Origin of the sequence: Sphingopyxis sp. GW247-27LB (assembly GCF_002277025.1) — a bacterium.
Lineage (GTDB): Bacteria > Pseudomonadota > Alphaproteobacteria > Sphingomonadales > Sphingomonadaceae > Sphingopyxis.
Window position 1 is genome coordinate 1 of sequence record NZ_NIWD01000019.1, and the last position, 57,671, is coordinate 57,671.

53 protein-coding genes and 2 pseudogenes (1 of these 55 running past the window's edge) are annotated in these 57,671 nt (G+C 61.5%); 14 read left to right on the forward strand and 41 right to left on the reverse strand.

The window, feature by feature from the left end:
• From CD928_RS23535 to CD928_RS22020, 5 genes and pseudogenes are all read left to right on the forward strand, one after another.
• A pseudogene (locus tag CD928_RS23535) lies at positions 1–226 on the forward strand (hypothetical protein); the annotation flags it as partial.
• 8 nt (positions 227–234) lie between these two features.
• Entirely contained in the window at positions 235–615 is a 381-nt protein-coding gene (locus CD928_RS22010; RefSeq protein WP_095389289.1) for a hypothetical protein, read from the forward strand.
• A 2-nt stretch (positions 616–617) separates the two neighbouring features.
• A complete protein-coding gene (locus CD928_RS22015; protein ID WP_095389290.1) occupies positions 618–4,058 on the forward strand; it encodes a YhaN family protein in 3,441 nt (1,146 codons plus the stop codon).
• Positions 4,059–4,478: 420 nt separating this feature from the next.
• On the forward strand, positions 4,479–4,643 hold the full coding sequence (locus CD928_RS23540) for a hypothetical protein (protein WP_176473670.1): 165 nt from the start codon (positions 4,479–4,481) through the stop codon (positions 4,641–4,643).
• Positions 4,644–4,926: 283 nt separating this feature from the next.
• Positions 4,927–5,928: a GSU2403 family nucleotidyltransferase fold protein gene (locus CD928_RS22020; protein WP_037554251.1), complete on the forward strand. Its 1,002-nt coding sequence runs from the start codon at positions 4,927–4,929 to the stop codon at positions 5,926–5,928.
• A 24-nt stretch (positions 5,929–5,952) separates the two neighbouring features.
• On the opposite strand, the gene CD928_RS22025 is transcribed toward CD928_RS22020, so the two are convergent.
• The 3 genes from CD928_RS22025 to CD928_RS22035 are packed head-to-tail and all read right to left on the reverse strand — an operon-like array spanning position 5,953 to position 7,567.
• Positions 5,953–6,150: a hypothetical protein gene (locus CD928_RS22025; protein WP_037554252.1), complete on the reverse strand. Its 198-nt coding sequence runs from the start codon at positions 6,148–6,150 to the stop codon at positions 5,953–5,955.
• A gap of 47 nt (positions 6,151–6,197) precedes the next feature.
• Positions 6,198–6,920, reverse strand: coding sequence for a hypothetical protein (locus CD928_RS22030; RefSeq protein ID WP_141237227.1), 723 nt, complete (start codon positions 6,918–6,920; stop codon positions 6,198–6,200).
• The gene (locus CD928_RS22035; RefSeq protein ID WP_052182089.1) at positions 6,917–7,567 is read right to left on the reverse strand and encodes a hypothetical protein; all 651 of its coding nucleotides are present in this window, start codon (positions 7,565–7,567) and stop codon (positions 6,917–6,919) included. Before CD928_RS22035 ends, CD928_RS22030 begins: the two co-directional genes overlap by 4 nt.
• Before the next feature lie 232 nt (positions 7,568–7,799).
• Here CD928_RS22035 and CD928_RS22040 point away from each other — a divergent pair, with 232 nt between their 5' ends.
• Entirely contained in the window at positions 7,800–8,303 is a 504-nt protein-coding gene (locus tag CD928_RS22040; protein ID WP_037554255.1) for a hypothetical protein, read from the forward strand.
• Here CD928_RS22040 and CD928_RS22045 read toward each other — a convergent pair.
• From CD928_RS22045 to CD928_RS22065, 5 genes are all read right to left on the reverse strand, one after another.
• Positions 8,300–8,875, reverse strand: a complete 576-nt coding sequence (locus CD928_RS22045; protein WP_037554256.1) for a hypothetical protein — start codon at positions 8,873–8,875, stop codon at positions 8,300–8,302. The genes CD928_RS22040 and CD928_RS22045 overlap by 4 nt on opposite strands.
• Positions 8,872–11,247 carry a hypothetical protein gene (locus tag CD928_RS22050; RefSeq protein WP_040110188.1) on the reverse strand — a complete coding sequence of 792 codons (2,376 nt, stop codon included), beginning with the start codon at positions 11,245–11,247 and terminating at the stop codon, positions 8,872–8,874. Before CD928_RS22050 ends, CD928_RS22045 begins: the two co-directional genes overlap by 4 nt.
• Positions 11,244–12,758 (reverse strand): hypothetical protein, encoded by a 1,515-nt coding sequence (locus CD928_RS22055; RefSeq protein ID WP_141237228.1) that lies wholly within the window; start codon positions 12,756–12,758, stop codon positions 11,244–11,246. The genes CD928_RS22050 and CD928_RS22055 overlap by 4 nt, the downstream gene beginning before the upstream one ends.
• Before the next feature lie 227 nt (positions 12,759–12,985).
• Entirely contained in the window at positions 12,986–13,657 is a 672-nt protein-coding gene (locus CD928_RS22060) for a nucleotidyl transferase AbiEii/AbiGii toxin family protein (protein ID WP_037554259.1), read from the reverse strand.
• 4 nt (positions 13,658–13,661) lie between these two features.
• Positions 13,662–13,925, reverse strand: a complete 264-nt coding sequence (locus CD928_RS22065) for a hypothetical protein (RefSeq protein WP_095389420.1) — start codon at positions 13,923–13,925, stop codon at positions 13,662–13,664.
• A 197-nt stretch (positions 13,926–14,122) separates the two neighbouring features.
• On the opposite strand from CD928_RS22065, the gene CD928_RS22070 reads away from it, so the two are divergent.
• Positions 14,123–14,332 (forward strand): hypothetical protein, encoded by a 210-nt coding sequence (locus CD928_RS22070; RefSeq protein ID WP_037554261.1) that lies wholly within the window; start codon positions 14,123–14,125, stop codon positions 14,330–14,332.
• Between the two features lie 35 nt (positions 14,333–14,367).
• On the opposite strand, the gene CD928_RS22075 is transcribed toward CD928_RS22070, so the two are convergent.
• From CD928_RS22075 to CD928_RS22165, 19 genes and pseudogenes are all read right to left on the reverse strand, one after another.
• The gene (locus CD928_RS22075) at positions 14,368–17,592 is read right to left on the reverse strand and encodes a conjugal transfer protein TraG N-terminal domain-containing protein (RefSeq protein WP_052182091.1); all 3,225 of its coding nucleotides are present in this window, start codon (positions 17,590–17,592) and stop codon (positions 14,368–14,370) included.
• 24 nt (positions 17,593–17,616) lie between these two features.
• Positions 17,617–19,065: a conjugal transfer protein TraH gene (locus tag CD928_RS22080; protein WP_052182092.1), complete on the reverse strand. Its 1,449-nt coding sequence runs from the start codon at positions 19,063–19,065 to the stop codon at positions 17,617–17,619.
• Entirely contained in the window at positions 19,065–19,898 is an 834-nt protein-coding gene (locus tag CD928_RS22085) for a conjugal transfer protein TraF (protein ID WP_037554262.1), read from the reverse strand. The genes CD928_RS22080 and CD928_RS22085 overlap by 1 nt, the downstream gene beginning before the upstream one ends.
• 175 nt (positions 19,899–20,073) lie before the next feature.
• A pseudogene (locus CD928_RS23955) lies at positions 20,074–20,964 on the reverse strand (conjugal transfer protein TraN); the annotation flags it as partial.
• Between the two features lie 2,291 nt (positions 20,965–23,255).
• Positions 23,256–24,026, reverse strand: a complete 771-nt coding sequence (gene trbC / locus CD928_RS22095) for a type-F conjugative transfer system pilin assembly protein TrbC (RefSeq protein WP_255247297.1) — start codon at positions 24,024–24,026, stop codon at positions 23,256–23,258.
• Complete coding sequence (traU, locus tag CD928_RS22100; RefSeq protein ID WP_052182098.1) at positions 24,011–24,985, reverse strand: conjugal transfer pilus assembly protein TraU; 975 nt, start codon at positions 24,983–24,985, stop codon at positions 24,011–24,013. The genes trbC and traU overlap by 16 nt, the downstream gene beginning before the upstream one ends.
• Positions 24,986–25,071: 86 nt before the next feature.
• Positions 25,072–25,722 carry a type-F conjugative transfer system protein TraW gene (gene traW, locus CD928_RS22105; RefSeq protein WP_255247298.1) on the reverse strand — a complete coding sequence of 217 codons (651 nt, stop codon included), beginning with the start codon at positions 25,720–25,722 and terminating at the stop codon, positions 25,072–25,074.
• Positions 25,707–26,255, reverse strand: a complete 549-nt coding sequence (locus tag CD928_RS22110; protein WP_037554305.1) for a S26 family signal peptidase — start codon at positions 26,253–26,255, stop codon at positions 25,707–25,709. Before CD928_RS22110 ends, traW begins: the two co-directional genes overlap by 16 nt.
• A gap of 4 nt (positions 26,256–26,259) precedes the next feature.
• On the reverse strand, positions 26,260–26,841 hold the full coding sequence (locus tag CD928_RS22115; protein ID WP_052182094.1) for a TrbI F-type domain-containing protein: 582 nt from the start codon (positions 26,839–26,841) through the stop codon (positions 26,260–26,262).
• Complete coding sequence (locus CD928_RS22120; RefSeq protein ID WP_040110187.1) at positions 26,834–27,193, reverse strand: hypothetical protein; 360 nt, start codon at positions 27,191–27,193, stop codon at positions 26,834–26,836. Before CD928_RS22120 ends, CD928_RS22115 begins: the two co-directional genes overlap by 8 nt.
• Positions 27,190–29,766, reverse strand: a complete 2,577-nt coding sequence (gene traC, locus CD928_RS22125) for a type IV secretion system protein TraC (protein WP_037554269.1) — start codon at positions 29,764–29,766, stop codon at positions 27,190–27,192. Before traC ends, CD928_RS22120 begins: the two co-directional genes overlap by 4 nt.
• Complete coding sequence (locus CD928_RS22130) at positions 29,766–30,392, reverse strand: hypothetical protein (protein ID WP_052209038.1); 627 nt, start codon at positions 30,390–30,392, stop codon at positions 29,766–29,768. The genes traC and CD928_RS22130 overlap by 1 nt, the downstream gene beginning before the upstream one ends.
• Before the next feature lie 4 nt (positions 30,393–30,396).
• Entirely contained in the window at positions 30,397–30,651 is a 255-nt protein-coding gene (locus tag CD928_RS22135) for a hypothetical protein (protein ID WP_037554271.1), read from the reverse strand.
• On the reverse strand, positions 30,651–31,478 hold the full coding sequence (locus CD928_RS22140; protein ID WP_037554272.1) for a DsbC family protein: 828 nt from the start codon (positions 31,476–31,478) through the stop codon (positions 30,651–30,653). Before CD928_RS22140 ends, CD928_RS22135 begins: the two co-directional genes overlap by 1 nt.
• Before the next feature lie 14 nt (positions 31,479–31,492).
• On the reverse strand, positions 31,493–32,827 hold the full coding sequence (locus CD928_RS22145) for a TraB/VirB10 family protein (protein ID WP_081933007.1): 1,335 nt from the start codon (positions 32,825–32,827) through the stop codon (positions 31,493–31,495).
• Between the two features lie 2 nt (positions 32,828–32,829).
• Entirely contained in the window at positions 32,830–33,621 is a 792-nt protein-coding gene (locus CD928_RS22150) for a type-F conjugative transfer system secretin TraK (RefSeq protein ID WP_228383952.1), read from the reverse strand.
• An 11-nt stretch (positions 33,622–33,632) separates the two neighbouring features.
• Positions 33,633–34,232, reverse strand: a complete 600-nt coding sequence (locus tag CD928_RS22155; RefSeq protein WP_052182096.1) for a type IV conjugative transfer system protein TraE — start codon at positions 34,230–34,232, stop codon at positions 33,633–33,635.
• Positions 34,233–34,235: 3 nt separating this feature from the next.
• The gene (gene traL / locus CD928_RS22160; RefSeq protein ID WP_037554274.1) at positions 34,236–34,520 is read right to left on the reverse strand and encodes a type IV conjugative transfer system protein TraL; all 285 of its coding nucleotides are present in this window, start codon (positions 34,518–34,520) and stop codon (positions 34,236–34,238) included.
• A 59-nt stretch (positions 34,521–34,579) separates the two neighbouring features.
• A complete protein-coding gene (locus CD928_RS22165) occupies positions 34,580–34,906 on the reverse strand; it encodes a TrbC/VirB2 family protein (RefSeq protein WP_167702750.1) in 327 nt (108 codons plus the stop codon).
• Between the two features lie 779 nt (positions 34,907–35,685).
• On the opposite strand from CD928_RS22165, the gene CD928_RS23190 reads away from it, so the two are divergent.
• Positions 35,686–36,117, forward strand: coding sequence for a hypothetical protein (locus tag CD928_RS23190; RefSeq protein WP_141237229.1), 432 nt, complete (start codon positions 35,686–35,688; stop codon positions 36,115–36,117).
• Between the two features lie 185 nt (positions 36,118–36,302).
• The gene (locus CD928_RS23960) at positions 36,303–36,998 is read left to right on the forward strand and encodes a lytic transglycosylase domain-containing protein (protein ID WP_081933014.1); all 696 of its coding nucleotides are present in this window, start codon (positions 36,303–36,305) and stop codon (positions 36,996–36,998) included.
• On the opposite strand, the gene CD928_RS22180 is transcribed toward CD928_RS23960, so the two are convergent.
• The 4 genes from CD928_RS22180 to CD928_RS22195 form a co-directional block, all read right to left on the reverse strand.
• Positions 36,953–37,909: a hypothetical protein gene (locus tag CD928_RS22180; protein WP_037554281.1), complete on the reverse strand. Its 957-nt coding sequence runs from the start codon at positions 37,907–37,909 to the stop codon at positions 36,953–36,955. The genes CD928_RS23960 and CD928_RS22180 overlap by 46 nt on opposite strands.
• Positions 37,906–39,090 carry a neutral/alkaline non-lysosomal ceramidase N-terminal domain-containing protein gene (locus CD928_RS22185; RefSeq protein ID WP_160292465.1) on the reverse strand — a complete coding sequence of 395 codons (1,185 nt, stop codon included), beginning with the start codon at positions 39,088–39,090 and terminating at the stop codon, positions 37,906–37,908. Before CD928_RS22185 ends, CD928_RS22180 begins: the two co-directional genes overlap by 4 nt.
• A gap of 65 nt (positions 39,091–39,155) precedes the next feature.
• Positions 39,156–39,824 carry an SPASM domain-containing protein gene (locus CD928_RS22190; protein WP_040110185.1) on the reverse strand — a complete coding sequence of 223 codons (669 nt, stop codon included), beginning with the start codon at positions 39,822–39,824 and terminating at the stop codon, positions 39,156–39,158.
• A gap of 60 nt (positions 39,825–39,884) precedes the next feature.
• Positions 39,885–42,854 carry a Tn3 family transposase gene (locus CD928_RS22195; protein ID WP_008603805.1) on the reverse strand — a complete coding sequence of 990 codons (2,970 nt, stop codon included), beginning with the start codon at positions 42,852–42,854 and terminating at the stop codon, positions 39,885–39,887.
• 173 nt (positions 42,855–43,027) lie between these two features.
• Here CD928_RS22195 and CD928_RS22200 point away from each other — a divergent pair, with 173 nt between their 5' ends.
• Positions 43,028–43,588 (forward strand): recombinase family protein, encoded by a 561-nt coding sequence (locus CD928_RS22200; RefSeq protein WP_017184234.1) that lies wholly within the window; start codon positions 43,028–43,030, stop codon positions 43,586–43,588.
• A gap of 84 nt (positions 43,589–43,672) precedes the next feature.
• On the opposite strand, the gene CD928_RS22205 is transcribed toward CD928_RS22200, so the two are convergent.
• The 4 genes from CD928_RS22205 to CD928_RS22220 form a co-directional block, all read right to left on the reverse strand.
• Positions 43,673–44,752, reverse strand: a complete 1,080-nt coding sequence (locus CD928_RS22205) for a Cj0069 family protein (RefSeq protein WP_160292464.1) — start codon at positions 44,750–44,752, stop codon at positions 43,673–43,675.
• Between the two features lie 88 nt (positions 44,753–44,840).
• The gene (locus CD928_RS22210; protein WP_017184236.1) at positions 44,841–45,509 is read right to left on the reverse strand and encodes a superoxide dismutase; all 669 of its coding nucleotides are present in this window, start codon (positions 45,507–45,509) and stop codon (positions 44,841–44,843) included.
• 74 nt (positions 45,510–45,583) lie between these two features.
• A complete protein-coding gene (chrA, locus tag CD928_RS22215; protein WP_040110184.1) occupies positions 45,584–46,981 on the reverse strand; it encodes a chromate efflux transporter in 1,398 nt (465 codons plus the stop codon).
• A gap of 2 nt (positions 46,982–46,983) precedes the next feature.
• Positions 46,984–47,934, reverse strand: coding sequence for a chromate resistance protein ChrB domain-containing protein (locus tag CD928_RS22220; protein ID WP_025160483.1), 951 nt, complete (start codon positions 47,932–47,934; stop codon positions 46,984–46,986).
• Between the two features lie 168 nt (positions 47,935–48,102).
• On the opposite strand from CD928_RS22220, the gene CD928_RS22225 reads away from it, so the two are divergent.
• The 4 genes from CD928_RS22225 (at position 48,103) to CD928_RS22235 (ending at position 51,033) form a co-directional block, all read left to right on the forward strand.
• Positions 48,103–48,993 (forward strand): DUF1259 domain-containing protein, encoded by an 891-nt coding sequence (locus CD928_RS22225; protein WP_008603797.1) that lies wholly within the window; start codon positions 48,103–48,105, stop codon positions 48,991–48,993.
• A complete protein-coding gene (locus tag CD928_RS22230) occupies positions 48,990–49,394 on the forward strand; it encodes a PepSY domain-containing protein (protein WP_228165648.1) in 405 nt (134 codons plus the stop codon). Before CD928_RS22225 ends, CD928_RS22230 begins: the two co-directional genes overlap by 4 nt.
• Positions 49,395–49,469: 75 nt before the next feature.
• Positions 49,470–49,796, forward strand: coding sequence for a Rap1a/Tai family immunity protein (locus CD928_RS24080; protein WP_223178489.1), 327 nt, complete (start codon positions 49,470–49,472; stop codon positions 49,794–49,796).
• A 460-nt stretch (positions 49,797–50,256) separates the two neighbouring features.
• Complete coding sequence (locus CD928_RS22235; protein WP_040110198.1) at positions 50,257–51,033, forward strand: NUDIX hydrolase; 777 nt, start codon at positions 50,257–50,259, stop codon at positions 51,031–51,033.
• 60 nt (positions 51,034–51,093) lie between these two features.
• Here the strand turns inward: CD928_RS22235 and CD928_RS22240 are convergent, their stop codons facing one another.
• The 6 genes in view from CD928_RS22240 to CD928_RS22265 are tightly spaced (at most 21 nt apart) and all read right to left on the reverse strand, a layout consistent with a single transcriptional unit that may run on beyond the window.
• The gene (locus tag CD928_RS22240; protein WP_231750251.1) at positions 51,094–52,071 is read right to left on the reverse strand and encodes an alpha/beta fold hydrolase; all 978 of its coding nucleotides are present in this window, start codon (positions 52,069–52,071) and stop codon (positions 51,094–51,096) included.
• A gap of 18 nt (positions 52,072–52,089) precedes the next feature.
• Entirely contained in the window at positions 52,090–53,697 is a 1,608-nt protein-coding gene (locus CD928_RS22245; protein WP_040110200.1) for an NAD(P)/FAD-dependent oxidoreductase, read from the reverse strand.
• Positions 53,694–55,307: an acyl-CoA synthetase gene (locus CD928_RS22250; RefSeq protein WP_040110201.1), complete on the reverse strand. Its 1,614-nt coding sequence runs from the start codon at positions 55,305–55,307 to the stop codon at positions 53,694–53,696. The genes CD928_RS22245 and CD928_RS22250 overlap by 4 nt, the downstream gene beginning before the upstream one ends.
• Before the next feature lie 21 nt (positions 55,308–55,328).
• Entirely contained in the window at positions 55,329–56,423 is a 1,095-nt protein-coding gene (locus tag CD928_RS22255) for an acyl-CoA dehydrogenase family protein (protein WP_040110202.1), read from the reverse strand.
• Entirely contained in the window at positions 56,423–57,646 is a 1,224-nt protein-coding gene (locus CD928_RS22260) for an acyl-CoA dehydrogenase family protein (protein WP_040110203.1), read from the reverse strand. Before CD928_RS22260 ends, CD928_RS22255 begins: the two co-directional genes overlap by 1 nt.
• 14 nt (positions 57,647–57,660) lie before the next feature.
• Positions 57,661–57,671: the 3' portion of a Zn-ribbon domain-containing OB-fold protein gene (locus CD928_RS22265; RefSeq protein ID WP_176473672.1), read on the reverse strand. The gene runs 436 nt beyond the window's last position; only the last 11 of its 447 coding nucleotides appear in the window; the start codon falls outside the window, past its right edge; its stop codon occupies positions 57,661–57,663.

Genomic DNA, 57,671 nt, shown 5'->3' on the forward strand with positions numbered 1-57,671 from the left:
GGCAAACGTGCAGGGGCGAACCATCAGAGAGACCGGAGCCAAGGGCGCGGTCCTGGTTGCTGTTGACGACGGCGAGGTTGCCTCCGTCGAGCGGATCGAGCTCGACGTTATCCGATGGGTGCGTCTCGACGTGAACTGCGCCGAAGCGCGAATGGATGAGGTCGGGGATCTGCTGCGCTCTGCACTCGTGGGCTTCACGGCGCGAACGCCTCGGGTCGGCCGTTAATCGCGCGCGTGACGCTGTGCGGCGAGACGGTCGAGGCGGGCGCGCTCCATGATAATGCCCCGGCGCTGCGCGACGAAGTCCGCGCGCTCGCATCTTCGATATCCCCGGCCCTGTTCGTCGAGAAGGTCCGGGTCGAAGTTACCGAGCCGGCGCGCACGGGCCTCGTCGTCGGCGACGACCTGGGCGCCATGATCGACGAGGCGGCGAGCGACCCGGACCTCATCGATGCGCTGAGCCGCGACCTCGAGCGCTTCATGCTGGCGGCCAGCACGTCCCTCGGCGATCCCGATGAGGGCGAACTTCGACTAGCCGCCGCCCGCGGCGACTGGTCGGGCGTCCTCCGTACCGCGTCGACCGCGTTGCGGTCGCGCCTCACGGCGGAGGGCTAACCATGCGCCTCTCCCGCCTATCGCTCGAGCGCTATGGGCGCTTTGAGGACTGCGAACTGAACTTCCGCCCGGGCATTCCGGATCTCCACGTCATCTACGGCGAGAACGAGGCGGGCAAGACGACGTCGCTGGCGGCCGTCTCCGACCTGCTGTTCGGGTTCCCCGTCCGCTCGCCGTACAACTTCCTCTTCGACTATTCTCTGCTGCGCGTCGGCGCGGTGCTGGAGGATGGCGGCACGACGCTTGCCTGCCGCCGAAAGAAAGGTACCAGCGGCACACTGCTCGGTGCCGACGACGTCCCGATCGACGAGGCTCCACTCGCTGCGATGCTGCGTGGCCAAACCCGGGATACATTCGGCCTATCCTTCAGTCTCGATCAGGAGACACTCCGCTCCGGCGGAAAGGCGATGGTGGAGGCGAAGAACGACGTCGGGCGGACGCTCTTCGCCGCCGGCTCCGGGCTGACCGGCGTATCCGACGAATTGCGGCGCCTGGAGACGGAGGCCGACGCTATATGGGGCCCGACCAACCGCGGGAGCCGCACGTTCACGGTGGCCCAGCGTCAGCTCGCAGAATCCACGCGGTTGGTTCGTGACGACGCATTGAAGCCGAAGGCGTGGTCGGACGCGCGGGCCGCCACCGAGCGGACCCGCGAGGCGCTCGAGGCCGCGCGCCTCGATCGTGACGCGGTGCAGGCGGAATCCCGGGCCGCCGAGCGCGTTCGACGCCTCGCGCCGCTCGTTCGGCGGCGCGAGGAGCAGACCATAGCGCTCGCTGGATATGACGGTGTCGTCGACCTGGGCCGGCAGCGCGAAACGGCTGCGGAGGAACTAGTGCGCGAGGCCGAGGAGGCAGTGCGGGCGATAGCGGCCGCTGAGGGCCTTCGGGCCGACATCGCCAACCGCCGCGCTGCGGTGTTGACCGACCCACAGGTGCTGGGCGTCGCCGATGAGATCGATCGCCTGGTCGCCGATGCGGGTGCCGAGGTGAAGGCGAAGCGCGACCTCGTTGGCCTTGAGGCTGAGCATGCCGATGCCGCGGCGACGGTCCGTCGGCTTCGCGCCGAGGCCGGCCGGAACGCCGGCGCGACGCTTCAACGCGAACTGGCGGCCCTGCTGCGCGAACTCGCCCGCGTGCACAGCGAGCAGCGCTTGGCCATGCGTCAGGTCGAGGACGACCGACAGCGCGTCGAGGAGCGGCGTGGCCGTGCTGCGGCGGCGCTCGCCGCGACAATCGTCAGCGACGCCGTCGATGCGCTGACCTCCGCCGTCGATCACGCGCGCGCGCTCGGAGCCGATGCCGACGCACGCTGCGATGCGTTGCGGGTCAAGCTGGACGGTGCAACGCGCCGAGCCGACGCCGCCCTCGCGCGACTCGCACCCTGGACGGGCGACGGGGACGCGTTGGCCTGCCTCCCAAGGGTTGACGACAGCGAGGTTCACGACGCGCGCGACGCACTGGCGGCGCTGGTGGCTGAGGTCCGCCGGGAGGAGGAGGCAGCGCAGCGAGCCTCGGACCAGTCGGCGGCCGCCGCGTTGGAGATCTCTCAATTGGCGACCGGCACCGCGGTGTCGCCCGAGGAAATGGCTGAGGTACGGACCGAGCGTGACCGTCTCTGGCGACCGCTGCGCGAGCATCTGCTGAATGGCGCGGCCTTGCAGGCACCCGCTGAAGCCATTGCGGGATACGAGTCGGGCGTAGCGGCGGCGGACGACCGCGCCGATGCGCGGTTCGCCAGCGCAGATGCCTCGGGCAAGCTCTCGCTTCTCGAACAGACGCGGGCGTCGCACGACCTCACTCGTAGGCAGGCGGAAACTCGCGCGCAGTCAGCGAGGGATTGTCACGAGGAGACGGTCGCCGGCTGGAAGCGACGGCTCGCCGATGTGGGCCTACCGGCACTCGAGCCCGGCAGATTCCACTCCTGGCAGGCGGACCGCGACGTCGCTGAGGCGGCACAGGCCGAGGTGCGCAACCTGATAGCGGACGTCGAGCTGTCCGAGGCCAAGCGCGACGCCGCTCGGGCGGCGATGAGTGCTGCGCTCGGCGTCGCGGACGGAGGCGGTCCGATCGCGCCGGTGCTCGCCAGGGCGGAGAGGCGCCGCGCGGAATTCGAGGACGTCGCCCGCAAGCGGCTTCTGGCACAAGCCGAACTCGACCAGCTCGACGTCGAGACGGCGGCCCTCGATCGCAGGCAGAGGGTGGCCGAGGACGCGCTGGATGCGAACGGCGATGCGTGGCGCGCAGCGTTGACCGAGGCCGGTCTGGACATCGACGTGTCGGCTTGTTCCGCGGTCCTCGACCTGCTCGACGAGTTGCGCGAGGCGACGGCGTCTGAGGCGTCGATGCGGCGGCGCATCGAGGGCATCGGCCGGGACACGCGCGAGCATGCGGCGGCGGTGAGGCAGCTTGCCGATGCGATCGGCGTCCCGGCGGGCGAGGTCCAGGAACGCCTGCGCTCACTGCGCGACCGGCTCGCGGCCGCGCGGAGCGCCGCGACGGTGAACGGATCCTTGCACGACGAGGACAAGCGCCGCCACGGCGAGCTTCAGGAGGCGCAGGCCAAGCTCCAAGCGACCGAGGAGGCCCTAGCGCCGCTGCTCGCCGAGACAGGTTCGGCGGACAGGGTCGCGCTCGGCGCGGCGATCGAGCGGTCACGGGCCAAGCGCGGGTTGGCCGATGAGATCGCCGCGACCGAGCGCGCGATCTTGGAGGCAGGCGACGGCCTCAGACTCGACGAGCTGCTGGCGGCCGTTGGCGCGGCCGATCCCGACCAGGTTGCTGCGCAACTGGAGTCACTCGGCTCCCGGCTCGAAGAGCTTAACGCCGCGGTCGACGAGGCTGCTACCGCGCATGGCGATGCACGGGCGACGTTCGCCGCCCTCGATACGGATGGGACCTCCGCAGTAGACGCAGCCGCCGACGCCGAGCAGGCCCGTTCCGAGCTGGAGGTGCTAGCGGAGGACTACATTCTGAAGCGGACTCAGGCCGTGACGCTTAAGTGGGCGATCGAGAAGTATCGCGAACGGCATCAGGATCCATTGCTCCTGCGGGCGGGCGAGCTTTTCTCGACGCTCACCACGGGGCGTTACGCTACGCTCAAGGTAGACACCGACGCTCCCAGCCCGCGACTTCTGGGTATGCGCGACGACACGCGGACCATGGTCGAGGTTGACGCGATGAGCGAGGGCACCACCGACCAGCTTTTCCTCGCGCTGCGGCTAGCCGCGCTCGAGCAGTCTGTCGCGGCTGGGGTCGGCCTGCCGTTCCTCGCCGACGACCTCTTCGTGAACTTCGACGACCGGCGCGCTGAGGCAGGCTTCCGTGTCCTCGCTGAGGTCGCTCGGACCACACAGGTGCTGTTCTTCACGCACCATCCGCACCTGGTCCAAATCGCAAAGTCGGTGGTCGGCACCGAGCTTCATTCGGAATGCGCTCTCTCGTGATCCACGGGCGATGTAATGCGGGAGGATGACGCCCAACACCTGCTGCTCCGCTTGCGGCCCCGTTGTAGTCGACGGCAAATGCCTGGCGAGCTATTCATGGCAGCTATGGCGGCGCCCCTCGCCGAATCCTACCATTCCGTTCGCGGCCCATCCCGTCGCCACCCTGCGAGCCAACGGAGACGAACACGAGAAAATGCCGGGGGCGGCTTTAAAGCGCGCGTGACTCCAACTCTATCTGTGGAACGGCACGCCGCTTTGTCCCTAACATGTCCGAATTCTCTCAGACGATGACGACAGTCTGCTGATATATTTGACGTTCGACTTCAACAAATGCATCAAGAACCTGATGATTGCGCTGTCGCGCCGGTTACAGACTAGTTCGATCCCACCGAGCGACGTGAAAGTTGGAATGCGTGGTCGATGGTTTTCCGCTGTTTGTCCGAAAGCGCCATGGAAAAGCCGGCGATCCCGACACAGGTGCAAGTTGGCGGCGTCCGGGCTCAGATTGCTGCTGCGATGGCGCAGGTGCCGCCAGCCTACGACGACCGCGCTCATCATCATGTTGCCGCCGAGCTGACGATGTAGGAGCTCACGGCTATGCTCTCGCTGCGGTGGGTCGCGATCCTGCGGGGCTTGCCAAGATGGCCGATGCGGCTGCAACAGCCTCGGCTGGGGCTTGACCTCCGGCGGGTCTCGCTCGCGGACCAGGGTGTTCGCCTGGCGCTAGAAAGCGGCGACATGGGCCAAGCATCGCCGACAAGACCGGCAGGCCCACGCCAGAACATGCTGATATTTAACATAATCTTTGTTATCGAACAATTATTTATCCCACATTTGACAGACTTTGGAAATTGTGGGATAACTCCTCATGGACACCCTTCGCACCTTCAGCGATGAGCAATCCCGGCTTCTCGTCAACCTCCGGCAACGATATGAAGCCTGGGTCGTAACCGAACGCGCCCGGGCCGCGCTGCCTTATGATTTGCGCCGCAAGACAGTGGGCGAATATGAATATCTCTATCAGATCCATGATCGCAGCGGAAACGGCAAGTCGCTCGGTCGCATGGACGCTGCGCGGGAAGCCGAGTTCCAAAAATATCGCCAGCAAAAGGCGGAGCTGAAAGAACGTGGCGCACTACTGAGCGCCAAACTTGCCGAAAGCGCCGCTCTGTACCGGGCTCTGCGACTTCCCCTGCTTTCCAGCGATGCCGGTCCCATTCTTCGAGAATGCGATCGTCGCGATCTTCTTGGCTCGCACCTCCTCGTCGTCGGCACCAACGCGATCGCGGCCTATATGATAGAGGCCAATGGCTTCATTCTCTTGCCCGACGAAACCGAAGACTTCGATCTCGCCTGGGTCGCCGCCGAGCAAGACAATTCCGAACAAACCGTCTGGCAGATGCTGAAGACCGTCGACCCGACCTTCACAATCAACAGCGAGCGTGATTTCCAAGCACGGAATGCCCGGGCGTATGAGGTCGAGCTGCTCGTAGCGCCGTCTCGTGCCGAAACACTGAGCGACCGCGATCAACCGCGGCCGATTCCTTTGGAAGAGCAGGAGTGGCTGCTGCTTGGTCGACCGGTCGATCAAGTCGTCGGCTGCCGCGATGGGTCCCCTGCCCGGATCGTAGCGCCGGACCCTCGATGGTTTGCGCTCCACAAACTCTGGATGTCAGAGCAGGCCAAGCGCAACCCTCTTAAGCGTCCGAAGGACCGTAAGCAGGGGCTGGCGCTGCTCGACGCCGTCGTCGAGGCCATGCCACATTATCCGCTCGATGAGGCATTCGAAGCGGCGATCCCGCCCGATTTGCAAGAAATTTTCGAGAATTGGCAGAAAAATACCACGGCTGGACGCAAGTCCAATTGGTGATGTGAGAGCGCCTTTCGGAAGAGGTTATGCGGCTTTGTTTACGTCGTCGATCAGCGCCTGAACCTTCCCAATCGGTGTTTCGTCAATTGGCCGGATCGTCTCGCCGCAACCTTGGCATTCGACCGTTCGCCGCAAGCGCAACGTCTTGTAAGTGAGGTTCAGCACGAAACCGCATGCCGGGCAGTTCGCCTGCGCCCTGATGTCGTCCAGTTCGTTCGCCATAGGTCATAATACCACACTGATGGTGCCCCGGCTACGCAGCGATGTCCTCAGCCTTTGGTGATCTCGTTTAATTGCTTCTTTTCGTCGGGTGAAAGCTCCCAACGCTCAACCGTGTCAGGCTCGGAAAATTCTGCACCGATGCTGCACGTCGTGTTCGACCCGAGAACCATATAATGGGAAACTAGCAATATCCGACGCTTATCCGAGAGATTTTTCTGAAAACTGGCGATAAACGTCGTGCCGTCGAGATAGTAAGAATATTCACTACCCTTGGCTGTCTTGACGATTTCTACGCCCTTTTCCTTCTTCTGCTCGAAGGCTCCGAAGTCCTTCACGAGCCAATCAGCCGTCCGCTCATGGATGGCTCTACAATCTTCCAACGACATCTTCTGGTCCGGGTCGTCGATCATCTCGCGCTCGTATTTGAGCGAGATGTCGGTCAGTTTGTCAAACCGGTTGAAGGACAGCGCGAGCGTGTATGGGATGCCATCCACACTGGTGTAGGAGATAAGATTATTGTCGGGCGTAAGATAGCAGCCGCGCACGGCTAGTTCGAGCAAGCACCCTTTGACGGCTGCTGGATTGAAGCGGCTCAAGCCGGTCAGCCCGGTCGATTCTGCGAACGACATTCCAAACTTCAAATTGCCGTAGCCACCGATCCCGGAAGGTTTTGCGTTTTCCGATTGGGCGGCTGGTGCCGTGGACCCACAAGCTGCAAGAGCAAGTGCGATAGGTAACAGCCAACGAAAGCGGCGCGCAAAGCCCGTCACTTCCAATCCAAGCCTGCCGTGTCGAAGGCGAATTGCTGGTTACCCTGCTGGTAGAATTCGGCTTCGATGATGACCTTCTTCGACTTTTTCAGGTTGGCAAGAAATCCGGATTCGTTGCTGAGGAACGCGATGTCCGAACTCCCGTCGCTGGCACCGTCGCAAGCATAGCGCTTGATAGGCTGATCGTCGAACTTCACCGACACATGACCATCGCTGTAGCTACGGCAGAGGATTTGCCCTTTATCGACAAGGAACATCACGTTCAGTCCGTCAGTCGGGCGCTTGCGAACTTCAATATATCCGCTGACCGTTCCATACGGGAATTGAAGGTTCACTTCGTTCGAACTGGTCAGGCGCGCCGTTTTCGTGACGGTCCCGCGCATTTCGTCCATCTGTTCGTTGTAGGTCCACTTCGACGGCAGCGCAGAGGGCGCTGCGTCCTCACCCTTCGCGCTCGGCTCTGTCGTGCTGGCGACTGGATCACTTGCCGCCATTGTGGTGCTTGCCTTCGGATCAGCAAACGAGCCGACAAGGATCAGCGAGACGATCGCAGCTATGGCGAAATGCCAACGCTTGAGGCTCCCAATGTAGGGTTTGAAAACCCCGACGACAGCCGCCAAGAAAATGATCGCAAAAAGTCCTGACACATCCGCCCCCGCGTGTTGAATTCATCACGGAGCATTACCCGGACAGGCGTTAAAGGGCAATTACGTCGGCGACACAGATGCCGATGATCTTACAACCAGAATAGCTGTGTCCCGACGTTAAGGGAGGATCGGGAGGCACGAACGTTCCGGGCACGTATGTTTCTACCCGTGTACAATCGGATTACATCTTCAGCGACAGAAGCTGTTCACCAATTGCTGCTAGTGTGTGCCCATGATGGAACTTGCCGATCACGACCGAGCCTTTTGGGACGATGGCGAATGGGTCAGCTGGGACGAGATTAATCAGCAGATCGAATACAAGGAATGGCGGGCGAAATATCCAAACGCCGACATCTCCCTTGTCCCGATCTTCGAAAGCCTTCTCTCAACGGCATGTAGCTACAATGCCCACACCGGGAAGCATTTGCACGTCTACGGCGATATCGGCGAATTATACGGCGCGATCACCCACGGTATCCGGTTGAACCGAAACTACGCGCAAGGGTCCGACGGACGACTTGGCAACGACCTGATCGAAATCAAAACGATCACGCCGTTCAAGCGGACGGACACCGTTGAAATCAACATGGCGCGGAACTTCAGCAAGGTTCTGATCGTCCGCATCAACGACGAGTTCGATATCAGCGGGAAGCTGATCGACCGGAAATCACTCCCCAAGGCGAAGGGGAAAATCCGCGTAAGCTGGAGTGAGGTTTCCGGTCAAGCGATCATCTAGTCGAACACCATCTTCCGGGTGACAGACGTCGTTCCCAACGTCGCATAGGAACCGTCGTCCAATAGCTTGGCTAAGCCCACGCAGTTGAACCATTTGGCGCTGATGCCATTGTCCGCCAGATATTTGGTCACATACGCCTTCGACCAACCCTTGCTGGTCGATGCCAACCGGTTGCCGCGACCTACGATTGTCTCTTCCGGATTGCCGATGCCTATCGAAGAGCAACGGTAGGCGTCCGGTATGATCAACTTGTCGCCCTCGAAACCGATCCCGCTGATGTTGCCATCGTTCGGCAGGGTCTTCACTTCCCCCGCAGAGATGTCGATGGTCTGAGACATTTGCGCCGCATGAACGCATTCGTAGCCGTCTTTGATGGACCAGCAGCGGGTCAGCGCGTCAGAGAAGCCTCCGACGCCCGATTGCGCAACAAAGCTTCCATCCGCCATCTTCTCCCAAGTCACCTGCTTGCCAGCCGATGGCGGCATATCGACCGGGCGCGACAGGAAGTTCCAAGCGCCGTAACCGGTGGCGATGGTCGCGACGGCGGCTACGCCGATCCAAATCTTGCTCATTCAACTCCGTCCCTTTCCGAACCAACCATGGTGTCTTCTGCCGCTGTCGCCGCGATATTGTCCGCGCTTGCCAGCAACCCCAGTCTCATTCCGATCGAGCGATCCAAGCCAGCGCGAATGTCCGCGGCGGTGGTGCCAGTTAGTTCCGCAGCGGTAAGGCCGAGCAGTTTTATCATCAGCACCCGAAGTTTTGAGACATATGGCAGGAAGTCGCGATTTGCCCGATTGTTCGGCATCAGTGCTTCAATGGCGTCGAGCGCCCAAAGCGAGGTTACCCAGCATTCCATAAAGTCGACCGGCATTTCGCTATACTCTCGTGCCATCATGAGCCGCGAGATAGCTGGCGATTTACCGCCAAAGAATGCGACGAGCGCCCGTACGACCAGTCGGGGCCATGACTGGGGTGCGCTCGAGCAATCGAGCCCCTTGGGGAGATCGTTGCAGCGCGCCTTGAAGAGCAGGAGCAGGATCCAATAGCGAAGACGGAGGACCTCGGCTGATCCGATGGCATCCCCGTCATCTTCGATTTCCTCTGCATAGGCCCAGATATAATATTCGAACTCTTTGGCATCTATTTTCCGACGCTCGACGGGTTCCGGGTTGACCGAAGCTAGCGCTGCGGACTCGACGTCGGCATCCGGCACGTCATCTATATCATCCGTTTCTTCGCCCATATCGAGCCAGCCGTCATCGTCGCGATCGGCGCTGGGCTCACTGCGCCCGGTCAACAGATTGAGGAAATCGCGAATGCTGTCGGTGTAGGTGCCCGCGAGACTATTGGCTCCGTTCCCACTCCCCCGCGCACTGCCTGGGCGCGCTTCGGTGAATTCCTCATAGCTGAGATTTGTGGGGTCCGCCGCCGCCCCGACTTCTTTCGGTTCTCGCGGGCGGGCGCTTGCGATCGCGGCACCCTCTTTGCTCTGCGAGAAATCGGCCCGGACCAGCGTTTCGAATGCTTCGTGCATCCATAGCTCAAAATCGGTTCCATCGGTGAATTGAGAAAGCGCACGAGCAACGCGGCCGCTGGCTGCTTCCCGGCGACTTTCTCTCAGCGCCTGACGGTGCGAAACATGGGCCGTCGTTGACACAAATTCGCCGCGGACAATGCGCGCAAAGAACAGCTTCTGCTGAAGTTCCGAGGTGATCGGCACTGCTAGTCGAGAGCCCGCGCTTGCAAAGGACGCCGCTGGAATGTCGTCTAGCAGTGCGCCGGCACGGTCTAGGAGCTGGATGATACCGTCTCCCGCATCGCCGATAGGTGGCTGCCAGAACAGGGAACCTTGATCCGTTTCAAAGGAGCCAGGACGCCGCGCCTCCAAGATCGCCAGCGGGATTTCAGGCAGGTCTTCGCGGTCCGCCAATTGGGAAAGCTCAAGCCGATCAGCGTCGATCCAGCGATCGAGGCCCAATGCTTTGACTGCGGTCCCCGCGGGCAGCCGCCGATAGACGCAGGCCTCCGCGTTGCTGCCGGCGCTACTAAGCGCCGCAGTCGTGCAATTCGCGCTCCCAAAAAGGATATGGTCATGATGCTTCGTCAGCGCGACGAAGACTTTCGCATGAGTGAAGCGCGAGTTCGGGGAATTGAGATCTACGAGCCGAACCTTTTTTGCGAAGGCAGCTTCGGCGGGGAATTCGTGGTGTTCGCTGTCGATAGGAAGGATGATTTCTTTGGGCGAGAGCTCCGCCGCCAATTCAGAAAGGGCGCTGAGGTTGCTATCCCAATAAGGGCTGACAACGAGCAGCTTCCGCACCTTCTCGTTGCCGATCCATTCCACAAACTGGTTCGAAATTCCGCGATCGGTTGATGAAGGAAGAAAGCCAATCGCAGAGCCGTCGTCGAGTTCCTTGAGCGGCGCTCCGACCGGCCCTTCCAGCCACGGCGCCCGTTCGCGTGCCCAGCGCAGCGCATCTCGTGCGGGCGACGCTTCCTCTGAAACTAAGGAGTTCAGATACTGCCAGATGGCGCGTAGGATTTCACGTTCGGGTCCATCTTCATTGCCAGACTCGATCTCGATGGCGATTTCCACGTTTCCGCCGAGGCCGGCGCCGGTGGCGTTGGCCGAGCTGACAAATGCCCTTCCCGTTTCGCGACCGAGTTGCAGAATGATCTTCGGGTGGAAGATGCCGTCACTCGCTGGTGGGCTATGGAGTGCGTAATCGCGGCCGAGCGCGACGGGCAATCTCGAGCCGTCGGTAAGCGCCATAGCCGCCATGCGATCGTCGGCCACCAAGAGAAGATTGTTGGCGCCGCTGGCCCTAAGCTGCGGCAGCAGGATTTCTTCAACCGCCGCGAATTCGACCGCGAATGTGGTTGTGATGGCACTATGAAAAGGCTTGCGGGGTCGACGGCCCAACCGTTCAGGTAGTTTCATGCGGCTGCCTCCAGCAAGGGAAGCGCGCGCGAAGTCGGACCATCTTCATTCAAGAGGTGAATGTCTTCAAGAAACTGGATCGCAGGCATAAGGCGAGGTGTCGTCGCGACCGGCTGATAGTTTTTGAGATAGATCAGTCGGCCGTCCCGTACCTCGAACAGGAAGGTATAATCTCGCTGCCGGCGCAGCTTCTGCATCGCAACCCAGCTATGACGTCGAACTACACGTTCGATCATATAGTCGGCGATCTTCTCGATGACGGTCTGATCTTCCTCCGAGGCCAGCCAGTTTAGCTCGGTGCGCAGAGAATGCGCCATGCCGCGGAGAGGAAAGCCTCGATTGATCCGGTCAGCGAGATCGGGACGGTCCAAGGTCCGTTGATGGAGCGCCGCCATGAGCTGAACGGCCGCCATCGCCTTCTCATCAGGGGCGCCGCGCCAGTTTGTAATCTGGTTCCAGGTCTCTCTAAAGTCGTAGGTCTCGCGGACATTCCTAGACCGGAATTCACGCCATGATCCGGCGAATCCCAGCTCGGATTGCGACGTGAGCTCGTCGACGACTTGCGCGCGGATTTCGAGAATCGGCAATCCGCCGTCGGCGGAATTGAGCAGCGAGAGGGCCCAAGCCAGCAGGGACGCGGCCGCCACCTGCATCAGGTCCTGACAGTTGTAGACTTCCCAGTTCAGTCGTTGAGCCTCAAGCTCGGCGGGCAGAGGATCCGCGGGCACATCGAAGAGGTGCCATCGGACATCTTCCGGTCCGGGAGCCGCTTCGATGGCGCGCGCTGTATGGAGGACGAGCCGCAGCGATGCGCTTCGACTGTGCGCGTTCTCCGAGGCAGTGTCACCTTCGGCGAAAAGGAGCATTTCGTAAAATTCGCGCTCGGCGCCGTCTTCGTCGATTTCGGACGGAGCAATTGGGCTAAGGCGCTCGAGTTCGCGAGCACTCACGCTGGCGTCGGCGATCTTCTTCCTGAGCAGCTTTGCGACGTCTGGGCCGATCGCATCGGCGAATAGGGTCGCGGCTCGCTTGCCGAGTTCGCGTGTGGCGACTTGGATGCCATGCTTATTGTAGGTGAAGAGCCCCATCTCTTCCATCTGGGAAAAATATGCGCCTCCGAAGACGCCAAGCGCTTGGCGCAAATATAGCTTCTGCGATCGATCGGTTGAAGCGGCGGCGGCGAAGTCGATGACCTTCTTGTCTACGGCGAGCCGGCCATTTGCCCATTCCGTTCCGCCGACACCCGTCTCTTCGGCATATGCGGCGACGAGGGCGTAGAGCGCCTCAGCTTTGCGGAGCCAGGTTCGCCATGCCTCGAAATCGTCGGACGCTCCGCTACGCGCATAGGTTTCGCTGACCCAGCAATAATAGCAGTAATAGCGCATTCTGAGGGTAACATTGCTGATACCCGGCAAAAGGGCTTGGTAGAGCAGCACGCCGCTATTTTGGATGCCTAGGGGGTCTAGGCCGCGCTTGTCAGCCTTCTCCGTCCACTGCGGTAATAGGTCCAAAATTTCCCCCTATTGAGGGCTCCAAGACTTGGTCCCCCTTATCGTATAAGACGTCTCGCGCGCCGTTTTCCGGAAGTTAGATCGAGACTGTGTAATCTGGCGTAGCGCCCCCAGACGCTGCCTCGACATATCGAATTTGGATCGCAGCGCCATGAAGATTTGCGCCGTTGCGGAACGATATCGAGCGCGACGGTGCGGCCAAAAGGTAGTGCTAGCCCGAAGTGAGGTCAGTTGGTGATTGCAAGCTCAATCAGGTTTCGGCTGATATCCCTTGAATGCGCGACGAGGCTGCGCGTGTGTTCGCGCAGCATGAGCTGCCCGATGATCCCTTCGACATAGGCCGGGTTGGTCTTGTCGATGACTTCCAGCGCAGTCTTGCATTTGTCAGGCGGGCATTGCTTGAGGGCCGATAGCACGTAGTCGGACCCAAAATGCTCAGCGACCGCGGCGAGATCGAACATGTCTCGCGGTTGGAGACTCCAACCGCGATAGAACACCTTTTTTGCAATAATTTCTGCCGGAGTTTCAAGCGCGACAGCGTGACCTCGTACATCGGTCGCTGCGGTCGGGTCGAGCAGGATATTGTCGCAGCAAATGAAGTCGATTTCGCCCAACTCCTCATATGCGAGCTTTAAGACATCCGTGCCGGCCTGATAGCTATCGGGAGCCCGTTCGAGTTTGATACCCTGTGTTTCCGGGTTCAAAAACGGTAAATATTGTGGATCGTCCAGAAACAGATCGATGTCGTGACTCTCCCGATGGTCGATCTGCAGCATGAGCGCAGTCCCGCCGCCAAAACTCCAACTGGGTGAAAAGCCGTTCGCTTCGTTGAAGTGCTTCAGGATATCGATTGCGAGATCGAAAAGGGCCGGCCATTCGCTTGGCCGCTTCTCGGGCACGGCGTCAGGCCGCCAGCGGCAATGCGTAACCCGAAAGCTGGGAGACTTGCTCAGCGACTTGGCTCGCTAGTTGCTCATCCACATTCATGGCCCACATGAACTGCTTCTGGACCTGAAGCGGAACTTCGGAGAAGAATGCGAAAACTGGCGCATTAAAGCTAATCGCGCTATCGGAATCGACGATCATAGCGGCAAGCTGATGTGCAGAAACAGCCGCCCCGTAAGGGGCGTTCACCGTAGTAAGCGCTTGAGTTACAGCGTTTGCCATCATCCGACTCTTAACGCGACCCTCTCTGGATCGTTGCTCCTATATAGCTCTGAGCTGTTATCAAAACAAGAATGGCGGCTTTCCTGGGCAAACCCGGCTCAAATTCCGCTGCGTCGGAGCTTATCTGTAACCGCAAAACATGCAGAAACTTGCCGTTCTTGGGTGTTTCCTGTATGTTCGCATCGAAGGATTGGCCCATGAATGACGACGACAATTTCGCGAGGCGACTCTACGATCCGTCGCACCCGCTGTACGTTTCGTCAGCAGCGGAGGATGGACTCGCACGACTAACCAAGAACCGTGGCGACATGAAGGAGCTTGGGCCTTGGGGTGCGCGCCTCTTGTATGCCGGGCTGGCGGTAGTTGCCGCCTATTTCGGGTTCATCCTTGTCTTCGGAACACATTGACCACGGCCAGCGGTTAATTCCGCTGGCCGCGGGCGTCAGCGCTTGCGACCCTTCCCGCCACGCGGCTTTGGATCATGTTCGATGTGAAGATGATTGTTCGCCGGATTGTCGCGGAACGTCTCAAAATTGACGTCATAGTCCGGTCCGAGGCGTTCGCGAACATCGCGAGCCCACTGGCGGCCCTGCGCAATGCTGATGTCATTCCCGCGCAGATCAAGCCCCTTCCCTTCGGGATGCAAACTACCGCGAGAATGCTGACTGTCGCGGGCAGACGTTACGATGCGCTGCGGCAACCCGAGCGCGTGAGCCGAGGCAGCAGCGGCGGTCAACGCCGGCGCCATGCTCGAGTCCATTGAATTGAGATTTGCCCCGCCCTTAACGCCGAGGCCGGCGGCGGCGGCTACTCCTCCCAGATTTACCCGGTGCCCGCCGAGAGGCGCGTCCGCCGCGTTATCGAGCCCGAGCGCCCTCATCGCCGACGCCACGCCTGGCATGGTGCGGATGACCCACGAATCGTTCCGAGCCTCCGCCGTTGCACCCAGGCTGTCTGCCTGCCGCCGATCGCCGAGCAAGGTTGCCCTCATGCCGTGACCATATTCATCGAGGCGCGCGACGCTCCCATCGAGTCGACCGCTCACATTATCCTCGAGCGCTACGTCACGTGCCGTACCGGAAACATCGACCGCAGGGCCGCGCGCTGCGATCTCGGCCATACCGGCAGCGCCGATCGCGCGTATGTCGTCGGCGGTAGAGAACGAGGGTCCCACAATCGTGCCGGCAGGAGCGTCCGGAACCACGCCGAGGTCGCGGTGCATCTGATCAACGCGATCGTCCATGAACTGCTTCAGCAAAGCGTCTTGCGTCATCGCCTGCGTCGTCGTCATGTTGACCAGGCCCGGGTGATAGCTCTGATCGAGATGACGATTTTGCGGGTCCATCATTGCAGTTTGAGCATAGCGGACGAATTCCTGGCTCAAATTCTTGTTCAAGGCATAGCCGTCGCGCTCGAACTGCGAGAATTCGCTCGACCAACGCTGATACCGTTCTTCCGCGCGCGAAGCTTCCTCGCTGAGGCTTTGTGAGTGCCTCAGATCCTGCGATACTTCCTGCCCCAGACCACGGACCTGACTGTCGGTCGACGACGTGGTTGCACGATAGAAGCTCTCGCGCGCTTGCCGAGCAGCCTCCGAATTCGATTCCCTTTCAAGCCACTGATAGGCGTCAGTGTTTGCGTTCTGAGTTGAAACGCCCTGTTCTGTGTTCCTTCTGTCGCTCGAATTGCCGTCGATGCCGATCTTCCCATCGACTTGACCTGAGAGCGGCCCGCGTTTTCCACTTACCGCACCCGACGCACCAACTCCCGCCCTTCCGGTCAACACCGTATCACGAGCCAATTTATCCGCTTCGCTTTTCGTCATGCCAAATTGGGTCTGAAGCGTATTCGACCACTGTGACGAAAGATCTTGGACCTGAGCGATCGACGACTGCAGCGAGCGACCTTCTTCGGTTGTTGAGCTCGCCGACGTCTGCGCCGTGTCGAACAGCCGCGCCGATTCCGTGCGCGTCGTCGCCCAGCTATCGTTCGCCGCAACGCGCTTCTGCTCGACGACACCCGACCCTTGGCTAAGCCCCTTCTGCAGCTGCGACCCATAATCCTTGCTCGCCGAGATCGCGAAGCCAAGGTTCGAAATGCCCTGACTAGTGTCGTAAGCGAAACTTCCATCTTCGTTATAACGCATGAACGCGCCATCCCCGGCGCGCTGCTGGATGGTCGCGGCGCCAGTGCTGAAGCTCGGGGCTGTCGTGTACTGGTCCCGCTGCAGCGTGTTGACTTGCCGGTTCATCAGCGAAGCGTTGCCGTACGAATAATTGCCCGTGGTCGCTTCGGCCGCGGCCTGCTCAGCCGCATTCTGGCTTGGCGAGAGAAAGCTCGCGGAATGCGACGCGATCGCCATTGCGCCTTTCGCCATGCCGGCAGCGATGAACGGCACGGACATGATCATATAGCCGGCGAGCGCGCCGACGTCCTGGTTGACAGCCGAGATGCCGGAGAAGTTGGCGGCCGTCATCCCACCATTCGCGCCCCACGATGCAAGAGAATCCTGCCAACGCGACATGAAGATCATGTTCAAAATGACGAACAGCGGCCCCCAGGCAGCCAGATAGAAGAAGCCCGTGATATAGCCTTTGGCAACGGTCATGCCGTTGGTGGGCAGCAGCATCAGCAGGAACAGGATTGGGAAGAGCGAGTAGAAAACGACCGTCAGAACGATGTTCAGCAAGGGAACCCATTTCATCGCGCCCGACGCGATCGTCGAATAGGTATTGCGGGTCTGAATGTCCGCGCGAGTCTGCGCGAACGCATCGATCGAACCCTGCGCGGATCCGCTAGCAAAGCTGTCGCGCGCCTCCGTCAGCGCATTGATGAACATCGCCTGCCGAACGAGCTGACCGCTGCTCGAGCCCATTCCTGCGGCGTTCATATTACTGATGTCGTTGTTCAGGCGGGTCGACGCTTGCGCAACCGGAATGCCGGGGAAGAACTGAGCTGCAATTTTGGGAGCTGCGATGGCGTAGTAGTTGCTCCAGCCATTGCGAATGAAATTGTAGGCCGTCTCGCAGGTGACGATGCCCGATGTGCCATCGGGATAGATATACTGCTGCGAAAGCGCGACCGACCCCGGCCCCATCGCAGTGAGCAGATCCGAGGACTTCAGGGTGTCGTCATAGGTTTTGCGGCCGAGCAGGATGTCATAAAAGACGCACTGCTTGAAATGCTCGTTCAGGTTGGTCGCATAGACCGGATCGTCGATCCTCAGGCCCTGCGTAGCATCGAGCAACTTCGCGCCATAGATCATGCCTCCGGTCGAATAATTGAGCACTTGGGGCATGGCGAACACGGTCTCGGCGGCTCGCGTGAGATAATCGCCGATCTGGCTGGTGAAGCCGGCGACCAGGCCGAGGCCGACCGGAACATTGTCGACGACCGCCGCCGTCACGCCTGGGTTGGTGCGATCGGTAACTTTTACCGAGATCGTGGGCACCATGACGACCAAATACATCAGGGTCGCCTGCATGAACCATTTGAGGAGCGCCCGCGGATCCATATTCCACGCCGTGACGAGGAGCGCCCAGGTGAACGCCATGACCATGACAACGCGAATGAGGCCACGGTAACCACCGGAGCCTGACCACGACGCCACCGCGTTGAAGACGTTGACGAGATACTCCCCGCCCCCGACCGTGAACACCTCGATCATCGCACGCGCTCCTTCAGCCCGGAATCAGGGCCGCAAACCTTGCGCCGACAAAGCGCGGGAGAAATTCAGGGATGCCGCCATCCCCGGCGCCATGCGCGTCTGCAGGGTGCTTTCGATCATCATCGCGCGATCGACGATCTCAAAGGTCCGCGTCACGCGCTGGTTCACCGTGCTTTCGCGCTCGAACAGCCGCTGGCGCACGCGCGCAAGCTGTTCGTTGAACTGGCGCAAATTTTCGGAATCGGCTTGATTGCTGTTGTTCGACTGGCCCGAGGCCACCTGATCGAGCATCCGCTGGACGATCGAGTTGAGCAGGTCGATCGCGGTGACTTCGGCGAGCGAGTTGAGCTCGCCCGGCGACAGGTTGAAGCCCGAGGCCGCCTGTACGGCAACAACCTTGTAAAGCGGGATGCTGGCAACGCCGAGGAGGTTCTTCTCTTCGGTCGTCAGTGCCGCATTGCTCCGCACCTTGTCGCTCATCGACTGGATCAACATTGCAACACGAGGCCGCAATGCCGTAGCCCCAAGCGCCGGGATCGTCCGCTTGCCCGGATTGAGGCACTTGTCGGTTTCGTCACAGCCGAGGACGTCGATCTCCTTGTCGCCGTCAAGCAGCGCATCGAGGATCGCGGGATCGCCCTCCCCCCTATAGATGATCGGGAGCGGGTCGTTGTCCGATGGACGCTTGCCCACGACGATCGTGCCCGTAAGCGTCATGACGAGCTCGCGCATCTGCCGATCCGAGCTTTCAAGCGGCGATTGCTTGATCATGTCCCAGGCGTAGTTTTTCGGGCCCGGGGTCATTGCCGCAAGCGCCAGGTCGGTATTCGAATTGATCGTCGACGATCGCTCGCCGCCATTACCGCATCCGCGACGCGACTTTGCCCAGTCGGAGAAGCGCCCTGCAGACGTGCCGATCGACTGGCAAATTCGATCCTCCGCCGCGTCGACCTTCGGCCATACGGCGCCGACGGCCGCGGCGGCTGCCTCGCAGCTCTGCATGTTGAACTGGTTCACTTTGTTGGCGATGTCCTGCATCTGGTCGATCACGCCGCCGATTTGCGGACTGATGCTGTCGATTGCGAGCTTGAAGGCAAAGCCGATGGCGTTATTCGCGATCGCCTTCAGGTTGGCGACGAATTCCGACATGTTGATGAAGGAGAAGGAGCCCGAGAAGATGTCGATGCCGCCGCAGCCAGCACGGACTTTCGGAAGCTGGATGTTGGCGGGATAGACGCTCTTTTGCGGGAACCGGGCCCATACGGAGCCGAGCGAGTAATAGCCCGCGGACTGGCCCTGATAGGCCGTCGCCCCGGTAGCATTAGCCGACGCGCCCATATCGTTGAAGAAGTCGCTCATCTCGTCGCCAACGCCCGCCTGTGCCGGCGCCGCGGCTACGGAAAGCGCAATGATGCCAATCCCGATCCGGGAAACGGCCACGCGGATCCGCGCGATGAATTTGATGTCGACCATCAGAAGTCGCTCCCCACTTTGGTGCTCGTGAGCATGAAAATGCGTTCGGTGATTTCGTCGGCCGACAAGATGCCGGTGCCGATCGGTATCGGGCGACGAGTCACGGTGTCATAGAGCACCAGCGTCGGGGTGGCCTTGGTGGTGAGGCCCATCTTGGCGTGCTGCCCGACGTCGACGACGTAATTCGGGAATTCGCGGTTCGGTCCGCCGTCCATCGAGACGGCAACGACATTGAAGCCGCTGTTCATCGAAAGCGATTTCAGAATGGGTGCAAAGATCTCGCACGCGCCACAGCTCTGCGCGTAGAAATAGAAGATCCCGTAGCGTTTCGAGAGATTCCGGAGCGCCTGCTCCTGTTCAGCCTTGCGATTGTCGATCCAGGCGCGCTTGGCGAGCGTCGAAACGGGACGCTGAAGCGTATAGTCGAGCTCTGGGTTCTGCCACATCGACCGCTGCCAGACATCGGAGAACATCGAGGCCCGATCGAGCTGCTCGCGCTGGAAACGAATATAGGCTGTCACATTCACTTCCGACGGCTCGAGGATTGCCCGCGCCTTCAGCTCGTCGAGCTCCTTGGCGATCGCAGCCAGCCGTTCGCTCGCGGCTGTCGACGGCGGCGGCGGGGCATTCGGATTGGGTCGCGGTTTCGGTTTGTCGCAATAGAACCAAGTTCCGAGTTTGCGGGCGCCGCAGTAGAAGTCTTGGCTGGGAGAGGGCCTAGTCGCATCAGGAGAGCGATCTTCGACCGAAGATTGTGCTCGAATAGGTACGCCGGAAACGACGAGCAGTGCGCCGGCAAGAGCAATCGCGCTACGGATCGCCGTCTTCATCATTCTTCTCCGTTTTGAAAGGCTGCTTTGCCGCGATCGCAGCGCCGCCTTGGCGAGCGACGATTTGTGCATTTCGAGAACTTCGCGCCCGAGCGGGGTTGTCTGAACCTCGCGCTCCTCGCCTATGTGATCCACCGCTCTGACGAGGACCGAAAGCCGTCGGGATGGAATCATCTCGTCAATTTCCTCCCGGTCCATGCTGCTTATAATAGGCATCGATCTTCGCCTGGATGTCGCTCGCCATCTGCGCTTCATCGGGAAGCTTCACGGCTTCGAGGAAGTCCGCATAGATGTCGGAGAAATCCATCTTGCTGAGGTCGAGGCGCGAGAATTCGTCGACCGTGAAACCGGCGCATTGTCCTTCCTTGGGCTTCCCCCACGGCTTGTTGATTTGCGGCCGCCCCTGCTCCTGCAGGATCCGCGTCAACTTCGATTCAAAGCAACAATAGGCCTTCCGCTTCGTCTGGCAGACGCCGAGGAAGCTCGATGAACAATAGCTGCCGATCGAGACGCAAAGACCGAGGCGATCCTTTACGTCGAGCTGCTTTTCTTCATTCGAGCAAAGGAACGTGGTGAGAAACTGGGTGGCGACGCCTGCGAGCGCTGCAGGTCCGCCACTGAGCCCCGCCCAGGCGGCCGCCGCGGCGACGCCGCCGGAGAACAGGCCCGACACCTTACCAGCGCAGCAGTTGACCAAACCGAATACGGGCTTGTGACACGTCTCGCGCGTGCCCTTGAAAAGCCCCATCGTATCGGGATCGAATTCCTTGCCGACCTGATCGATCGCGCCCATCGCAACGAGCGCATCCTTGAATTCGTTCGAGGCTTCCTCCTCGATCTCGCTGCAGCTCCCGTTGATGCAATACATCGACCCGCCGCAGACATATTCCTTCACATCGGTCGGCGGAGAATTCGGAATCGGGCATTTGAAGGTGCGCTCGGTGACCTTGCAGGGGCCGTTCGGCTCCTCATCAAGGCACGTGTCCCGCACGTGACTGCATTTGGGATTTGACTCGAGCTCGGCGCACTCGCTCTGCCCCGCGCTCTCGCCGTAGCAGGTGCCATTCTGTTCGGTGGCGCCGGGCGGGCAGACCATCGTGACCCTCGCCGGCAGCGAGAGGGTCATTGAACAGGTCGTACCCGACAGCGTGTAATTCGCCGGGCAGCTATAGTTGGGCTGCGCCGGATAGGTCTTGGTGCAGGTCGTGCCCGAAAGGGTGAAGTCGGTCGGGCAGCTATAATTCGGGGTCGCAGGCTGCGTTTCCGTCTTGCTGCACATGTTGCCGCTGAGGCTGTACCCAGACGGGCAGGAATAGATCGGCGTCGCCGGCTGCGAGAGGACCGACTTGCACTTGTCCCCCTGAACTTCCCATCCGGTCGGACAGCTATATGTCACCTCCGCAGGCTGCGCGAGGTCGATCGTGCAAACCGAACCGGACAGCGAGCCGCCATTGGGGCAGCTATAGGTAACCGGCGCGCTCGTCTCATCGGTCCGCGAGCACGTCGTTCCCGAAAGATTATAGCCAGACGGGCAATAATAGACCGGGGTAGCAGACGTCGACGTGACGATCGTGCACGTCGTACCGTTGAGCGTGCCGCCACTCGGGCAAGTATGCGTGACCGTCGCCGGCAGCGAGCTGCTCGTATTACAGATGCTTCCGGCGAGCGTGCCGCCACTCGGACAGCTGTAAGTGACCGTCGCTGGGCTGCTCGAGCTCGTCTGGCACTGCGTGCCGTTAAGCGTCCCTCCGTTCGGACAGCTATAGCTTACGGTCCCCGGCGTCGCGGTCACCATCGTGCACATCGATCCCTCGACGACATAAGCGCCAGGGCAGGTATAATTGACCTTCGGGTGGAAGAAGCACTTCGTCCCGCTGTAACCCTGCGCTTTTCCTTCCTTATAGAAGCCGGTCCAGGTAGTCGGGCAGGTCTTGCCCGTCTTGGCGAAGCCGCAGTAGGGCGCATTTTCGAAGGTATAGAGATCCATCGGCAACGCCCAGCCACTGCACTGATAGACCGGCGTCCCCGGCGTCTGAGTCGTCGTCATGCAGTTGGTGCCGTTCGGCGTACCCCCGTTCGGGCAGCTATAGCTCGCTGTTGCGGCATAGCTCCCGGAGGTAACGCATTCGGTGCCCTGCAGCGTACCGCCGTTCGGACAGCTATAATTGGGTGTCGCGCCATAGCTTCCGGTTGCCGTGCAAGTCGTTCCGACGAGGGTATAGCCTGATGGACAGCTATAATTCGGAATCGCCGTATAGGTCCCGGTCTGGGTGCAGGTCGTGCCATTCAGATCGTAACCGGCAGGGCAGGTATAATCGACGTCAGCCGGCTGCGAGAGCGTGCGCGAACAGGTGGTGCCCGAAAGATTATACCCGGCGGGACAGCTATAGCTTGCCGTGGCGGCATAGGTCGATTTCGAGCGACAGGTTGTCCCTTCAAGGACGTAACCGGTGGGGCAGTTATAGTTCGGCGTCGCCGACTGCTCGAGCGTCCGCACGCAGCGATCGCCTTCGAGCATATAGTCAGCCGGGCAGCTATAGCCGGTAATCACCGCGGGCTCAGTCGTCGTGCGCGTGCAGTTCGTGCCCTGCAGGGTGAACCCGGCGGGGCAACTGTGGCTGGATACCGAAGCGGGCTGAGTCACGACGCATGTCGTTCCCTGCAGCACACCGCCGTCGGGGCACGTATAGGTAACGTCCGCAGGCTGGGTCAGCGTCTTCGTGCAGGTCCGACCGACAAGGGTATAGCCATCGGGGCAGCTCAGCTCCTCGACGCGATCGGGCGTCGTGACGGTGACGCCAACGTCGCACGTCGCGTCATAATAGTCCTGCTTCTCACCAACCTTTACTTCCTCGCAAGTGCCAGGCGTGTTGCTGATGTTCTCGCCGAGCTCGGAGCTCCCGGCGTTCTGATTGATCTCCTCGCCCTTCTTCATGATGTCTTCGAACGACGAAGGATCAACGGTCGCGCGATTGGCGTCCGCGCCCATCATGAATTCCCAGGCTTCGTTACCGACCGCATTGCCGCCCGCGGAATTGAGCGCCCCATCGTCGGTGCCGAAAAGGCTCGAAAGATCGCTCGGCGCCGTCGAATAGCCCGGAATGACGTCGCCGGTGACTTCCTGATCGGGAATCGAGGCGGCTCCCTCTTTCCCTGATTTGGCGAACGCTTCGCCATCCTTGCCGGCAGCCGAAATCTCTCCGGATGGCTGCGATGTTTGCGCCTGAACAACCGGGATAGGACCGACCACCATGGCGACCGCCGCGACGATCGCGACGAGTGAACGGCCCAAGCGCCGAACGCCGGCGCCAGCGACGCCTTCAGGTTCGATCGAAGTTGCTGGTCCAGAGCTGGCGTCGATCATGACCCCTGCCCTTTTTTCAGGCGCGCCAGCGCTTGGCCCGCGATCGCCGAACCGGGGCCACGACCGTCGACGAATGTCTCGAGTGCATATTCGAGCGGCACATTGCCGCTCATCCGATCATAGGGCGGCACGGACGTCCGGCAGTTGAACCCGTCACAAAGTTCGAATTCCGATGTCACGACGACGATCGCCGGCACCGCCGTCACGTCGAATGCGCGAAACAATCGCGGATCGATGCCGATGCTGCCGTAAGCATCCTGGTTGTCGACAACCTTCATGATCCCCTGTTGAAACGCCTTCATGGAATTCCCGGGGAAACCATTAAACACGACAGTGCCGCCTGCTTTCGCCGTATCGCGAATGAGCTGCTTCAGGCTTTGCTCCGGCATCGACAGCGATGCGAAAACGATGAGCTGAGGCGCGCCCTTGTCGCTGGCCTCAAGCTCTTTGGAGGCGGCCAGCATCTCGTCGAAATCTATCGCCCCGGTTGGCGCTCCCCCGAGCACAGCCTTATTCTCGCTGAGGTTGCGGTTCCCGCCGTCGGCCGCCTCGCGCGCATCGGCGCGCATTTCATCACCCCGGCGCGCCACTTCGCGGATGAGCGCCTCCGCGTCGGGATCGGCCGCTTCACCGCGGCTCAGGATATGCTGAATATCGAGGCCATCGACATTCTGCGCCAGCGCGATGCTGCCGCCGCAAGCCGCCAGCAGCACGGCCGCGGAAACAAATTTCCCTTTTCTGGAAAGGTTTTTCAAAGGACGCAGCAATTTCGCTTCCTCCACACGAGATAGCCCATGTCTTCGCCAACGGCGGGATAGGTGTTGCCGGAACCCGGCTTCATGTCGGAGGCGCCGATCGGCGGGCACGCCCAGCGGCCCTTGACCATCGGCGACGGCACCGTGGCCTGGAAGCGATATTGCTGCTTCTTCATGATCGGCATGATGTATTTGCCGCAGAGGCCTTTCTTGCCCATCGTGCCCCAGGCAATGCCTTGCCGGTGAAGCTTGAAGGCGAAGCGCGAGAGGGCCAGCCGGCTCGACTGGACGTGGCCGATGTGCCCCGAGATGTTTCCGTTCATCGGGTACATTGGCCCTAGGCAGCCCGCGCACCAGAAGAGCGGATCGAGCGGCAGCTTGCCGGTGGCGGCACCGCAGTCCGCCGCGCACGCCGTCTGCGCGAGCGGATTGGCGAAGAGCGCCACTTCCGGATTGATCAGCGCTGTCAGCGTATCATCCTGCCAGAGCGGGTCGATTTCAGTGACATAGGCGATGTCGAACGACGACTGCTCGAGGCAGGCCATGTCCGTCAAAATCTCCATCCAGTAGAGGAGCGGATAGACGTACCAATGGACATGCCATTTCGCGCCGCGATCGTGACCGTCGACACTATCGGCCGCGCGGCCGTGCCCAATGTTGAATCCCGGCGAGATCTTCTTGCCGCCGAGGCTGGCGAAGCACCACGGCTTCATTGTGACGTCCGCGAGCCTCACCGGCTCCCAAAAACCCATCGCAACGCCGATGCGCGGAAGCGGCGAGCCGCAAGCGCAGATCGGCAGATCGGGATTGTCGGTGTCGGGCCGATCGGACGGAAAAATCTTCAGCCCGCCAACCGAAAGGGGAAAGAGGCAAGACCAGCACACGTCGGTCACGGGGTTCACGAACTTGCCCGTGCACTTCCCTGGCGTGCCATCGATGCCGGCAGCGCTGGCAATAGCCGGCGCCGCCATTGCCACACCAGCGGCCGCGAGCGTCATGAACGCGGCCGACCGAAGTCGCCGCAGGCCCGACCGGAGCGAGGTGCGAATAAGGCCGATCATTTCCGCCCGACCCCGAGCGGAATTTCGGAAACCTTCATCGTCCTGCCATTCGGTTCCACGACCGCCGGCACCGCGCGGATCCCGAACCGCCCGACAAGAAATCCGCCCTGGTCGAAATAGAAGCGGCGCTGATGCAAGGTCATCGCGTCGAGCGGAGCGCCCTTCACCATGATGAGCTTCGCGGACTGATCATCGAACCGGCGCAAGGCCCAGCTCATTTGATCCTTGTCGTCGCCGTCGATGAAGACGAGCTTCTGGCGCACGGTCACGAAATCGAGCGGATTCACCCGCTGGCCCGCGCGGGCGATCACATTGCCCTTGTGATCGAGAATGTCCTGTTCAACGCGCATCGCCGGATCGAAGATCCAGCTCCGATCGCGCACCGCGAGGCTTATACCGGCGACGGGGCGTGGCCGACGAACACCGGCTTCGGTTTTGCGGGTCAACTCGGCATTCATCCGCTCGATGCCGCCGCTTGCTTCCAGCGTTCGAAGCTTCTGCTCGATAGTCCGCAGAAGATCCGGCTCGGAGATCCGGAATACGGCGCCCTGCTGACCATAATCCTTGGCGCTGGCGATCGGCGCCATGCCGATGATCGCCATTGCCACGACGAACGAAAGAGCCACGCGGTTCACAGCAACGACCACTTCGATACGCCGACAATCTGCCTGGCGCAGACAAACCCGATTGCAGCATAACGGCTGTCAAATCCGTCAGGATGGGGACTACCCATATAATAGCAGTCGTTCGGGATCACGCCTGTCGGCCCGGGCTCCAGTTCTTCGCCGGCAGACGACACGGGCTTGAGCTTTGCGACCAGCTGTTCCGACGGAGCTTCGTTGCCGGCGCCGGCGGCCCAGCTCACAACCACATCCGCTCCGCGATGCGTCACAATATCACCGGGCAGACCATAAACGATCTTGCCGAACACGGGCGGCTCGGCTCCAAAATGGGCATGGACGAGGGCATTGGACGGCGGCGCAAAAAACGCCACTTCGCCGCGCTTCACAGCCTTCCCGCGCTCGAAATAATAGGCCCAGTTCGGCAAGGAGGGCGAACGATTAATGAAGAACCCATGGCTCTGCGCGTAGGCGTCGAGCGACAACCACGCGCTCGTTCCTGCTACCAGGCCGACAGCAAACAGCGAATTTCGCAGCATGGGCGAGCGAATGCGTCCCATGATCTCACTGCCCGCCGCCGGGCAGCAGACCGCCGCCACCGAACACCGGATTCGCCGCTGGCGGCGCCTGCACCGGCGCTGTCGGCATCATTCCGGGCATCGCCGGTGCAGGCGCCGGCGCAGCGGTCGCTACGCGCGGCGGCGGGTTGCGCTTGATGAACTCGCCGACCGCCGCGCGGATCTCCGGTGTGATGTCGGGCATCGAGGCCGCTACAACTGCCTCGCTCACGACGATCGTCTCGCCGGCGGCCGCGCGCTCCTGAAGGGTGCGCTGCATGGCGGCCATGAAATGGCGCGTATCGGAATCAACCTGCTCGGGGCTCGCGCCCGATCGGGCCTCCGCCATGATGAAATCATTCGCCATCCCGGCGAGGCTGATCGACACGATCCGTCGTTCCTTCAGGATCATGAGCTCGCGCGTGGCCCATCCACCCCAGAGCAGTGCCGCGACAAGGGCGGTGCCGCCCGCAATTTGCCCCCATGAGAAGCCGGCGAAACCGCGGCGACGGGAAGGGGGCGCCGCCGCGGCCTCAGTCGGAGGAACGAGCGGTTCCCCGCCGATGGTCAAAGCCAGTTGCTCAGTCATTGGACATGTCCCCCTTGGATGTTGCGGTGCCCGAGAGCAGCGCAGCGCGCCGCGTGATGCAGAAGAACAGCACCAGACCGCCGAAGAGATACAAAAGGATCTCGGAGAATTCGGAGCGGCGCTCGCTGTCGGCCGCGAGATAGTGATTGGAGAGATTGGCCGTTTCGGCGAAAAACTGGTCGACGCTGAGATTGGCCATCAAGGCGAAGAAACCGAGCATCACCCCTGCAGCAGCAAGGCAATTGATCGCCAGCCAGCAACTGACCGAAACGAGCGAATAGGCGATGTCCTGGAACAACCGCCGAGGCGCGATAGCGGGCTTCCGCATCCGCGAGGTTGCCAGCGCCGTCATTCTGCAGCTTCCGCATAATCGGCGCGGACGCCCCGCTGTTCCTGCACCGATCCGGGGAAGGCGACTTCCTCGATCGCCTCCGCCATGCTCATGCCGGCGGCGGTCTTCGCGTCGATCGCGGCGAAGACCTGAGGGCTCGAGGAATAGAGCGTCGCCGAATAGGGATCGAGCACCAGACGGCCCATCGCGAGCATCTCGGGCCCCTTGATGAGCACGTCCGAATATTCGGTGCCATTTCGTTTCAGCGACCGCATCATCGCTTCGACCGCATCATTCATGTCGAAGCGGTCGAGCTTCTTGAAGTCCGCGATGGTCTCGGGCTTCTGCTGAAGGATCAGGAACCAGTCGCTGTTCTCGAGCGCCGCGATCGATCCTTCCGACTTGTAATAGTCGTTGAGCGATTGGGTGGCGGTGATGAGCGACGCGCCATATTTGCGGCAGGTTCGGGCGTAGGTCTCGACGAAATCGGCCATCGACCCGCCCTTTAGGAGCTGCCAAGCCTCGTCGAGCAGCAGTGCCTTGCGGGTGCTGCGATCCTTCCGCATCGCCTGGCTCGACAGGAACATGATGGCCGTCAGGACCACCGAACGCAGCTCTTCGCGCGCCGACAGGTCCGAGAGCTCGAACACGGTCAGATCGGCGCCGATCTTCAAGGTCGATTGCCCTGTGAAGAAGCGGCCATAGGTTCCGGCGCTGGAAAATGGTCGCATCGCGATCGCGAGCTCTTCGCCCTGGATATGCTGCCTTGCGATCAAGGCTTCGATCACCCCGTCGATCGAACCTTCGGCGCCATTCTTTTCCCATTCGGCGTTGACCGCGGCGTCGATCAGGCCGCGCTCGGTATCGTTGAGGCGGTCGATATGGCGACCCATCTGACCGATGATCGCCTTCAGCATGGCGATGCAATCGAGCCGATAATCTTCGTCGCGCTCCGCCTCCGCCGCGTCGATCATCGAGAAGGGATTGAGGCAGAAACCAGAGCTCATCGTGAACTCGACGAATGCGCCACCCTGCAGCTTGCAGCTATGCTCGAAGCTGCGGCCGTCATCGATCACGATGACCTTCGCGCCGGCGCCGACCAGCGCCGAGGTGATTTCCTGCAGGGCCACGGACTTGCCCGAGCCGGACTTGCCGAAGACCGCGACATTATGGTTGCCGGCGCTGTTCTCGAATGGCGACCAGAAGAAGGGCTGACCGCGGCGACCTAGGAGCAACAAATGGGGGATCGGCCCGCCATTATATTCGCCCTGCAGCGGCGCAATATTGGCAACCGTCGTGGTCAGCATCGTGCGGAAGCGTTTCAGCCGCTCAAAGTCCTTCGCGAGGCCGTTGGCCATCGTGAGCGGCATGACCGAGATCAGCCCCGCCATCTGCAAATAGCGTTCGTCCTGAAGCTCCCAACCCGCCGCCTTGTAGACCGCCTTGAGATTGCGTTCGTGCCGATCGCCCTCACCGTAAGGCGAGACGCTCATCACGCTGTAGAAGACGCGCACGAGCTTCTGTCCCTGCCGGAGCTGGTCCTGGACATATTCCCACTCGCGAGACTGGTCGCGGATTTGCGGAGTAAACTTCGCGCTCTGCGAATTCGCGAGGCTGGTGGTCCGCATGAACTTGAACGCCGCGCGCGACGTCGCCGCCTGTTCGTCGGGATAGGTGATGGTGAGCATCGTCGCCACCGGACAGGGCATCCGAAGCTTGTCGAAATAGGGATCGCCGATGAGCTTTACCGTGTCCCAAGGCGCCCAGCGCGGCGGGAGGTTGCGGATCGCGTAACAGCGAATGTCGAAGCGATCGGGCACGATCTCGCCGATGTCCGGCACGCCGTCCTGCAGCGCGCCGAGCGCGCGAAAACGCTCCGTTCGGATCAGGATGCGATTGGGATCGGTGACGATCTCCATATCGCGGCGCACCGCTTGGTCCGCGATCGGATCGAAGCGATTGTAATCAACGACATCTTCCCCCGACACTGTGGTTGGCGACGTCAGATCGTCGACGAGCTTCAGAAGGCCAACGGGATCGAGAATCTGCGCCTCGACGTCGATCGAGCGAAGCATCGACGCCATCGACTCCCGAAGGGTGATCAGCTCCTCGTCGCTGACCTTCGCGCCCTCCGGAACGCCAAGCGAAACGAAAACGCGGTGCGAACGGAGATGAAAGGGCGCGTCCGCCGACAGACTCGACCACACGCCGCCCTCGAGATAATCGGCGCGGTGCTGAGCAATCCGCTCATAGACGCCCTTCGCCATCTGGCGCGGGATGAACCATTGGACCATCCGTTCCGCGATGCGCGGACTCATCCATTGCAGGATCTGGATCGACGTCTTGTCCGGGATGCCTTCGGACAGAAACTGCGAAATGATCTCGCTCGTCCTGTCGTCGGCACCGACCAGCGGAGACACCTCGAGGATCCAGCCCCGCGATGCGCTGTTGTAATATAGTCCGTTCTTCTGGTCGAAGCTCCGATAGGGCAGCCAATCGGCGAACATCGGGATCGACGTCGACGGGACGGCCTTGTCGACCTTGCGCGGCCCGCCGAGCAGATCACCGAGCAGCTTGTCGAACCACCCCGCCATTACTGGCCATCCGGAGCGGGTTGAGCAGCCAGTGCAGGCGCAGACACGACCGCATGGTCGGCGGCTGCAGCGGCGGCTTCGCTTTCGGAGGGCGGCACCGCCACCGGCTCGGGACCCTTGCGACCAGCAGCCAGCCGGCGTTCAACTTCGGCTCGGAAATTTTCGCCTGAAACCGGCTTGCCCGACGTCGGTACCGACGCGCTCGCTATCTCGGCGGGCGCCGGCGCGCCCGCCGCGAGCTCGACCAGCGACAAGCGTGCCGGGGCCGAGGAAACCGAGGCCGCCAATCGGCGATCGTCGCTTGCTGCGCCGGCAAGCTGCGGTTCGACGTACACGACCGTTTCATCGCGCCAGCGACCGAACCGGTCGGTTCGCGCCGGCAGCACGACCTTCAACGACCCCGCCGAACGCGGCGCAGCGGGATCGGCGGTTACTGCACCGGCAACCGCACCCGATGCCACGCCGCCGGTCATCGAGGCGATCGCCTGGTCATCGATGTTCGATGTGGGCGAACAAATCCCGTCGGGCGCACGGCAAATGAAATTGCCTTTGACGTTGCCCCCCAGCGAGGCACACCCGCCGAGGCAAATGAGGCAAGCACCTGCAAGCAGACCCAAGCTACGCATGTCGTCAGCTCCTTCCGTTGCCGATTTCGAAAATCTGAACGCGCCTCGACCGAAGGGCCCGCAGCGCCATCGCTCCACCCGCCATGCTGGCGAACAGGATCATGCAAATCGCCAAGGCCTTGAAAAAGGCGAACATGAGAGCAAAGCGGCCAGCGGGTCCGAACTCCGCGAAGTAGGAATTGACGATGATGATCATCCCGACCTGGCTCGCGAGGAAGAGGACAAAGATCGCGCCGCCCAATCGATCGACCGGAGCCATCACCGGCCTCCCTTCAGCCAGGTCTCGAGGACCGCTCGCGGGCGATAGCCCTCGAGAACCGTTCCATCGGACCGGACGAGGACGGGCGTGCCGCTGAACCCGTTCGATCGGGCAAAATTCTCATTCGCATCGAGGCCGCTGGTGTCGCAGCTCGCCGGGGCCACTTCCGCGCCTGCATAGGCTGCCCTCAGGGCACGCGGCTTGTCCTTGGCGCAATAGACGCGATTGGACAGATCGCGCGTCCCGAGGGTCGAAATCGGCCGTTCGATCACCCGGACATTCATTTGCTCGAGCTCGTTCGCGAGCGCACGGCAGAAACCGCAATGAAGATCGGTGAAGATGGTGACGGGCGTGCCCGATGGATTACCCCAGACGATCGCGCCCGAGGCAGGCAGTTTCGAGAGGTCTACCTTCTGCGCGGCAGCCGGCGGCTGGGCCGCCCGTCCTGCAGGACCAGCCGCCGCCATCTGCGGGACCGGCGTTTCGCTTTCCTCCTCGAGACCAGCTTTCGCCGCACCACCGAGCAGCATGTCCGGATTCATCTCGAGCAGCTTTGCCGCCGTCAGGTCCTGACGCGACTCCATATCGTAGACGCGGCCGACGATCAGATACCGCGCGGTCCCGTCGACGTAGAACAATGTCTTGCCGGCAACGACCTCGCAGAGCCCCGCAACCTTGTCGCAGTCGATCTGCGAGACCTGCGTTTTCGGGAGGCGAGTCTTGAGGAGCGCCGAAACGCGGGTCGGCTCAAGCCGATCGGCGGCATAGACTGCGGTCGCTGCGCCTCCGAGGAGCAATGCGGCGACCAAACCAACTTTGAGCTTCATGTTCAGCCCTTTCCTCAATTGCGAATGAAGGCGCCGTCGAGAAACACGATCTCGACTTCAACGCCGGTGGGCATCTCGATGACGGGCTGATATTGTTCAGCGCGCTCGATCAGATATTGGGAGAGCATGTCGCCGGCCTGGCTTACGCCTTCACCGATACCGCCCTTGGCGATGTCGCCGGTCGACAATTTCTGGCGCTCGCCGTTGACGACGGTCGTGGTCCCCGAGAGGAAGCTGTTCGAGTTGGCCGAGAAGCCGCGACCGATCCCGCCGACCAGACCGGCGAAGAATGCTTGCATCGTCAAACTGCCTTCGCGGCTCACCACGCGGCCACGGACCCCGGTCTTGCCGCCGAACGCGATGAAGCCCTTGACCTCGCTTTCGGCATAGCGGCCACCCGGTTGCGGGCAGGTCATCTTGGCGAGCTTCACATAGACTTTCTCGGATGAGAGATCGCCGCGCGCTGCGCCGTTGACCAGACACCCATCGATGCGCGTCGTCAGCACCTTGCCGTTCTGCGCAACCGACCGCGCGGGCCCCACGATACGGAGGACCACCGGAAGCGGATCCGACTGCGATTGAACATTCGACGCTGCATCGACCCCGACGATGACCCGGGCTTTCGCATAGCTATTCGCCGGGAGATAATTGGGGCTGTCGGACGCGAAGAGATTGCTGGTCGGCGCAGATTTGCTGCCGCCACCGGTCGCTGCCGGCGTCGCCGCGAAACTGATCACCTTGAGCTCGCGCCGCGCTTGCGCCCCCGCGATCGCACCGCCGCCGGCTGCATCATAGGCTGCAGGACCACCGGCACCATAGAGCGCCGTCGGGCCAGCGGAGGGCCGCGACGACGCTTGCGCCGCCGCGAGCTGTTCCTTCAGCTGGCGATTTTCATCGTCATAGGCCGAAAGGACCCGCGTACCTTCCGATGCCATGTTGGAATTTTCAGAGCGCAGCGCGTCAATCTGTGCCTGCATCTGCTCGAGCTGATCGCCCTGCCCTTGCATGCGGCGAAGCTGGTTATCCTGGCTGTTCAGCCGGTTCTCCGACATCGACAGCCATTCCTTTTCGGAAAGGTTGCGCGCCGCCAGATCGTCGGTCGAAACCTTGATATTCTCCGATGCCAGATCCTTGCCCGGCGCATTCGGACCCTCGTCCGTATTGCCGGTGAAGAACAACCAGTAGACCGCTGCGGTCAGGAGGAGACCGCCGACACCGAACAAAAGCATCCGCTGGCGCTTTTCGACGCCTTCGTTGACCGACAAGCTCGCGCCTTCGGGAACTGCCGGCGCTACGGCCGCCTCACCGCGCGGCGAACCGCGTTTCAGGAATGACCCCAGACCTGTCATGATTAGCTCCCTTGCTTCCGGGTGACGACGTAGGCCGACGTCGCCTGTCGCGGCGCCAGCTTCGGGTTGGCGATCGACACCGCGATCGCGTCGACGGGGGCTATCCGCCCCTCAGTGATTTCGACGGGAGCGGGCGAGCTGTTCTCGATCCGGACGACGCGGCCGACGACATCGAGGCCCTCATATTCGGCGACGAGCTGCACGGTGAGATCGCCGGCCTGGACGGGGACAAGAGCGGAGCGACGCATCCGATAGCCCGGGACGATTTCCTGCGACGCCATCGCCTGGATGAGGCGCACTGCCGTCTCGTCCGCGTCGGGCGCGTCCTCTTCTGATTCCGTGACCGCCTCCGCCTTTGCCAAGGCGAGCGGGTTCGACACGAATATCTGCTGGGCCTCGATCGCCTCGATCCGGCAGCCGAACTTGTAGACATAGCCCTTCTTCGTCGTCCCGAAGAACGACAGGACTTTCAGGCGAAAGCCCTCCGGGACCGACAAATAGATGTCGCCGCGCGTCGGCTCGTTGACGACCGAGAAATCATCCAGCGGGTTCGTCGGCTGTACCTTCGACACGCTCGCGAACTCGTCACCGATAAGGCTGATGCGCGTCAGATCCTTTTCCGACGCGACGCACGCGACACGGGAATTGTCCTCGACCATCACAGTCTCGTCCGCGCGGGCGCTTTGCGCGGTTAGGATAGCCGCGCCGATCATCGTCACGCCGAGAACGCGCTGGAGCCGATCCATTGGGCGCGACGTAAACAGCACGCCGCCGGTGCCGAGTGCCATAGGCATGAGCATCTCCATCATTGGGGAGCGGGTTCAGTGGCGCCAATGGGCGCGTCTTCACCCGGCTTGTTCGGGACCACGATGCCGAAGCCGATCAATCGGAGCTCGACGCCCGTGTAATTCCAGTCGAAACGGAAGGTGCGCTTGACCGCGCCAACCTCTTGACGGCCGACCATCGTGTGGAGCGTGCCCGTCGTCTCCGACATCAGGCTCTGCGGATCCACCCGCATCGATTCCATCGTGAAATATTGCGACACACTGGAGCCGCGCTGGTCGTTGACGATCTTGAGCAAATCGCCCTTGATCCGACCGTAGGCGGAGGGGTGAACGATCTTGAGGACCGAATCCATCCAGTAATCGAGGTTCTGCGGACTGCGATTGAGCATCATCACGGCCGCGTCGCGCGTCACCAGTTCCAGATACTCTCGGCTGACGCCCGCGCTGCTCAGCTCGAGCTGCCGCGTCAGGACCGGCTGCAGAACAATCGCCCGATCACGCTCGGAGGCCGCGATCAGCGAGAAGATGGTAACGATCGCAAGGCCCGCGCTCGCCATCACGAGCATATTGCGCTGTTTGAGAACGCGCTGCGCCTGCGCCTGGCTGAATCCCGCTTCCATCGCTTACCCCGCCATCAATCGAAGATATGAAGGCGGGACGGCCCGGATGCCCATGACACCGCTGGGAAGATACCAATAGGCCATATGGAGGAGCCACGAACCAGCACGGCCTGCTTTTGCCTTTCGCAAGACCCACCAACCCAGGATTCCGAAACATATGCCCCAGATGATATGCTGTGCGAGGATCCCGATAAAAAAGGGTCCGGCCATCGCGACGAACTCGTCCATGGTCCAGAGCCCGATCCGTTCGGGTTCATCCAGCTTCCCGGGAATCACATAGCGATCCATAACCGCCCCGCCCCAATTGCCCGGTTAAGCGCGCTTGGCGCACTCCCGGGACGCCCACATCAGATGATCGCAGTCACAGCCGAGGTGACGATCGGAACGCCCGTGCCGACACCGATGCCGACGCCGACGGGAAGAGCGATCTGACCGAGGCTGAAGCGGCCCGAGGCCATGCCGGCGAGGCCGAGCGCCAGCGAGATGATCGTGATGATCTTGCCGCCCGAGCCTTCGAGAAACGCGGTGAATTTGTTAAACGCGGTGTCGAAGGTCGTATCGGTGCCGGCGAACGCCGGCCCTGCGAGCAACACGAACGCAAGGAGCGTTACCGCGGCCAGAAGCGGAAGATGATCGCGACCGAACGCCCCCTCCCGGTCTTTCATCAGTGACATGGTTTGCATGATTTTTTCCCATCTTGTGAACGACGCCCGGAACGGGAGCCGCTCAGAAAGGGAAACCGTGGCAAATGCTGGTCAAGCCAGCGCTGACCGATTATTACCTGATTTGCGTGGATATGGGTATTTTTGCTTCAAAAATCTGTATAAATGCGAACGAAATATTCGTCAGTTTGACCATGAAATTCGTTACTCGGATGAAGTTTCTGCTCGCGGCAACGAAAATTTCAGGCACTTTGGACTCGAAGACTGTGTGTGAAGATCGAAGTGCATAGTTACGAGGCCATCGAAAGCTTATGGAATGCCAAAGACTCAAACAGTGACCCTGCGCTACAGGGCTAGCGAGGCGTTCTGGGAGATACAGTGTCGGGCGATATGCGAATTATCCATATGCGAACGACGGGCCTACTCCCTGCCAAGCCTGCTAGCGCACGTGGCCGAGAAAAAGCTTGGTGAATTGGGAAAACTAACCCCGAAGGACCTGCTATATTTTGCGAGCACGGACTCGGTTTGTGGTGATATCCCAATCAACATCGGGGTAGATAAATGGGTCAACGACCGGCTCAGGAGGGTCCGGTGGCGCCTCTCTGAATCGTCTGGCACCCGCGTTACCAATATTCAGCTACATCGACTCGCATTCTACATCATCACAGGGGCATAATATTCAAACCAGATTTGGGGCTTTCTCAACTTGACATTTCAGCGCTCTGTCGCTGCCCTATATAGGAACGAATTAGTTCATATGATGGAATTTATTCATTTCTCTGGGGCACCGAATGTCATTGTCAAATCTCTACCGTTCTCTTTGTCAGGAGCAACAATCGAGGACCGGTCTGTCGATCCGGCAGGTCGCCAGCACCGCAAGGTTGAGCCCTGGAACAATCGATCATTTTTTGGCGCACGGCGGAACGCCGAGTTATGATCGCCTGCTAGCGATCAGTGACGCTTTGCGGATTGATCGACTTAGAGCCCAGATCGCTCTCCAGGTGCTTGGTTGCCCGGGATCATATTACGCGCCAGGCACCATATTGGCTTCGCGCTTGGTAGCCAGACTAGCCGAAGCGATTTCTCACCCGGACAATGAACCCGAGGAAGAATTGAATAGCTGGCAGACGGAAGCAATTCTAAATCAGGCCGAGCAAGCGGTTTGCAAAGGCCTTGAGGCAAACAGACAGATTAAACAGCGCTTCCTGGCCCTCGGTCGATGAAACGATTTCTGCTTACTTCGACTGCATTGATCTTCGCCCTCCAAACAGGAGTGGCAGACGCGGAGGAAATGGTAGTCCGACAGGCCCAGCTGATCGACTTTGCTCGACCTCTGCCACAGAAAGAGAATATTCCCGCCGTCGAAAACGATATGCGGAACCAATTCGCAGCGATCGCCCCAGAGGAGATGAATCGTGACCCCGCCCGCCTGCGCCTTGGTCGGATCAAATATCTCCGGCCTTCGCGAGGAGCACCAAGAGCACCCACGCATACCCAGTCGCCGCCCCTAGGAATTTCAGATCGCTTCGCGGCCGGAGATTGCGCGGTCAAGCCGTACCGCCCATCTCCAATTCTGGGTCAACGCGCCGATCGACGTAGGGAGCTGCTCTACCCTTTAGTGCGGCGAGCAGCGTGCGAAGCACGCCTCCCGGTCGGACTGATAGACGCCCTCATCATGCAGGAGAGCCGTTACAATCCGTCAGCTCTAAGTCCGAAGGGTGCCTTTGGACTCGGTCAGCTCATGCCGGCGACAGCGCGGCAGCTTGGCGTTGACCGCTACGATCTGATGCAGAACCTTACCGGAACAGCAATGTATCTCGCGCAGCAGCTCGATGAGTTTGGCAGGGTCGACTTCGCGCTTGCAGCATACAATGCGGGGCCTGGCCGGGTACGATCAGTACGACGCATCCCAAGAATAGCAGAAACACAAAACTATGTTCGCCAAATCATGGCCAATTGGCGTTCCATTGAAGCTGGCGGCGCAATACCAAATCAGCCCTCCATCGTTCGGGCTGCGGGGATTCTCTCTTTTCTCTCAGCCCCGCAACTTGTCCAAAGTCATAGCATGTCTGGTCGCAGCACCGAATTCTCAGAAGGGACATAGCCTGTGCCGGCGAACACTTCGAGAAGAACGATGCGCGATCCCAGAAAGATCAGTTCCTGATCTTTCACCAGCGTAGACAAGCGGCCGCTTTCGATCGGATCGGTCTGCGAGCGCAGCGTCAGGTCTCGCACATCGCGCGCACCACTTGTCCTCGGCCACCAATGCCCGACGGTCGAGCCGATTCTCAGCGGTGAAGCGCTCAAACGCGCCGGCGCATCTGCCCAGCAATCCAGATCATACGGTTTTTCGAGATAGGAGCCCATCAAAGGCGTGTGATACCCACCGTCCAGCCGTAACCGGCTTGCTCGAACCGCCATTCCTCCCCGCTTGTCGAGTGTAGCCAGAAAATCAACCATCAGCGCCCGGGGGCCCACAAAATCCATGACGCCTACGTTTCGCCGGTCCTGCAAATATATGCCCCCGTCAAACTTCTTGCGAATCAACTCGAAAACCTCTTCGACTTTCCAGTCCGATTCCGAGAAGTCGATGCAGCATGCGCTAACCCCCTGCTCGCGATTCCGCAGAGCATGATTTGCGACTTCGAGATTCAGGTCGGCAACCTCGGCAGGGAAACTCGATGCCGTGAAAATCTCGGCTGCGAGCAACCCGGGCTGTATACCGCCCGAATATCCTAAGATGCCAGTGATATCGGGGCGCTTCAGCAGCAACGCGCGAGCGAGCATAGTGTAGAATGCATATTGGAAGTGGTAGATTTGGAGTGGGCTGCGCGCTTTTTGATGGCCGCCCGCGAGCATTTCAGTAACCCTGGTCCCGTATTTCGCGACCGTCGATGCATCGGAGGCCCGAATGACAGGGTCTCCTTCGTAGGCCGAGAGGCCGTCAATCCATTTCGGCGACGCCTGGATTGCTTCGCGTGGGCCAGCTGCGATGAAGCCGATGAACAGGATCATGTCGGTATCTTGTTTCGCCCCATAATATGTTCCGCATTCGCGATGGCCGCGGATACATAAGCTTCCGCGCCGGACTCACTGAGCATTGATGCCGCCGGTTCATAACCTCCCTCGCCATAATGCTCACGTGTGGGCAGATACCCGACATAGTCGTTGGCATAGCTCACGACCAGACAGTCTCCAACCGCGCTTTCGATTATTCGGGCGGTGTCGAAAAGACACTCTCCGCCCATCGCCACGAAAGGCATATTGCCCAGCCGGAGCACCTGACTTTCGACATACAAGCCCCCTTCCTCGCTGGTTCGCAGCCGCTGCTCCACGGTCAGGTAGGGGTGCGATCGCTCTTCATAGACTCCATCGAGAATTCGCGATCCCATAGTCTCGACTGCGAACGGACGCGCCGAATTCAAGGCTTGCTCAGCGCAGTCCGCCGCGGCGCGCGCAACGCTGCACATTGCGTCATAGTTGTTATGACCGCTCCATATCTTCGGGTTGTTGTCCCCTGCGGCGCCGTTCAAAAACAGCCAGATCCCACCCGCTCGCGTGCCAAGCTCTGCCATCGCGATACCGCACCAGTCGCCGCTAATCGCGTGGCTGTCCGCGCCGAGAACAACGGGGTGCATTGCTGCATGAACGATTCCTCCGAGGCTGCGATCTCCCGCAGAAAATTGGAGTATCGACAGGCGCTGGTCGGTATGACCCATTTCATATGGCAGGCGATAAATTTGTCCGTCCACCGGGCGCCGTCGATTGACAGCGAGATCGAATCTGGCCTGGCCTCTGACCGCAGTGCAATCGTCAACGTTGTTTAGGGCAAGGTACACGGTGCTCGCGACCATCTGCGCTAGCCATTCCATCCACCAGCCGGCTATCGGCGGCGCGAAGGCATACCAGTTAAGTGTGTCGGGCCCGGAATGTGTATGCGTGCATGCAATCATCACGTTCTCGGGACGAATGGCCGAGGAACGCGAAATTAGGTCCCGAACCTTGCGAATGAAGCGGCGCGGTAACCAGATGAGATCGAGCGAGACGATCGCGTAGAGGGTATCACGGTCGGAACAAACCAACGCTTTTGCTAACAAATCGTCGCCAATCGAAGTGGCCATGCGCGGCCCGCGATGTCCTGCCAATTGGATCGGCAGCGGCGGCGTGATTACTGATTGGGCAAATCCCGCCTTCATCTCCATATCCTATCGCTGAAGCTTACACGCTTTCGCTGTCCGGCAACCGAAGCGCTGCTCGAAATCTAATTTGCGATTTTGTCGGGGGTCAGTTGATCGCGCAAGTCGATCGGGGCGCGCGGGGGGCGCGGCTTTCCCGACACTTTGAAACAGGATGCGCACAGCGAAAATGATTGGCGCCCGTCGATTTCGAGCCGCTCTCTAAACGCGGACGCTCTGCCGATGATAGCATCCATGGAATCATTGCGGAGATTGCCAAGGAGCGCCTCCGGATTGGCAATTTGCGTGAGGATGCATGGCGACACGTCCCCCGTCGGCGACACGGATAAGCTGTAGCCGGCCCAAAAACAGGCTCCATTGGGCTGCGGGCCGCGCGCGTCCGCCTGCCAATGGAGCGTCGGATCGAGGCTGTCGTTGTAGGTGGGATCGGACCCATTTGCCACGATCGGGGTGACTCGCTGCCAAACGTCGCATTGCGCCGCTAGGTTCAGAAATTCCGCATCGTATGTAGCTTCGTCGACCCCGAGATCGAGCTGATAAAGGCTGACGTGCGGCCACGCGCTTTCGCCACGATGACGGAGAAGGCAGTGCCCCCCCCTTACGGCTCGCCGGAAACTGTCCTTTCCACGATTGCTGTCGTGCGCCTGCTCGTTGCCGCCGTCTATCGACAGATAGACATGGTAAGGCTGCCGAATTCTACATAGGCTTTCAGCCACTCGATTGCCGAGCAGCATGGCGTCACCTCAAGGTTTGTGCGCCAGACAACGATTTGGCGGACATAATGAGAACACTGGCTATGCCACGAGTTTGAGGCGGGCCATGGGATCGTTGAGGGTGCGGAACTCGCCAGGGGAGAGCCGGTTTGCCCTTTGCCACAGATAGTCGCCGGTCAAACTGATATGCACCCAGCCCATCGGCGAGAGATGGGCAAGCAGCGCATCATCGAAGGTGCCGCCGGATGATTGGAGATGCTGGGCGGCCCTGTCCATATAGACGGTGTTCCAGTAAGAAATCGCCGCGATCAGCAGATTGAGGCCCGATGCCCGATATTCCTGATTCTCGATCGAGCGATCGGTGAACCGCCCCTGTCGGTTGGTGTAGATCGCGGCGGCAAGGGTATGACGTGCTTCGCCTTTATTGAGGCCGGCCTGGCAGGCGCGACGCAAGTCGGGCTGTTCAAGCCAGTCGAGCGCAAATAGCGTCCGCTCGATGCGGCCGAGTTCGGCCAGCGCAAAATCCAGCCTGTTCTGGCGCTTGTAGGCGGCCAGCTTGCGCAGGATCGCGGAGGGCGCAACGGCTCCTTCCTTAATGGAGGCGACGATCCTGACGATGTCATCCCAATCGGCTTCGATCGCCGCCGTCTTGATCGTGCGGCCCATGAGGCTTTCGATGCCTTTGTAGGTCGAAGGCGCGGCGATCGAGCCGAGTTTCCGGTCGGCGATGTCGCGCAGACGGGGCACGAACCGGAAGCCGAGAAGATGGCAAAGGGCAAAGACATGGTCCGTCGCGCCGCCGGTATCAGTGTAATGCTCATGCAGCGGTAGCGCGCCGGCGCCGAGCATCAGGCCATCCAGCACGTAGGGGGCCTCGCCGGCGGTGGCCGACATGATCCGCGATCCGAACGAGGCAAAATGATCGGACAGGTGGGAGTAGATCTTCAGGCCCGGCTCGCTGCCATATTTCGCATTGATGTCGGCCGCCGCCGATCGGTTGCGGCCCGAGCGGAAGAACTGCCCATCGGAGGATGAACTAGTGCCGGCTCCCCAATGGCGCGTGAAAGGAAGATCATGGTGCGCGGCAACGATCATCCCCAACGCGGCCTGATAGTTTTCGGGCGACAAATACCAGTTGTGGGTCCAGGCAAGCTGGGCGTAGCTCACCCCGTCGCTGGCGTTGGCCATGCGCTCTAGACCCAGATTCGATCCATCAGCGAGAATGGCGGCGAGGATCGCGTGCGGGTTGTCATGCTCCTTGCCGGACCGAAGATCGCGAAATGCGCTCAGGAACCCGGTGCGCTCGGCCACCTCGACCAGGAGTTCGGTGATCCGCACGCGCGGAAGCAAGGCGTCGAGCCTGCGATCGAGAGCCTCCGCCTCGGGTGGAGTGATCGCCGGCATGGGTTGCAGCTTGAGCCGGTCGCGTTCGAGCGCCACGCCCGCGAGCCTGTTCGCCTTGAGTTGCTTGGCGAAACGGCGCAGCCGCCAGTCGAGCGTCCTTGCCCGCTCCTCCAGATAGGCGGCCGCATCGGTCTGGAATGGCAGGCTGTCGGCCACCTTATCGGCATCGCGTCGACTCAGCAAATAGGTGTCGAAGCGGCGATAATTGCGGGTTCCTTCGACCCATATGTCGCCGGCGCGCAACCGATCGCGCAGCGTGGCCATGATGGCCGTCTCGTATCGCCGGCGATCGACCTGGCCACCTTCGGTGATGAGGCGCTTCCACTGCCGGTTGGCGAATGGGAGCGGAACGCCCTCGGGCAGGCTGCGGGCCTTGCGGGCATTGGTATCGCGGATGACCTCGATGGCCTTGACCAGTTGCGATCCGCTCCCCGATGCCTTGAACGTGAATGTATCGAGGAAAGCCGGGCTGAACCGCCGCAGCGTCGCATAGCGACCAGTCGCCGCGACAAGCGCATCTTCGCCCGCCAGCTCGGCCAGCGCATCGACCTGCGATTTGGCTGCGACCAGTCTGTGCCAGCCTACCGCTTCGTCGATCAGTTCGAGCGGATTACCGCCATGTTCGACCGCCTCTCCCAGCGCGGCGATCGTCGCGCCGAACAGCCGCATAAGTTCGCCGACCGAGCGGATGCTGTCCTGATAGCGCCTTTCCCGCCCGCGCCGCGCCCGTGTGAACAGGCTTCCGACAAGCCTGTCGAACATCTGGATCGCACCATCGGCGAGCCTGGCATCGAGGTCGATGACCGCCGCGATCAGCGTCGCGCGGCGCCTGTTAAGGCTATAATCGGAGAGCAGGAACGCCGGCGCAACGCCACCTTCGCGCATGAACTGCGCGAACCGGAAGTCGGGGATTTTCGCGCCGATCGCCGGGTCGATGCCGATTCCGCGCACATAGCGTAGCCGTTCCAGCAGCCCGTTGATGTTCGCCGTGGTGGGCGCTTCCTCGAAATTGCGCAGCCAGGCCAGCGGCGTCATGCCGAAGTCGCTGTTGTTGACGATCAGATCATCGATCCGCGCCAGTTCGGCATGACCCAGGCTTTCGACAATGAGCGCCGCCGCGGCTTTGCGGGCGCGTGCCCTGCCGGCGAGGCCCGCACGTTCGAGCGTGTCTGCCGATGGAAGAATGAAGCGTTCCTGCTTCAGCCCCTCCATCAATGCGCGGACAATAGGTTCGCCCCGATCGGTCCGCTCCGCAGCTCTTGCGGCGAGATCGAGCGCGAGCGGTATATCCCCTCGCCGAAAAGGGTGTAGCCCCAGATGCCGTGCCGCAATGTCGGCATGATCGTTACGTGTTTGCGCGCGCTGGCCATAGTCGGCGAACGCATCAACATCGACGAAGAGCTGGGCGGCGAGATAGTGAAGGACCGCATCGGGGACGTCGACGTCGGGCTGCAAACCGAAGCCGGGATGCCGCATAAGCGCGATCTGCGTTGCCAGACCGAGGCGGTTGGCAGGGCGATAGCGGCGACCGACCAGTTCGAGATCCTCGGCGGCAAGGGTATAGTGGCCGACGATCGCGGTTTCGTCATGGGGGATATCGAACAGGCGACGCCTTTCTTCTCCGGTCAATAATCGCCGCCGCGCCATCCTGCCTCCATCCCGAGTCGAGAGCGACAGGCTAGCGTCAATCTGGAGTATAGCCTAACCGGACGTCAGGATGCAGCGGCGGTTTCTGTCAGGATAGGGTTATGGCAAGCATTTATTGACGCATGTTCCGCCGTGTCATAGAATTCAACCTGACATTTTGACCGGAGGCGGCGATGAAAGGCCAGAGGATCGGTTACGTCCGGGTGAGCACATTCGATCAGAATGTCGATCGCCAGTTGGACGGGCAGTCGCTCGACCGGATTTTCACCGACAAGGCATCGGGCAAGGACATCAACCGCCCCGAACTCGATGCCATGCTCGCCTTCGCCCGCGAGGGTGACACCGTCGTGGTCCACAGCATGGATCGATTGGCGCGTAATCTCGACGATCTGCGCAAACTGGTTCAGTCCCTCACCAAAAGAGGCGTCCGGATCGAGTTCGTTAAGGAAAGCCTGGCCTTCTCGGGCGAGGATTCCCCGATGGCCAACCTGATGCTCTCGGTCATGGGTGCGTTCGCCGAATTCGAGCGCGCCCTGATCCGGGAGCGGCAGCGCGAAGGCATTGCGGTCGCCAGACAACGCGGTGCTTATCGCGGGCGGAAACGTTCCCTCTCCGACGAAATGGTCGCCGAGCTGCACCGCCGTGTTGATGACGGCGAGCGCAAGGCCGTCATCGCCCGTGACCTGGGGATCAGTCGCGAAACCCTCTACCAGTATCTCCGCGCTGCCACCTGAGCCGGTTTCACCCAGCCTCGCTCACCCTTAGGCTTGTCTGATTGATACGACCAATGTCACGTCTCTTGAATTGCTTGAATCATATCAATGAGGATTGGAGGTCTCCTTCGTCAAACGAATGGCAAGAGCGCGACCGATTGCCGCTGCGGCGACTGGCTGGACGGCGCTTGGCGGAAATGGTGCAACCGAACTAGCATTGATCTCGCAAAGCGCATAGGAGCCATCGCTGATGGCTTCACCAGGGCGAAATAGGAAGTCGGCGTCCCAAAGAAGCGGAAGATCGTGGTCGGCGATCGACAGCAACCTTTGCATCTCTGGAATCCAGCGATCCTCCATCGCTTTCCGTAAGGCTACGAAGCGCGTCACCTCCGGTCCGAACATGGCGCGGCCCATCGGCTGTGGGGTTGACGACGTTGTATCAATGGCCGTTGGCGTCATCAGCGCAGTGATCAGGTTGTGCCCAAAGCCAACCACTCGGTGCCCGCACACGTAGCAGCGGACCATGCCCTCGGACGACTGCGGCTGATAAGCCTGATCGATCAGCACGCCGCCGTCGTTTAGAAACGGCACCCACCTTTCCAAGCACTCGGCTAGGCTGATGCGCTCCGATTTGCTTCCTTGGCGGGCCTCTTGAACTTTCACCGACGTTTTCAAAGCCGGAGCGTTTCCCGCTTCGTCTAGTTGGACACGCCATACATTCCTGCCGCCGTTGCCGTAGTTCGGCTTCAGCACGCGCGGGCCTGCGGCAAGATGTTCGGGGAAACGAGCGCGAAGGCCTTCAGCGTCCACGTATCGATCGACATCGCTGCCCCATTCCATGGATCGCGTTGTGTAGAGCACTTCCTTGACGCCGATTTTGGCGATCACGTCAGGATGCGCGCTGACGACAACGCCGCACCCCGCGACTTCGCGCAGCATTGGATCGAGCTGCGAGCGGTCGCCTGAAATGTCCAACGGATTCACCCAGACCAGCACTGCGTCGCACGACAGCAGCTCGTCCCGAATCTCGCGAACCGCCTCGTCCCTGTACAGTACAGGCCTTGCGGTCGCCCCGAGCGCCCGCAAGGCCTGCATTATCGGCCACTGCCGGGCTTCATGAAAGCGATGCGTCCACTCGGCTGCTTGCCCACGCCAAAGAAGAGCGATGTACGGGCCGGATGTCATTGTTGCATCTCCCCATCGGACCTGTCCCCTTTGTGGTCGCGAACTCAGGTGTCGCGCAGCAGTGGGTGTTAAGCCACGGCGGTCGGGTTCAGCCGCCGCCGCGCAAAGCCGCGGCATAGCGCCGGTCGACCACTTCCCAGTCGATGTTGCGGAAGAAGGCGTCGACATATTTGGCGGCGGCGGTGCCGTAATCCATGTGGAAACTGTGCTCGTACATATCGAGCGCGAGCAGCGGCACGCCGGCAATCGCACCGTGCATATGATCCCACGCCCAATGGTTGTGCAGCGAGCGCGTGTGGAGATTGTAGACGAGCACGCACCAGCCCGATCCGCCGGCAAGGCTCATCCCGGTACGGCGGAAGTCGGCTTCCCAGCGGTCGAACGAGCCGAACGCCGCGCCCAGCGCGTCGCGGATGGAACCGGCTGCCTGGCCGTTGCCGCCGAGCCCGTCGAAATAGACCTCATGGAGCACGACCGAGCCGGTGCGGTGCAGCTCCTCGCGCTTCAATCCGCCATAGACCACCGGCGGCAGGTCCGTGTCAGCGAGCGCGGCGGCAAGTCGTGTCTCGATCATATTCAGGGCCTTGACCGAGCCCGCATAATTGTTCTCGTGGTGCGATGTGATCAGCCTTTCGGAGAGGCCGTGAAGCCTGGCGGGATTGAACCTGAGCGGCTTGACCTGATGATTTCCGGCAAAGGCGGGGACAGCCGCCGGCGCTGCGGCCGGCGTCTGCGCAGAGGCTTCGTTGATAGTCATGGCGGCGGCTCCGATGCCAAGAGTTGCGATTGCACTGCGTCGGGAAAGATGGTCGATCGTCACGCGTCACTCCTTCAGATGATCATTACATATGCGGCCCCGAGGACCGAGCAGACGCCGAGCACCGGCAGCATGCCGGCCTTGAACCGGAACATGGCGAGTATCGCACCCACCGCGAGCGCCAGCGCCGGCCAGTTGACGGACGTTAGGACTGGGAGATCGATGGTGCCGGCTGCGAACGGCACTTCGCGGACTTGCTCGAACAGAGTGTGGATACCAAACCAGACCGCCAGATTGAGGATCACGCCGACCACTGCGGCGGTGATCGCCGAAAGCGCGGCCGACAATGCGCGGTTGCCGCGCAGCCGCTCGATGAATGGCGCGCCGGCGAAGATCCACAGGAAGCATGGCAGGAAGGTAACCCAGGTGGTGAGGATTGCGCCGAAGGTCGCGGCGACGAGCGGCGGCAGCCCGGTCGCTTCGCGGAAGGCCGCGAGGAAGCCGACGAACTGCGTCACCATGATCAGCGGCCCGGGCGTGGTCTCGGCCATGCCGAGCCCGTCGAGCATCTCGCCGGGCTGGAGCCAGCCATAGGTCTCGACTGCCTCCTGCGCGACATAGGCGAGCACCGCATAGGCGCCGCCGAAGGTCACCACCGCCATCTGGCTGAAGAAGGTGGCGATGCGGCTGAACACGTCGTCGGGGCCGAACGCGAACAGCAGCGCTGCGACCGGCCCGAGCCAGAGCAGCAGCAGGACGCCGGAGATGCGCAGCGACCAGGAAAGGTTCGGCCGCGCATGGTCGGGAAGGCCCTCGCCAAGAGCGGTGTCGCGGTCGTGGATTATCTCAGCGCCGGCGGGACCATGTCCGCCGCCGCCCTTGAATGCGGCGTAACCAGCGCGGCCACCGAAGAAGCCGATCAGCGCGGCGGCAAGCACGATCAGCGGGAAGGGCACGTCGAGCACGAAGATCGCGACGAACGCCAGCGCGGCAAAACCGCGCATGACGTTGTTCTTCAAGGCACGCGAACCCACCCGGACCACCGCCTGTAGCACCACCGCCAGCACGGCGGCCTTCAATCCGAAGAACAATCCCTCGACCAGCGGCACTTCGCCGAGCAGCACATAGACATAGCTGAGCCCTAAAATCGCGAGGAAGCCGGGCAGCACGAATAGCGCGCCCGCGACCAGGCCGCCCTTGGTCTTATGGAGCAACCAGCCAATATAGACAGCTAGCTGTTGCGCTTCAGGGCCGGGCAGCAGCATGCAATAGTTGAGCGCGTGGAGGAACCGCTCCTCGCCGATCCAGCGCTTCTCCTCGACCAGGATGCGATGCATCACCGCTATCTGGCCCGCCGGTCCGCCGAAGCTGAGCAGCGCGACCCTGATCCAGACGCGCACCGCCTCGCCAAAGCTGATGCCGTGCTCGTGCAGCGTCTCGACTGCGATTTCAGCGCGTGCGCTGGCCTCCATCTTTAGTCCTCTTTTCGCCGGGTGAAGTGAGCATAGAATCCGTCGAGCGCGGTCGATCCGCGCGCGATCCGCTCCTCGTCGTCGTCGGTGCCGGCACAGATGCCGGCGATAAGCGCGCTCACTCCCGGAGTTTCCGGGCGCTCGAACCGAGCATCGGCAATATCAAGGTCGTGAACAATTTCGCCGAGCGCCCGCAGCGCGGGGTCGGTCTCGAGACCGGTGAGGAACACCAAGGTCTCGAAGGAGCAGCGGTCGCCTTCGTGGGTGAACTCAGCGTCCGCCATGTCGAACCTCAGTTCGTCAGGCTCCGGCACATATCCTTTGCCCTCGACGAACTTGAAGCTCGCCTCGGGGTCGATGAAGCGGCGAATGAGCCAGGCGGACGCGATGCGATCGACATGGACATGGCGGCGCGTCACCCAAACGCGGCGCTTTAGCTCCGCCGGGGTCAGCTCGGGCGCACCGGGGCCGCTCACATCGGGATGTTGGTGAGAGCGGCGGTCCGCCTCGGTGATGGCGGCCTGTGCCGCCTGCCGACCATGCGCACCGAAAAAGTCGATCGCGGCGACCTCGTTCAGGCGTTTGCGCAGGCGGCCCACATCCGCCGCCGCGACATACTCGCCCTCACACAGCGCGCGCGCCTCGCGTGCCAACTCCTCATAGTCGGCGTCACGCGCAGCGTCGAACACTCCGCGCAGCTCCGCATCGCCCATGCCGCCGACAAGGCGCGCTTCGAGGATCAGCGCCTCGCCGCCATTTTCGGTGATCTCGCGATGCAGTTCTTCGAACAGCGCGCGCGTGTCCTCGCGATTGGGGAGCGCATGGACGGCGTTCTTGAGCGGCGCGGCCCCGATCGCCTGCAAACGCCGCCAGACCTTCACCCGCAAATAGGCAGGCTTAGCCGGAAGCTGCGGGATCAGGAGCAACCAAGGGGAAGCTTGTGTGTTTGTCATAGTTGTATCGTCACTAGCCTACAAGTGTAAGGGTTGCATCACAAGCCTCATGAGCATAGGACTGCTTATCCCGAAGAAAGAAACCGGAGCGCAATGTCGCGGCTCGCCGGCGGCGCGCTCGCATGACGTGAGGCTTTCCGTGTCGAGTGCGCTGATGAAGGATCAATTATGCTGAAAAAGACCATCGCCTTGGGATTCGCCAGCCTCCTGCTGGCAAGCCCGGCATGGGCAGCGCCGGACTGGTCGGCTGTCGACCGGGCGATAGGACGAGCGGGGGCCGAACAGCCGGGGGGCGTTCACCGCTACAGCTTCCCGCGTTCGGACCTGAGCGTCACGCTGGATGGGGTGACGATCAAGCCCTCCCTCGCGCTCGGCTCTTGGGCGGCGTTTCAGCCGATGGGCGACGAGGCGATGGTGATGGGCGATCTCGTGCTGACCCACGACGAGGTGAACCCCGTTTTGAGCCGCCTGCTCGCAAGCGGTTTTACGATCACCGCGCTCCACAATCACCTGCTCCGCTCTTCGCCTGCGACCATGTACATGCACATTGCCGGCCACGGCGACCCGGTGAAGCTCGCGGCCGCGCTCCGGCAAGCGCTATCAGCCAGTCGGACCCCGCTCGCCGCGCCGCAATCGCCTTCGGCCAGCGCAGCCGCATCGCGGCTCGACCTCGATGTGGCCGCGCTCAACCGGTTGATGGGCGGTGAGGGCAAGACGGCCGGTGGCATCCTCCAATACAGCTTTCCGCGCGCCGAGCGGCTGATGGACGGCGATATGGAGACTCCGCCGACGATGGGCACGGCGACCGCGATCAACTTTCAGCCAACCGGGGACGGCCGAGCCGCCATCACCGGCGATTTCGTACTTGTCGCAAACGAGGTCGATCCGGTCCTGCGCGTGCTGCGGACGAACGGGATCGAGGTCACGGCGCTGCATAATCATATGCTAAACGACGAGCCGCGGCTGTTCTTCATGCACTTCTGGGCCAACGACGACGCAGCCAAGCTCGCCCGTGGGCTGCGCGCGGCGCTCGACAGGATGAACAATCAGAGGAGTTGAACTCGGACGACGGCTCATTGGGCCGTAACCGCCGCCCGCCCGACCCCACGGCCCTTATGCAGGAAGTGGAATGGAACATGGCTAGCAAACGAACTCTCACTGTTGTCGCAGGCGTGGGCGCGGCCGCGCTGGCGATCGCGGGCGTGGCGATCGCGCAAAACCACGAGGCGAACGAAAACCGGATAATCGGCAAGCACAGCGAACGAGACATCCCGCTTGCTCAGGTGCCCGAGGCCGCGATGAACGCGGCACGCGCGCAACTCGCGTCAATAAGCAAAGCGGAGCAAGTCACCCGAAAGGCGGACGGAAGCACGCTCTATGAAATCAAGGGCAAGAACAGCGACGGAAAGACGATCGAACTGTTCGTCACGCCCGAAGGCCAGGTGCTCGGCCGCGAATGATGGATCAGCACGGGGCGCCGGCCGTCGAGGGCCGTGCGCCCCTTCCGAAATGATACTGCGGAATAGGAGACGAAAATGCGGCCAAGGCGATGGATATTGTTATGCGCCGCTTTGGCCGCCCTGCCTGATAGTGCGATCGGCCAAACCGAACCCGCGTCGGCGACGGGCTCGGCGTTGTTCGTAAGCTGTCAAGCGAATGAGCCGCGATGCGGCGCTTACCTCCAAGGCGTGCTCGACATGATGATCGTCGCGCGAAAAGCGGAATGCCGCGCTCCACGCTATGACCGATCGGCGCTGCGCGCGGCATATTTACGCTGGGCGGAGCAGAATAGCTATTTTATGAGTGTTCATATGGTGGCCGGAGCTGAACGCTCGTTAGCGAAGGCTTGGCCATGTCAGTAGCATCGTACCCCGCGGCGTAGCCTGCCCGGCGGCTGCCTTTGAGGGCAGGCGGAGCGTCCGCCTGGCGGTGAATTCCGCCAGCTCAACGATCCCATGTCGCGCCTCAAGCTCGCTAATTAGCCGATGTTCGCATTATGTCTGCCAAATCGTTGTCTGGCGCACAAACCTTGAGGTGACGCCGAGTCCGAAGGGTGATTTCACAAGCGATGGCGCTGCGATTGATCGCCGCCGAATAGTTGCCCGGGTTGCCTTTCCTGGAGAAGCCGAAGTAGGATCCTGACCATGTCCTCGCCCAAGCAATTCAAGATCATTCTGCGCCTCTATAGCGGAGTGGAAATTCCGATTGGGCCCGGGAAAGCTGACTTGCTCGACGCCATCAGGGGATTCGGTTCGAGCTCGGCGGCCGGCCGGGCTTTTTGGCCTGCTCCCGATCGGTCGGCACGACAGTAGAAGGAAGAGCATGATGCACCACGAAGAGTCAGCACTCGAGCCCAAACTGGCAGCCACCATTCTGCTTCTACGCGATGAGCCTGAGTTTCAGGTGCTGATGGTCAAGCGGCACCAGCAGATAGATTTTGCCTCAGGCGCGCTCGTCTTTCCTGGCGGCAAACTGCACGACCGGGATGCAGATCCTGCCTGGGCCGAACACTGTACTGGGTGGCCCCAATTCGACGAGGTGCAGCGGAAACTTCGGATCGCCGCGATTCGCGAAGTATTCGAAGAGGCGGGAATTCTCCTTGCCCACCACCGTGACGGCAGGCTTTTCGAGCACAGCTGTGAACCAGCGGTGCGCAGCGCCGTAGATCGGGGAGATCTGGCCTTCCTCGACGTTGTGCGCGACCTTGGTGTACAATTGCGGCTTGATGCATTGAGGGTATTTGCGCGCTGGATCACGCCGCCAATCATGCCAAAGCGCTTCGACACCTTTTTCTACGTCGTCCATGCCCCCGCCAATCAAGTCGCCGCTTGCGACGGTCATGAAACCGTCGATGCCGAATGGATAGCTCCAAGGGATGTTTTGCGCCTAGCCGGAAGCGGCGAACGAACGGTCATTTTCCCGACCCGGATGAATGTGCAGTTGCTTTCCGAAGCAAGCGATGCGTCGGACTGTCTGCGTCGCGCCGAAGAGCGGCCACTCGTTACCGTGCTTCCCCGGCTTGAAGAACGGAACGGCCAGCGCGTCCTCGTCATACCCGACAATGCTGGTTATGGTCCCGTTGTTGAAATTGTCGGTTGAGGCCTGACCATCGCATGATCAACAGTCTTGGAACTTGGGTGATTCCGAAGCCTCCTCACCTCAGTCCGAAGCGGCCTCATGCCATTGAGCCAGCAAAGCGCGCACGGCGGTCACAAAAGCCAGCGGCTGATCGAGCATCAGGTGATGGCGTGCTCCCGGAACAGCGATTATCTGGATGTCTTTTCCGCCAAGATCGTGCACGAAATCCCTCGAGTCACGTGTGAACAGCAAGCTTTCCTCGCCATGGATGATCGCCTTGCGGCCTGGCGCCGCCACAAGTTTCGTGCCGATTGTAAGCCAATCGGTGCGCGCATTGTCGCGCTTGAAAACTGCGGGTGAGAACTTCCAACTCCAACCGCCTTCGACCCTTCGCAACGAATGATAGGCCATATAGTCGAACAGGAACGGTTCCCCGACTTGCTGCGGCGGCGATAGCTTGTAACGGCCGCGCGCAGTCGCAAAGTCCGGGTAGATGCGGAGCGGCTTGTCGGGATTGCCTGAACCCGGGCTGGTGTGGCCGCCCGCCCAGAATGCTTCAAGCATGGCGGGGCGCAGGGTCATCATGTCGCAAATGGCTGCACCGGCAAAGCCTCCGGGCAATTGTTCGAGCGCTTCCAGCGCGACGCTGGCACCGAAGCTGTGCGCGACGATCGCTGGTTTCGGGGCGCCGTCGAACAGACCCAGCGCCCGCGCCACCCCGATCATTTCGCGGCCTCTCGCCGCTAAGTCGCAATTTTCGCGCACCGCGCTGTCGCCCATCGCAGACAGGTCGTAGGCCACAACGTCGTAATCCTTTGCGAGGAATGGCGCGATGAATGCGAAACAGCGGGCGTGGGCGAGGAAGCCATGGGTCATCAACACCGGTGGCGCTCCGCGGCGGCCCCACCGGAAATAGTGGATCCTGGTGCCATCGACCTCGACGAAGCCTTCATCGCGGGGAACGGCAAGGGCATCGACAAACCATCGGGGCAATTCTTCAGGGTTCGGCGCCCACTCTGGATCGATATCGCCAAGGCCGTTCGTTATGTCACTCGACAAGGTAATCTCCGATAAAATTCACGACCCCAGCGTGAAGCCCCGATAGCCATTCGCGGTGACGTCCGCGCAGATCTGGGCATAGGTTGACACACTCGGGAAGTTGATGAGCTGGCGCTTCTTGCCCGGGATATTGTCACCCATGTACCAGGACCTGGCTTTGGGAAAGAGCGTCATCGCGCCGATCTGTTCGACCATTTCGGTCCATTCGCATTCCGCCGCCGGGTCGGGCTCAAACCGCGTGAACCCCTCGTTCCTCAGGTGAAGGAGGAAATCCGTTGTCCAGTCACCCTGCAGCTCGGCAGCAGTCGGACCGTTCGAAAATCCGGACGGGCTCAGCGGGCCGTAGTGAAAAAGCATGTTGGGGAAGCCGGTAACCGAATAGCCTAGATAGGCGCGCACCCCGTCCTTCCACGCCTCGCCCAGGTCAAAGCCTTCGGTGCCGCGAAGCTTCATGTCGATCAGTCCGCCGCTACCGGCATCGAAGCCTGTAGCGAACACAATAATGTCGCATTCGATCAGGGCGCTCGCGGTCTCGATTCCTGAGGTGACCACGCGCACGATCGGATCGTGCTTGAGATCGACCAGCGACACATTGCCCTGCGCGAATATCTCGTAGTAGTTCTGTTCGAGCGATGGACGTTTCGTACCGAAGGGATGCGGCGGTTCCATCGGCGCCAATGCCTCGTGAAGCGAGGGATCGGCAATCCGCGCGCGGACCCTGTCGCGCCAGAAATCGTAGGCGAAGCGGTTGGCCCGTTCATCGGTCAGCAGGTCGGAGAAATTGTTGTACCAGAACCGCAGGCCGCCGGCTCGCCATAGACGTTCGAAAGTTGCGGTACGTTCGACTGCATCGACGTCGAGCGCGCTGATTTCCATTCGATCGGCGTCGAAGCCGCCGTTCGAGGTCTGCCGTTTGGCAAAGATCGCGCGATAGGCAGCCTTTTCCTGCGCTTGCTGCTCAAGGCTCAGTGGCTGCTGCTGCATCGGCAGAGCCAGGATCGGGGTGCGCTGGAACAAGGTCAGCTGCGCGGCGTCGCGCGCGGCTTCCTGCGCCACCTGGACACCGCTTGCCCCGGTTCCGATAATTGCCACCCGCTTTCCGGCGAACGAAAGTCCGCCCTGCGGCCAGTGCGCGGTATGGTGCCGTTCGCCTGCAAAAGACTCAAGGCCGACAATGTCAGGAGTATAGGATTTGGCGGCGAAGCCAGCGCACGGTAGCAAGAACCGCGCGCTGATCTGCTCGCCTTGCGGCGTATCGACACGCCAGACATTGTTGTCGCCATCGAAGCGGGCACCGGACACCCGCGTCCCCATGGCCATGTCGGCCCAGAGCTCCAGCTTGTCGCAAACATAGCGGAAATATCGTCGCAACTCACCGCCGCCGGGGAACCGTTCGCTCCAGGTCCAGTCCTGCCACAGCTCGGGCAGCGAGAATTCGTAGATCGGAACGTGCGAATCGACCCGGGCACCGGGATAACAGTTCCAGTACCAGATCCCGCCTGGCTCCGCGGCGGCGTCGATCAGCTTTGCGCGAAACCCCGCCTCACGCAGCCGATGGAGCAGATAGATGCCGCTGAAGCCCGCGCCGATTATCAGCGCATCGCAGTCAGGTTCAGGTGTGCTCATCGCGCGTCGCTCAGCTTGGCAGCGATTTGCGCAGCACCCTTGTAGTCCGCCTTGCCATTGGGCGCGCGCAGCGCCATCGCGGTTGCGAAAACGGCCTTGGGGGTCTTGTAGCCCGCCAGCTTGCTGCGGACGTGTTTCTTCACCTCCGTTTCATTGAGCGTTTCGCCCGCTGCGAGGTGAACCACCGCAGTCACCGCCTGGCCCCACTTGTCATCGGGCACCCCCACGACAAGCGCATCCTCGATCGCCGGATGGGTCTTGAGCGCTTCCTCGACCTCTTCGGGATAGACCTTTTCGCCCGCGGTGTTGATGCAGACGCTGCCCCGGCCGAGCAGGGTCAGGCTGCCATCGGGCTCGACCGTGCACCAGTCTCCGGGAATCGAATAGCGGACACCGCCGATGGTCTTGAAAGTTCGCGCCGATTTTTCAGGATCCTTGTAATATTCGAGCGGGATCGGTCCCTTGAGCGCGATGAACCCCGGTGTGCCGCTGCCCGGAAGCACCAGCTGGTCGTTCTCGTCGAACACGTCGCACATGCTGCCGATGGTGAACTTGGCGGTTTCCGTAGTCCCCGCAGCCGTGGTCACCGAGCGGCCGAAACCCAGCCCTTCGGAAGCCCCGAAGCTGTCCATCAAGGCCACCTGCGGAATGTGCCCGATCAGCCCCTGCTTGACTTCCTTGCTCCACATCACGCCCGATGAAACGATGGTGATCAGGCTGGACATGTCGAACCGGCCGGGGTTTTCGTCGAGCACCTTGAGCATCGGCTTGGCGAAGGCATCGCCAACAATCGCGATCGATTGCACCTTGTTCCGCTCGACCGCATCCCACAGCTCGACCGCGTCGAGCGATGGGTTGTCCAGCGTGACAAGGCATCCGCCCGAAGCCAGGGTGCCGATCGCGGTGATGAACCCGGTTCCGTGCATCAGCGGGCAGGCCGGCAAGGTCATCCGCCCGGGTCCGTCGGTGCGGATCATCGCGACCGCCTCGTCAAGGCTGTCGGGCACCGGCGCGAGCAGGCGCTGCGCATCGAGCTGCGCTTCGCGCATGTCGGTGTGGCGCCAGACTACGCCTTTGGGCATGCCGGTGGTCCCGCCAGTATAGATGAACAACTCGTCGTGCGGTGACCGTTCGATCCCTAATGGCGAGCCATCCCCCGCTGCTGCCAGGTCCTCGTAGGCAAGCGCAAACGGTGCCTTGGCCGCCGCATCGCCGATTTCGACGAAGATCTTGGCCTTTGCCAACCGATCCTTCAGTTCGACGATGCAATCGCGGAATTCGGCGCTGTAGAAAATGGCCTCGCTGTCGGAATCGTCGAAGATGTAGAACACCTCCTCGGGGCGGTAGCGATAGTTGATGTTCACATGGGTGAACCGGCCTTTGAAGCAGGCCGCCATCAGTTCGCCGTATTCGGGGCGGTTGCGCATGTAGAACGCCACCTTGGCTCCCGGCGAGAGGCCATGGGCCGCGAGCGACCGGGCGATATTGTTCGACCGCGCACCCATTTCGGCCCAGGTGATGACGCGCGCGCCGTGGATCAGAGCCGGGGTGTCTGCGGGAAGCGCAGGCTCGATCGCATCAAGAATGTCACCAAGATTCCACTGCGCCATTCGAACTGTCCTCTCGCTCTGTCAGGCCGCTCTTGCGGTCCAGCCTTGCAATATCGCCGCCTCTTCCCGGACTGCTTCGGGCCCACCCAGAACCTGCCGGTCAAAGCCGATCCGCTTGAACCAGTAATGCAGCCCCAACAGGTCGGTGAAGCCCATGCCGCCATGCACCTCGGTCGCGGTGCGAGCGACAAAGAGGCCCACTTCGCCGGTGTGGGACTTGGCATGGCACGCCATCAGGGCCGCCTCTTCCGGCGCCGCATCGAAGGCGTGGGCTGCATACCACACCAGCGACCTGCATGGTTCGTTCTTCGCGGTCATTTCGGCGCACATGTGCTTGACCGCCTGGAAGCTGCCGATCACCCGGCCGAACTGTTCGCGCTGCCCGGCATAGGCAACCGCCTGGGCGATCATCGCATCCGCGGCGCCCAAGCTGTCCGCCGCGAGCAAGATCCGCCCCGCCGCAATCACCCGCCGCGCCGCTGCGCCGCCATCGTCGGACAGAGCTTCCGCCGGGGTCGAAGCAAGCCGCAGTTCGCCGACCGAGCGCGTCGCGTCGATCGTCTTGAGGTCAATCAGCTGCAACCCGTCTGCCTGCACCGATACGATGTGCAGCCGCCCGGTTTGATCGGCGACCAGGAAGTAATCGGCGCCTTCGCAATCGAGCACGAACAGCGCCGCGCCGGTCAACTTTCCATCAGTGCAGAGCAGGCCTGAACCATCACGGTTGCTGACCAGCTGTTGCACGCCAACGCCGAAACGCGCTTCACCGGACGCCATCTTAGGCAGCCATTGCGCCTTCTGCGCCTCCGTACCGGCCTCGATAAAGGCGAGCGGCGCCATCACGTTGCGACCGGCAAAAGGCACTGGGGCTACCGCCTCCCCCAGCGCCGCGGCGACGACCGCTGCATCGAGCATCCCCATGCCCAGGCCACCATGAGCCTCTGGCACAACCAGCCCGGGCAATCCCATCTCGGCGAGCGCAGCCTGGGTTTGCGCGCTGACTGCGCTTGCGCCTTCGGCGACGTGCCGGACCTCATCCAGCGGGCAGAGCTCGCGCAACAGGCGCGTCACGCTTTCCGCCAGCATCTGCTGTTCTTGCGAAAGTCCGAAGTCCATCACTGCCCTCCCTGTGCCGACGGGCCTTTGGGCAGGTCCAGGCGCGGCTCGCGCGGCATGTTGAGGCCTCGCTCCGAAATGATGTTCTTCTGGATCTGGGCGGTCCCCCCGCCGATGATCAGGCCGAGCTGGAACATGTAGTTCCATTGCCAGCTGCCGTGCTCGCGCTCGTGGACGCTTCCGTTGTAGAGGATTCCCAATTCGCCCATAGCGTCGATCGCCAAAGCGGAAATCTGGTGGGCCAGCTCGCAGGCCTGGAGCTTGACGATCAGCTTGGCCAGGCCGCCCGGTTCGCCCTTGATCTGGTTCGAGAGGATCCGCATTCCGTTGTATTTCATCGCCGCGACTTCCGCCTGGAGAGCAACGAGCCGATCCCGGAAGGCCGGAAGGTCGATCGCCCGGACACCGTCAACCTGTTCCACCTTCATCAGCGCGATCAGGGCCAAAAGGCGGTTTTCGAGCGCGTCGGGATCGCCCAGCATCCCGCGCTCGTGTCCCAACGTGGCGTTGGCGACGAACCAGCCTTGCCCGCGTTGCCCCACAATCTGATCGACTGGCACGCGCACGTCGGTGAAGAAAGTTTCGTTGAATTCCGCATGGCCGGTCATGGTCCTGAGCGGGCGGACTTCGATCCCCGGCGTGGTCATCGGGAAGATCAGATAGCTGATCCCCTGATGCTTGGCGGCGTCCCCTTCGGTCCGTACCAGGCAGAAGATCATGTCCGCTTCCTTGGCGGTGCTGGTCCAGATCTTCTGGCCGTTGATGACGAATTCGTCGCCTTCGACCCGTGCGCTGGTCTTGAGACTGGCGAGGTCCGATCCCGATCCGGGTTCGGAATAGCCCTGGCACCACACCACATCGCCCGCGAGCGTCGGTTCGATCCAGCGCCGCTTCTGCTCTTCGGTGCCAAGCTCGAGCAAGGTCGGCACCAGCATCGAAATGCCCTGGTTGGCAAGTCCTCCGGGCACCCCGGCGCGCGCAAACTCCTCGGCGATGATCCGGGATTTGAGTATGTCTGGTTCGGCCCCGAACCCGCCGTATTCGCGAGGAATCGTGCGCGCGGTGTAGCCGTGCTGAATCAGCAGCTTCTGCCAGGCTACGCCTTCTTTCGACGGGCGCGCCGCGCGACCGGCATTCGTTGGTGCGAGATGACGATTGGCGGCGATGAAGCCGCGCACTTCCTCGCGGAACATCTCATACTCGGGGCCGTAACTCAGGTCCATTGCACAGCGTCCTTTCAGGCCGGCC

Excerpts from the sequence above, each read along its gene's own strand:
- traL (WP_037554274.1), bottom strand. The coding sequence starts at position 34,520 with ATGGATCGCTATGTGATTCCCGGGAAGCTGGATGAACCCGAACGGATC.
- CD928_RS22155 (WP_052182096.1), bottom strand. The coding sequence starts at position 34,232 with ATGGAAGCGGGATTCAGCCAGGCGCAGGCGCAGCGCGTTCTCAAACAG.
- traC (WP_037554269.1), bottom strand. The coding sequence starts at position 29,766 with ATGGCGGGGTGGTTCGACAAGCTGCTCGGTGATCTGCTCGGCGGGCCG.
- CD928_RS22150 (WP_228383952.1), bottom strand. The coding sequence starts at position 33,621 with ATGCCTATGGCACTCGGCACCGGCGGCGTGCTGTTTACGTCGCGCCCA.
- CD928_RS24080 (WP_223178489.1), top strand. The coding sequence starts at position 49,470 with ATGCGGCCAAGGCGATGGATATTGTTATGCGCCGCTTTGGCCGCCCTG.
- CD928_RS23540 (WP_176473670.1), top strand. The coding sequence starts at position 4,479 with ATGGTTTTCCGCTGTTTGTCCGAAAGCGCCATGGAAAAGCCGGCGATC.
- CD928_RS22120 (WP_040110187.1), bottom strand. The coding sequence starts at position 27,193 with ATGACGGCGCTGGCAACCTCGCGGATGCGGAAGCCCGCTATCGCGCCT.
- CD928_RS22040 (WP_037554255.1), top strand. The coding sequence starts at position 7,800 with ATGATGGAACTTGCCGATCACGACCGAGCCTTTTGGGACGATGGCGAA.
- CD928_RS22110 (WP_037554305.1), bottom strand. The coding sequence starts at position 26,255 with ATGGGACGCATTCGCTCGCCCATGCTGCGAAATTCGCTGTTTGCTGTC.
- traU (WP_052182098.1), bottom strand. The coding sequence starts at position 24,985 with ATGGCGGCGCCGGCTATTGCCAGCGCTGCCGGCATCGATGGCACGCCA.
- CD928_RS22205 (WP_160292464.1), bottom strand. The coding sequence starts at position 44,752 with ATGACATCCGGCCCGTACATCGCTCTTCTTTGGCGTGGGCAAGCAGCC.
- CD928_RS22080 (WP_052182092.1), bottom strand. The coding sequence starts at position 19,065 with ATGGTCGACATCAAATTCATCGCGCGGATCCGCGTGGCCGTTTCCCGG.
- CD928_RS22065 (WP_095389420.1), bottom strand. The coding sequence starts at position 13,925 with ATGGCAAACGCTGTAACTCAAGCGCTTACTACGGTGAACGCCCCTTAC.
- CD928_RS22210 (WP_017184236.1), bottom strand. The coding sequence starts at position 45,509 with ATGACTATCAACGAAGCCTCTGCGCAGACGCCGGCCGCAGCGCCGGCG.
- CD928_RS22050 (WP_040110188.1), bottom strand. The coding sequence starts at position 11,247 with ATGAAACTACCTGAACGGTTGGGCCGTCGACCCCGCAAGCCTTTTCAT.
- CD928_RS22190 (WP_040110185.1), bottom strand. The coding sequence starts at position 39,824 with ATGCTGCTCGGCAATCGAGTGGCTGAAAGCCTATGTAGAATTCGGCAG.
- CD928_RS22070 (WP_037554261.1), top strand. The coding sequence starts at position 14,123 with ATGAATGACGACGACAATTTCGCGAGGCGACTCTACGATCCGTCGCAC.
- CD928_RS22200 (WP_017184234.1), top strand. The coding sequence starts at position 43,028 with ATGAAAGGCCAGAGGATCGGTTACGTCCGGGTGAGCACATTCGATCAG.
- CD928_RS22235 (WP_040110198.1), top strand. The coding sequence starts at position 50,257 with ATGATGCACCACGAAGAGTCAGCACTCGAGCCCAAACTGGCAGCCACC.
- CD928_RS22245 (WP_040110200.1), bottom strand. The coding sequence starts at position 53,697 with ATGAGCACACCTGAACCTGACTGCGATGCGCTGATAATCGGCGCGGGC.
- CD928_RS22020 (WP_037554251.1), top strand. The coding sequence starts at position 4,927 with ATGGACACCCTTCGCACCTTCAGCGATGAGCAATCCCGGCTTCTCGTC.
- chrA (WP_040110184.1), bottom strand. The coding sequence starts at position 46,981 with ATGGAGGCCAGCGCACGCGCTGAAATCGCAGTCGAGACGCTGCACGAG.
- CD928_RS22195 (WP_008603805.1), bottom strand. The coding sequence starts at position 42,854 with ATGGCGCGGCGGCGATTATTGACCGGAGAAGAAAGGCGTCGCCTGTTC.
- CD928_RS22115 (WP_052182094.1), bottom strand. The coding sequence starts at position 26,841 with ATGACTGAGCAACTGGCTTTGACCATCGGCGGGGAACCGCTCGTTCCT.
- CD928_RS22130 (WP_052209038.1), bottom strand. The coding sequence starts at position 30,392 with ATGCGTAGCTTGGGTCTGCTTGCAGGTGCTTGCCTCATTTGCCTCGGC.
- CD928_RS22225 (WP_008603797.1), top strand. The coding sequence starts at position 48,103 with ATGCTGAAAAAGACCATCGCCTTGGGATTCGCCAGCCTCCTGCTGGCA.
- CD928_RS22165 (WP_167702750.1), bottom strand. The coding sequence starts at position 34,906 with ATGTCACTGATGAAAGACCGGGAGGGGGCGTTCGGTCGCGATCATCTT.
- CD928_RS22025 (WP_037554252.1), bottom strand. The coding sequence starts at position 6,150 with ATGGCGAACGAACTGGACGACATCAGGGCGCAGGCGAACTGCCCGGCA.
- CD928_RS23190 (WP_141237229.1), top strand. The coding sequence starts at position 35,686 with ATGTCATTGTCAAATCTCTACCGTTCTCTTTGTCAGGAGCAACAATCG.
- CD928_RS23960 (WP_081933014.1), top strand. The coding sequence starts at position 36,303 with ATGAATCGTGACCCCGCCCGCCTGCGCCTTGGTCGGATCAAATATCTC.
- CD928_RS22045 (WP_037554256.1), bottom strand. The coding sequence starts at position 8,875 with ATGAGCAAGATTTGGATCGGCGTAGCCGCCGTCGCGACCATCGCCACC.
- CD928_RS22015 (WP_095389290.1), top strand. The coding sequence starts at position 618 with ATGCGCCTCTCCCGCCTATCGCTCGAGCGCTATGGGCGCTTTGAGGAC.
- CD928_RS22220 (WP_025160483.1), bottom strand. The coding sequence starts at position 47,934 with ATGACAAACACACAAGCTTCCCCTTGGTTGCTCCTGATCCCGCAGCTT.
- CD928_RS22185 (WP_160292465.1), bottom strand. The coding sequence starts at position 39,090 with ATGAAGGCGGGATTTGCCCAATCAGTAATCACGCCGCCGCTGCCGATC.
- CD928_RS22260 (WP_040110203.1), bottom strand. The coding sequence starts at position 57,646 with ATGGACCTGAGTTACGGCCCCGAGTATGAGATGTTCCGCGAGGAAGTG.
- CD928_RS22255 (WP_040110202.1), bottom strand. The coding sequence starts at position 56,423 with ATGGACTTCGGACTTTCGCAAGAACAGCAGATGCTGGCGGAAAGCGTG.
- CD928_RS22250 (WP_040110201.1), bottom strand. The coding sequence starts at position 55,307 with ATGGCGCAGTGGAATCTTGGTGACATTCTTGATGCGATCGAGCCTGCG.
- CD928_RS22140 (WP_037554272.1), bottom strand. The coding sequence starts at position 31,478 with ATGAAGCTCAAAGTTGGTTTGGTCGCCGCATTGCTCCTCGGAGGCGCA.
- CD928_RS22085 (WP_037554262.1), bottom strand. The coding sequence starts at position 19,898 with ATGATGAAGACGGCGATCCGTAGCGCGATTGCTCTTGCCGGCGCACTG.
- CD928_RS22075 (WP_052182091.1), bottom strand. The coding sequence starts at position 17,592 with ATGATCGAGGTGTTCACGGTCGGGGGCGGGGAGTATCTCGTCAACGTC.
- CD928_RS22135 (WP_037554271.1), bottom strand. The coding sequence starts at position 30,651 with ATGGCTCCGGTCGATCGATTGGGCGGCGCGATCTTTGTCCTCTTCCTC.
- CD928_RS22180 (WP_037554281.1), bottom strand. The coding sequence starts at position 37,909 with ATGATCCTGTTCATCGGCTTCATCGCAGCTGGCCCACGCGAAGCAATC.
- CD928_RS22145 (WP_081933007.1), bottom strand. The coding sequence starts at position 32,827 with ATGACAGGTCTGGGGTCATTCCTGAAACGCGGTTCGCCGCGCGGTGAG.